The 40,882-nt window shown below is 59.1% G+C and carries 36 protein-coding genes, 1 rRNA gene and 6 pseudogenes; 17 read left to right on the forward strand and 26 right to left on the reverse strand.

Translation table 11 applies throughout. The annotated features are described in order from the left end of the window. Positions 1-969, forward strand: a 969-nt coding sequence (locus QU481_RS17060; protein ID WP_289831234.1) for a hypothetical protein, incomplete at its 5' end; no start/stop codon positions are given. A 9-nt stretch (positions 970-978) separates the two neighbouring features. After that, positions 979-1,383 (forward strand): Hsp20/alpha crystallin family protein, encoded by a 405-nt coding sequence (locus QU481_RS17065; protein ID WP_289831235.1) that lies wholly within the window; start codon positions 979-981, stop codon positions 1,381-1,383. Positions 1,384-1,672: 289 nt separating this feature from the next. Here QU481_RS17065 and QU481_RS17070 read toward each other — a convergent pair whose 3' ends face one another. Beyond that, complete coding sequence (locus QU481_RS17070; RefSeq protein ID WP_289831236.1) at positions 1,673-2,284, reverse strand: TetR/AcrR family transcriptional regulator; 612 nt, start codon at positions 2,282-2,284, stop codon at positions 1,673-1,675. Positions 2,285-2,993: 709 nt separating this feature from the next. Here QU481_RS17070 and QU481_RS17075 point away from each other — a divergent pair. Together QU481_RS17075 and infA are read left to right on the forward strand one after the other, a co-directional pair. Next, positions 2,994-3,416, forward strand: a complete 423-nt coding sequence (locus QU481_RS17075; protein ID WP_289831237.1) for a hypothetical protein — start codon at positions 2,994-2,996, stop codon at positions 3,414-3,416. A 386-nt stretch (positions 3,417-3,802) separates the two neighbouring features. Continuing rightward, on the forward strand, positions 3,803-4,063 hold the full coding sequence (infA, locus tag QU481_RS17080; protein WP_289831238.1) for a translation initiation factor IF-1: 261 nt from the start codon (positions 3,803-3,805) through the stop codon (positions 4,061-4,063). 35 nt (positions 4,064-4,098) lie between these two features. Here the strand turns inward: infA and QU481_RS17085 are convergent, their stop codons facing one another. Further along, the gene (locus QU481_RS17085) at positions 4,099-4,371 is read right to left on the reverse strand and encodes a hypothetical protein (RefSeq protein ID WP_289831239.1); all 273 of its coding nucleotides are present in this window, start codon (positions 4,369-4,371) and stop codon (positions 4,099-4,101) included. A gap of 536 nt (positions 4,372-4,907) precedes the next feature. Here QU481_RS17085 and QU481_RS17090 point away from each other — a divergent pair. Beyond that, the gene (locus tag QU481_RS17090) at positions 4,908-5,111 is read left to right on the forward strand and encodes a cold-shock protein (RefSeq protein ID WP_289831240.1); all 204 of its coding nucleotides are present in this window, start codon (positions 4,908-4,910) and stop codon (positions 5,109-5,111) included. Between the two features lie 1,341 nt (positions 5,112-6,452). Next, complete coding sequence (locus QU481_RS17095; RefSeq protein WP_289831241.1) at positions 6,453-6,812, forward strand: ankyrin repeat domain-containing protein; 360 nt, start codon at positions 6,453-6,455, stop codon at positions 6,810-6,812. A 372-nt stretch (positions 6,813-7,184) separates the two neighbouring features. On the opposite strand, the gene QU481_RS17100 is transcribed toward QU481_RS17095, so the two are convergent. From QU481_RS17100 to QU481_RS17120, 5 genes are read right to left on the reverse strand one after another with little or no spacing between them, the layout of a single operon-like run. Next, positions 7,185-9,053: an acyl-CoA synthetase gene (locus QU481_RS17100; RefSeq protein ID WP_289831242.1), complete on the reverse strand. Its 1,869-nt coding sequence runs from the start codon at positions 9,051-9,053 to the stop codon at positions 7,185-7,187. Continuing rightward, positions 9,046-9,945, reverse strand: coding sequence for a 4Fe-4S dicluster domain-containing protein (locus QU481_RS17105; protein WP_289831243.1), 900 nt, complete (start codon positions 9,943-9,945; stop codon positions 9,046-9,048). The genes QU481_RS17100 and QU481_RS17105 overlap by 8 nt, the downstream gene beginning before the upstream one ends. Positions 9,946-9,956: 11 nt before the next feature. Further along, on the reverse strand, positions 9,957-10,916 hold the full coding sequence (locus QU481_RS17110; protein WP_289831244.1) for a fumarylacetoacetate hydrolase family protein: 960 nt from the start codon (positions 10,914-10,916) through the stop codon (positions 9,957-9,959). Between the two features lie 10 nt (positions 10,917-10,926). After that, positions 10,927-12,108, reverse strand: coding sequence for a VOC family protein (locus tag QU481_RS17115; protein WP_289831245.1), 1,182 nt, complete (start codon positions 12,106-12,108; stop codon positions 10,927-10,929). Then, the gene (locus QU481_RS17120; protein WP_289831246.1) at positions 12,096-15,068 is read right to left on the reverse strand and encodes a molybdopterin-dependent oxidoreductase; all 2,973 of its coding nucleotides are present in this window, start codon (positions 15,066-15,068) and stop codon (positions 12,096-12,098) included. Before QU481_RS17120 ends, QU481_RS17115 begins: the two co-directional genes overlap by 13 nt. 696 nt (positions 15,069-15,764) lie before the next feature. Here QU481_RS17120 and QU481_RS17125 point away from each other — a divergent pair. Beyond that, positions 15,765-16,439 carry a TetR/AcrR family transcriptional regulator gene (locus QU481_RS17125; RefSeq protein ID WP_289831247.1) on the forward strand — a complete coding sequence of 225 codons (675 nt, stop codon included), beginning with the start codon at positions 15,765-15,767 and terminating at the stop codon, positions 16,437-16,439. A gap of 101 nt (positions 16,440-16,540) precedes the next feature. Here QU481_RS17125 and dmpG read toward each other — a convergent pair whose 3' ends face one another. The 8 genes from dmpG to QU481_RS23790 all read right to left on the reverse strand — a co-directional run bounded on the left by dmpG (position 16,541) and on the right by QU481_RS23790 (position 23,557). Beyond that, positions 16,541-17,575 carry a 4-hydroxy-2-oxovalerate aldolase gene (gene dmpG / locus QU481_RS17130; RefSeq protein WP_289831248.1) on the reverse strand — a complete coding sequence of 345 codons (1,035 nt, stop codon included), beginning with the start codon at positions 17,573-17,575 and terminating at the stop codon, positions 16,541-16,543. A gap of 9 nt (positions 17,576-17,584) precedes the next feature. Continuing rightward, positions 17,585-18,529 carry an acetaldehyde dehydrogenase (acetylating) gene (locus QU481_RS17135; protein ID WP_289831249.1) on the reverse strand — a complete coding sequence of 315 codons (945 nt, stop codon included), beginning with the start codon at positions 18,527-18,529 and terminating at the stop codon, positions 17,585-17,587. Positions 18,530-18,541: 12 nt separating this feature from the next. Then, positions 18,542-19,330 (reverse strand): 2-keto-4-pentenoate hydratase, encoded by a 789-nt coding sequence (locus QU481_RS17140; RefSeq protein WP_289831250.1) that lies wholly within the window; start codon positions 19,328-19,330, stop codon positions 18,542-18,544. 10 nt (positions 19,331-19,340) lie between these two features. Next, entirely contained in the window at positions 19,341-20,204 is an 864-nt protein-coding gene (locus QU481_RS17145; protein WP_289831251.1) for an alpha/beta fold hydrolase, read from the reverse strand. Positions 20,205-20,269: 65 nt separating this feature from the next. Beyond that, entirely contained in the window at positions 20,270-20,587 is a 318-nt protein-coding gene (locus tag QU481_RS17150) for an SCP2 sterol-binding domain-containing protein (protein ID WP_289831252.1), read from the reverse strand. 22 nt (positions 20,588-20,609) lie between these two features. Next, positions 20,610-21,479, reverse strand: coding sequence for a VOC family protein (locus QU481_RS17155; RefSeq protein WP_289831253.1), 870 nt, complete (start codon positions 21,477-21,479; stop codon positions 20,610-20,612). Positions 21,480-21,491: 12 nt separating this feature from the next. Beyond that, the gene (locus tag QU481_RS17160; protein ID WP_289831254.1) at positions 21,492-22,706 is read right to left on the reverse strand and encodes an acyl-CoA dehydrogenase family protein; all 1,215 of its coding nucleotides are present in this window, start codon (positions 22,704-22,706) and stop codon (positions 21,492-21,494) included. Between the two features lie 20 nt (positions 22,707-22,726). Next, complete coding sequence (locus tag QU481_RS23790) at positions 22,727-23,557, reverse strand: flavin reductase family protein (RefSeq protein WP_346432452.1); 831 nt, start codon at positions 23,555-23,557, stop codon at positions 22,727-22,729. On the opposite strand from QU481_RS23790, the pseudogene QU481_RS17170 reads away from it, so the two are divergent. Next, positions 23,556-25,159, forward strand: a pseudogene (locus tag QU481_RS17170) (fatty acid--CoA ligase). The gene QU481_RS23790 and the pseudogene QU481_RS17170 overlap by 2 nt on opposite strands. 233 nt (positions 25,160-25,392) lie before the next feature. On the opposite strand, the pseudogene QU481_RS17175 reads toward QU481_RS17170, so the two are convergent. Together QU481_RS17175 and QU481_RS17180 are read right to left on the reverse strand one after the other, a co-directional pair. Next, positions 25,393-25,959, reverse strand: a pseudogene (locus QU481_RS17175) (methyl-accepting chemotaxis protein); the annotation flags it as partial. Further along, on the reverse strand, positions 25,952-26,923 hold the full coding sequence (locus QU481_RS17180) for a methyl-accepting chemotaxis protein (RefSeq protein WP_289831256.1): 972 nt from the start codon (positions 26,921-26,923) through the stop codon (positions 25,952-25,954). The pseudogene QU481_RS17175 and the gene QU481_RS17180, both read right to left, overlap by 8 nt. Positions 26,924-27,144: 221 nt before the next feature. Here QU481_RS17180 and QU481_RS17185 point away from each other — a divergent pair, with 221 nt between their 5' ends. Further along, positions 27,145-27,747: a TetR family transcriptional regulator gene (locus QU481_RS17185; RefSeq protein ID WP_289831257.1), complete on the forward strand. Its 603-nt coding sequence runs from the start codon at positions 27,145-27,147 to the stop codon at positions 27,745-27,747. Positions 27,748-28,132: 385 nt separating this feature from the next. On the opposite strand, the pseudogene QU481_RS23915 reads toward QU481_RS17185, so the two are convergent. Continuing rightward, a pseudogene (locus QU481_RS23915) lies at positions 28,133-28,552 on the reverse strand (transposase); the annotation flags it as partial. Here QU481_RS23915 and QU481_RS17195 point away from each other — a divergent pair. Then, positions 28,446-28,919, forward strand: a complete 474-nt coding sequence (locus QU481_RS17195) for an IS630 family transposase (protein WP_289831259.1) — start codon at positions 28,446-28,448, stop codon at positions 28,917-28,919. The pseudogene QU481_RS23915 and the gene QU481_RS17195 overlap by 107 nt on opposite strands. A gap of 111 nt (positions 28,920-29,030) precedes the next feature. Here the strand turns inward: QU481_RS17195 and QU481_RS17200 are convergent, their stop codons facing one another. Beyond that, positions 29,031-30,665 (reverse strand): methyl-accepting chemotaxis protein, encoded by a 1,635-nt coding sequence (locus QU481_RS17200; protein ID WP_289831260.1) that lies wholly within the window; start codon positions 30,663-30,665, stop codon positions 29,031-29,033. A 358-nt stretch (positions 30,666-31,023) separates the two neighbouring features. Between QU481_RS17200 and QU481_RS17205 the strand changes: the two are divergent. Continuing rightward, a pseudogene (locus QU481_RS17205) lies at positions 31,024-31,113 on the forward strand (IS5/IS1182 family transposase); the annotation flags it as partial. Positions 31,114-31,231: 118 nt separating this feature from the next. Here QU481_RS17205 and QU481_RS17210 read toward each other — a convergent pair. From QU481_RS17210 to QU481_RS17225, 4 genes are all read right to left on the reverse strand, one after another. Beyond that, complete coding sequence (locus QU481_RS17210; RefSeq protein WP_289831261.1) at positions 31,232-32,635, reverse strand: OmpP1/FadL family transporter; 1,404 nt, start codon at positions 32,633-32,635, stop codon at positions 31,232-31,234. An 884-nt stretch (positions 32,636-33,519) separates the two neighbouring features. Beyond that, positions 33,520-34,209, reverse strand: a complete 690-nt coding sequence (locus QU481_RS17215; RefSeq protein ID WP_289831262.1) for a type 1 glutamine amidotransferase domain-containing protein — start codon at positions 34,207-34,209, stop codon at positions 33,520-33,522. Between the two features lie 199 nt (positions 34,210-34,408). After that, on the reverse strand, positions 34,409-34,939 hold the full coding sequence (locus tag QU481_RS17220; protein WP_289831263.1) for an NAD(P)H-dependent oxidoreductase: 531 nt from the start codon (positions 34,937-34,939) through the stop codon (positions 34,409-34,411). A gap of 107 nt (positions 34,940-35,046) precedes the next feature. Further along, positions 35,047-35,697, reverse strand: a complete 651-nt coding sequence (locus QU481_RS17225; RefSeq protein ID WP_289831264.1) for an SDR family oxidoreductase — start codon at positions 35,695-35,697, stop codon at positions 35,047-35,049. 105 nt (positions 35,698-35,802) lie between these two features. Here QU481_RS17225 and QU481_RS17230 point away from each other — a divergent pair, with 105 nt between their 5' ends. From QU481_RS17230 to QU481_RS17245, 4 genes and pseudogenes are all read left to right on the forward strand, one after another. After that, complete coding sequence (locus QU481_RS17230) at positions 35,803-36,723, forward strand: LysR family transcriptional regulator (RefSeq protein WP_289831265.1); 921 nt, start codon at positions 35,803-35,805, stop codon at positions 36,721-36,723. A gap of 138 nt (positions 36,724-36,861) precedes the next feature. Next, positions 36,862-37,153 (forward strand): annotated as a pseudogene (locus QU481_RS17235) (transposase); the annotation flags it as partial. 584 nt (positions 37,154-37,737) lie between these two features. Beyond that, complete coding sequence (locus QU481_RS17240; protein ID WP_289831267.1) at positions 37,738-38,025, forward strand: type II toxin-antitoxin system TacA family antitoxin; 288 nt, start codon at positions 37,738-37,740, stop codon at positions 38,023-38,025. After that, on the forward strand, positions 38,022-38,519 hold the full coding sequence (locus QU481_RS17245; RefSeq protein WP_289831268.1) for a GNAT family N-acetyltransferase: 498 nt from the start codon (positions 38,022-38,024) through the stop codon (positions 38,517-38,519). The genes QU481_RS17240 and QU481_RS17245 overlap by 4 nt, the downstream gene beginning before the upstream one ends. 696 nt (positions 38,520-39,215) lie before the next feature. Here QU481_RS17245 and QU481_RS17250 read toward each other — a convergent pair. Beyond that, the gene (locus QU481_RS17250; protein WP_289831269.1) at positions 39,216-39,524 is read right to left on the reverse strand and encodes a hypothetical protein; all 309 of its coding nucleotides are present in this window, start codon (positions 39,522-39,524) and stop codon (positions 39,216-39,218) included. Continuing rightward, a pseudogene (locus QU481_RS17255) lies at positions 39,517-39,702 on the reverse strand (hypothetical protein); the annotation flags it as partial. The gene QU481_RS17250 and the pseudogene QU481_RS17255, both read right to left, overlap by 8 nt. Before the next feature lie 101 nt (positions 39,703-39,803). On the opposite strand from QU481_RS17255, the gene QU481_RS17260 reads away from it, so the two are divergent. Both QU481_RS17260 and QU481_RS17265 read left to right on the forward strand, forming a co-directional pair. After that, positions 39,804-40,250, forward strand: a complete 447-nt coding sequence (locus tag QU481_RS17260) for a CBS domain-containing protein (RefSeq protein ID WP_289831270.1) — start codon at positions 39,804-39,806, stop codon at positions 40,248-40,250. 149 nt (positions 40,251-40,399) lie between these two features. Then, positions 40,400-40,564 carry a hypothetical protein gene (locus tag QU481_RS17265; protein WP_289831272.1) on the forward strand — a complete coding sequence of 55 codons (165 nt, stop codon included), beginning with the start codon at positions 40,400-40,402 and terminating at the stop codon, positions 40,562-40,564. A 122-nt stretch (positions 40,565-40,686) separates the two neighbouring features. Here the strand turns inward: QU481_RS17265 and rrf are convergent. Next, positions 40,687-40,801: ribosomal RNA gene (gene rrf, locus QU481_RS17270) — 5S ribosomal RNA — on the reverse strand. Positions 40,802-40,882 lie beyond the last annotated feature (81 nt).

The following is a 40,882-nucleotide window of genomic DNA, read 5'->3' on the forward strand; positions in this document are numbered from 1 at the left end:
TTTGTGGTCAGGTCGGACAAGCATAGCGAGCAGATTGTCGATGGCCGATTGGTGGTGACGATCAGGATTGCAAGGCAGTACGGCGCAGCAATCCGACTGACGACGAACAGCAACGGCAAGGGCGTTGATCTGCGCGGCGGCAATCTGCGGATCCTCGTCAAGGACGATCAGCTCGACATCCATTACGCCACAGCAAAGGCGGCAGGCCGCCCGTGCGGCACGCAGGAAGTCGGCGTCGATAAAGGCTACAGCGAGGCGCTGACCGATTCGGACGGGGTGCGCCACGGTGAACGCTTTGGTGGGGTGCTGACGCGCTACAGCGATCAGCAAGCCGCCACCGGCAAAGCAAGAAACAAGCTACATGCGCTGGAAAAGCAGCATCGGGAAGCGGGGCGCACTGCCAAGGCTGACCGAATCCGACAAAACAACCTTGGCCGGAAAAAACTGAACGCCCGCCGCGACCGCACCCAGCAACACTTGAGAACGATTGCCTATCAGGCCGCGCATCAGGTGGTGGATAAAGCGGCGGTGGTGGCGTCAGAGGATTTGACCGCGCCGATCAAGGTGAAAGTACAGTGGCGGAACTACAACCGCCGCATGAGTGGTTGGGCCAAAAGTGTACTGGCCCAAGCCATCGATGAAGTGTGTTCGCAGCGTGGCGCGGTGCATGTCACCGTGAATGCCGCTTATACGTCGCAAATGGACTCGTTCACCGGCTTGCTGGAAGGCAGGCGGGTGGGCGACAAATTTCACCGTGCCAACGGGGACGTGATCCAAGCGGATTTCAACGCTGCCCGGAACGTGAAACACCGGCTCCATGACCCGGCTATTGCCCGGTTCATGCCGCACCGCGAGGTGCTGCGGATTCTGCAATCACGTTCCTCCGGCGCAACTGAGCGTCAAGAGGCTTCAGTTGGTCGGCGCAAGCCGCGTCAACGAAGTGCGGATAAATCCATTGCTCTACTTTGAGCAAGTTTTTTGGAACAGTTCTTTCATGACCCGTTTGCAGGTCGTGGCGCGCTCGAACGATGGTTTGGCGACTTCAGTTCATCGCGCTTCCAGCCGCGCATCGACGTCGTCGATGAAGGGAAGGTGCTGCGTGTGACCGCCGAACTGCCCGGATTGGAACGCGAAGATCTGAAGGTGAGCGTCGAGGATGGGGCAATCGTGCTGCGCGGAGAGAAAAAGCAGGATGTGCGCAGAGAGGAAAACGGCTGCTACTGGCTGGAGCGCGCCCATGGAAGCTTCATGCGCACGATCCCGATGCCGGAAAACGCAGACCCCGACCACACCTTGGCAAAGTTTGACAACGGTGTACTCACGTTAACCGTGCCGAAATCGGAGCCGGTGCAGACCGTGAGTCGCACGATCGATATCGGCTAGGGCAAGCACGCAAAGTGCCATGGTGTCGGGCGGATATCAGACGAACCGGGCCGTTAGGGTGTGTTCACAGTAGCTGATTTGTGCTGATATCGGCTTTGTTAATGAAATGGACGCCCCCTTCCTAGGCCGGCATCGCGGTGCCACAGTGAGATTGCTACCACCTCACTGAATGAAGGGAGCGTCCATTTCATTAACAAAGCCTCCTCAACCCTATTGTCATGCATCGCTCGGGGTCAGATTGATAGACACTCGAAAACGGTCAGTTCTTCGTTACCCGCAAAAAAGTGGCTCACGGAGAAGCCGCTGCACTGTAGCCATTCATGAACACCCGTACAGATTCCTCCACCGACTCGACTATCTGCTCGTCGCTAGGCGGTTCGGTGGCGCCGGTGATGAACGACTCCAAAAAATCCGCCTCCAGCAGATTTATCAAGTGGCGCGCAGCCCGCCACGGTTTGCCTTGCCTCAGCCGCCCAGCCTCCATCACCCCCGCGAGAAAGTGGGCCAGCCGTCCCCATCCTTCGGCGGGTCCGCTTTCGAAAAACAGTTTGCCGATACCAGAGCGTGCCCCCTCTCCCATCACGATGCTGCGCACGATGATCAGATCCGGGCTCAATACGTTTCTCAGAAAGCGTTCTCCGAAGGATTGCAGCGTCGCGGTGAGATCATCGCTAGGCTGCAGACTACCGAAAGCCTGCATCATGCGCTCTTCAGCCCACCCCTTGACTACCGCGAGAAACAGCTCTTCCTTGGAGGCAAAGTAGCTGTAGATCGTGGCCTTGGAACCGCCAACACGAGTAGTGATTTCTGACATCGACGTGGCCTCGTAGCCACGTTCCTGGAACACCTCAGCTGCCACTGCCACGATTTTCAGGCGCCTGTTTTCACTTTTCATCCTCATGACCCACTCCTAATGAACTGTTCAGCTCCGTTGACCTCCGACATACTTGAATTTTTATTATAACCGTACAGTACGGTATTGCTATGCAAATATTAACACACGAGACCAGAGGACACACTTTGTTGCTGCCACGCACGGGCGGAATGCTGCCTTCGCCCCAAGGGGTTGGCCACCGCCGCCGCCACTGCTTTGAACCATGCCGTCCTGCTCAACATCGAGCTGCTGGCCCTGTCGGCGTAGCCTGGATCATTGCCGTGTCCACCTTCAATGTGCCCTTCCAGGCCACGCTGAGGTGCACGGCCTCACCATGTACACCAAGTCTTCGGTAGCACCATGACCGTGAGCAGCGGCCTGTGAGGCGGCATCGCCACCTCGCGGCTCATCTCGGTATTGGTCCTGCCCATCGCCGCCGTGTTGCTGCGGCATCAGCCCTTGCCCGACCAGGATGATATGAACCTGAGTCCCTGGGCGCACTGGCCCGCCCCAATCCTTGCTCCCCGATGCGCGGATCAAGCATGGCTCGGTGATGGCCATCGTCGAATACGCCATCTTATGCTCAAACCATAAGCTGGGAGTGCGTACTGTTGTCGGGGCAGTCCACGCGGTCGAGTTCAGTTATCGCTTGACAAGGTTCTGATGTCTCGCGAATATAACCGTACTGTACAGTTTATTTAACTAAGAGGACAGGCCAAAAGCTTGACTAATCGCAATGATCTACACGAAATTCGCAGCATTGCTCGGCACAGCTGAACAGGATACGAAGGCTACCTCGGTGATGGCCCTACCGCGGGAAGATGCGCTCGCAGCCCTGACCAAACTGATGGAACCACAGAACATCGCGGCCATCCTCATTGACTATCCATCGTTTGAAGGCCACAGCTACAACCAGATCGATCTGCTGGTTTCGGCCCTTGTCGGCCATGGGATGAAGGAAAGCGCCGACCTGGTACAACAGCACACCCCCCTTCTGGTCACCGACAAACCGGAGAAGGCCCTCAAAATCTATCAGGAAATCCAGCGCGATTCCTTGGCGGTAACCGCCTCGCTCTACTTTGCCGGTCAGAGGGATCATGATGCCGAACAGGCCATTCACCGATACATGCAGCGCAACCTCCGACAATCGGAGGGTTAGTGCTGATTTCGGTAAATCTGGCCAGCTGTTCCGGCAACATCTGGCCAATTCTAGGCCCTTGTGCTGATGCTGGCCATACAAACTAAATCCGTGAAGGGCGTTAGGAGATTGGCCTTACGCAGCGCTTTCCATTACAGCAGGGATGGTCCCTGCTGGCTTGCCCCGATGGCATAGTGTGACGCATGCTGTCGATAAAATTTGACAAATCAAGAACTTATCGTCATCATGGTTAACTCTCTTCTCTAGGCGACCCATGCGGCCGTCTGCCTCGCATTAACTGCTGTCACATCGCACGGCAATTTCCGCTCAAGGTTTACGAAGCCATCAGTCACGGCCCTGCATTTGTGCACGTCGTGGCAATCTGTCATTTCAGGATTGGAGTTACTGTGCCCAAGGAAGACATGATCGAACTGCAAGGCGTTGTCATCGAGATGTTGCCGGAGTCGCGTTTTCGCGTCCGGCTCGATAACAATGTGGTGATACTCGCTTATGGCTCGGGAAAGATGAAACTGCACCGCATACGCGTGCTGCTTGGCGACCGCGTCACGGTGGAAATGTCGCCCTATGATCTCACCAAAGGGCGTATCAATTTCCGCCATCCTACTGCAAGATTAGAACAGGCCTCGCCAATGCGACGTCGTCATTGAGGACTATTCATAAATGGGTAGTTATAAAGAAAATACTAATGAAAATCAAAGAACTGAAACAGGGTGACCACATCACCCAGCAAATCGACAATTCGACCATCGCGTTTGAAGTAATGTCCATTCAGCAAATCGGCCGTCATTTCTTGGTAACCTTTAGCTCTGCATTCGGCATCGAAAGCGCCCGATATCAGGGTGAGGCTTGCGTTACCATGGTGTAGGTACGTAAATAAAATAAAAGCAATAAACTGCTCCTGGATTTCTAGGAAACTGAATACTTGCCCGCTGATATAGAAGCGGTCATTTTTCATCCCCGTATCGAACGAGCATTTGGGCCGAGCAGCAGTATGCAAGCCCCTACCAGAAGAATTCTGCTCTTCGGCCGAAGCTGCATCTCAATGTTTTGGTCCATTGTGGTTGCTAGCTGGCGATGAGTGGACATTAAGCGGCCATCTTCCTGAAATGACCGGTTTCTATTCCCTCGATCGGCTCAAACCAACCTAATTCGTTCATTCGTTATGTTTAAATATGCCCTGAAGGCATTGAAAATGCTGAGCGACTGAAGAGCCGCCTCACTTCTGCCAGCTTATTTTGACATAGGCCTCATAATCCAAATTCAATAAATTATCGCAGCATCTCTGGTAAGGCACTGATAAAGTTTAACAATTTTATTGACTTATCGGCTTTGAGTGCGTATAAGTATAAATAGCACAGCAGGATCTTCAAGAGTCATACCTATCGATACCTCGTCGCCCATAAAACGTGGACTTCATCGTTTCCTTATTTATTCCTTGAGTATCGTGCATTTCGAGCATTTGCTCACTATCACCCACCAAAGGAATACATAATGGAAACCGGCACAGTAAAATTCTTCAATGAAGCAAAAGGTTTTGGCTTTATCACCCCAGATAATGGTGGCGAAGATCTTTTTGCTCACTTCTCGGAAATCAGAGCCGAAGGCTTCAAGACGCTTCATGACGGCCAAAAAGTAAGCTTTACTAGGGGCATGGGTAAAAAAGGCCCTGCAGCCACAAACATTCAGCCAACGTGACCCTTGTCTGACTTTACATTATAAAAGCCCCGCATAGCGGGGCTTTTATAATCCAAATACACCACGCATCCACGACCGAAGAGATACATGCCAACGAAAAAAGGTTTAGACTACTTAAGAGAAGGTTCTCATGTGATATTGCCCTCCGGCAGAACTGCCATAGTAATAGGACTTAGACGATCAGGATATGAATTTTGTTACCTAGACGGTGACTTTGAAAAGCTTCTATTGAGCAGAGGGGCATCTATACGCCTCACCGTTTTAAAACCCACCATGTCAGTGCTGGCTTTCTGAAGGTTAATATCGGCTTGCCGCCTCAGCATTGTTGCTGGCTCTGGCTGTCAATGCATAATCGACTCTAATAACATTGGTCTTCTATAGAAGCATTACCATAGGCAAAAGAGCATTAAGCCTATCACGTTCATTAACATAGAGACTATTAGCAGTTTGGTCACTACGATAGGCCACACTTCCCGATATTTACGGAATCGCCCTGTTCATTCCTGTCACCTATCAGAGCTCCTGCAGCGGCCAATGAAATTTCAGAGCTACTAGCAAAGCCCCACAAGCGTAGTTGCGCTATCTTGCCGTACTCCCAGTACTGTCTGTGGCAGTGCGATGAGCAGGACCATTGTGCTGGGTTTTAGTAGCAACGCTTAGTCAGTCGACGCAAAATTAAAGCAGCCCCTTCTCCGAATAGAGCAGCCAATTGACTAACATCATTGATGGCTATCAGTTTAGAAATTTAAAATAACCGTATTGGAAGAATTTCTCCAGACGTCTAATTCTAATAGCTATTACATTGAAAACAAGCTAAGCTTACGATGTGCCTCGGCACAAGCTGCGATGACTACTTTCCCCTCTCAAGAAAATCAGATCGATCAAAAATAAGAAAATATTAGCTAACACCAATAAAAACCGCCATGGCGCATGTTTATTGCATAACAATCTGCGTATTGTACCATCCTCCCCTGAAGCATAGCATTGCATGACCTATACTGTATTTCTTGCAGTGGTTTTCACTTGCATCTCGGTCTTGAAATCACCATGCATTGAGTCAATCACTACTTATTAGGATCATCCCCTCATAGTGGTGCCTGCCTCAGGCAAGGAGTTATCAAGTGAGCATGATTAAATATTCAATGATATACCGAGTAAAGTATGGGACATCAGGAAGGTGGGAGATATTTCTTACCGGATCGGTAATCCCTATTGTTGACTTTAGTGCTAAAAGTGATGCATTGAGCTACGCCCACTATTTATCTGACAGCCACCCTGGTTCGATTGTCAAATCACTCGATGGGCATGGCATTATGGCCATAGTCAAATGTGAGGTATTAAATGAAAGCGAAGGTTAGCGTCACACGCAACTCGCAGGGAATGACTGGTCACAACAAAAGGCAGGCATCAGTGGCATACCAAAAGAAAAGTACTCATGGTCAACTGCATAAAGCAGCAGCGTCAGGGAAAGTTGATCTCGTAAGGCTTTATGTAAAGTATGGAGATGACATTAACGAAATAGATCAAAATGGCATGACCCCTTTACACTTAGCCTATCAGAATGGACAGACACAAGTTGTAGAGGCACTATTAGAGTTGAATGCAGATCAAACCATCAAAGACAGCAATCTTCATGTTGCTTATGACTTGATACAAGAACACTCTTTCTTCTGCAAACTGCGCTCACAAGATCACTATTGAAAAATTGGCATTAATGTCATTAGAAATACTCACGTATCCTTAGTATGGCTCATTGAGCGTGAGCTGAACTTTCTGCATAAGGGTAGTGAAAGGGCTAGAGGATCAACAACGTCGCGGAGGAAGGAGCGAGGCTGATTACAGCCTATCGGAACAACATTGTTGACGAAGTCCTCCGACAAGGCGGCAAGATGAGCTGATCAAGGCTCTCAAGGCCAATTGAGCCCCCTTGTCAGATCACAACCCTCTGGAATTCGAGATGGAGGGCCACCCACGGGTGGCCGTTTTGCATGCTCAGAGACTAGCCCGGAAGCGGCCGACCGCACTAGCCAGTTGATCGACCACGGCGGATGAGGACGGCCTAATCATTGCCCCTCAGTCAATCCAGATCAGCTCGTAGCTCAGACTGAAGCCTGCCATCACCTCGTGCACCGCCTGGGTAATCTGCGCGCGAGCTGCCATCGGCGCGGCCGGCATGATCTGCATACGCACGCCATAAACCGGATCCGGGCCAACTTTGATCCGCCACAAAGTTTGATTCATCGATGGCTCCAGCAAGGCACGGAATACTCGCTCGGTGGCGTCGTAGCGCAGCTGCGGCTTGAACACCTTACCGACCGCCGTCAGAGGTAAGCTGTCGACCAAGTAGATTTCCCCCGGCACCGCCGCGCGTTCCGGAACCACGCTGCGAGCATAGTCAACCAGTTCTTCCGGACTGACGCTCTGCCCCTCGCGCAGCACCACATAGGCCACCGGCAGTTCCCCCGCGTAGCGGTCCGGCTTGCCGACCGCCGCCGCCAGTTGCACCGCCGGGTGGCGCATCAGCGCCTCCTCAATCAGCGCCGGATCGATATTGTGGCCGCCGCGGATGATCAGCTCCTTTTGGCGGCCGGTCAGCCACAGGTAGCCGTCGGCGTCGCGCCGGGCCAGGTCGCCGGTATTGAGCCATTTGCCGTCTATCCACAGATTGCGGTTGGCTTCTTCCTGCGTATAGCCCGCAAACACATTGGGGCCGCGGATCGCCAGCACGCCGATCTCATCCACCGCGCAATCGCGCACATACCTGCCCTGCTCGTCCAACAGCACCGGTTTCATCTGTTGGTATGGGATACGCAGACCGATTGAACCGGGGCGCCGCTCACCGTCACGCGGGTTGATCGCGCTGATGCAGGTGCCCTCAGTCAGCCCATAACCTTCCAGGATGCGGATGCCAGTTGCCTGCTCAAACTGACGGATCAAGGCCGCCGGCATCGGCGCCGCGCCGCAAATGCCGAAGCGCAGCGATGACAGCTCGGCCTCGCCGCGCGGCACCGCCATCAATGCCGCGTATACGGTCGGCACGGCCGAGAATGCGGTGACCTGGAAACGCTCCACCAATTGCCAGAACTGCTCCAGCATGGCACGGTTGCGGTACCCCATTGGCCCGGCCAGCAGCACGTGTGAGCCGGCCATGAAGGCGGCAAGCCCGGTGACAATCACTCCGTTGACGTGAAACAGCGGCAGCCCGCACAACAAGGTATCTTGTGGGCCAAGGTCGACCGCGACGGTGCCGCACCAGGCATTGGCCAATTGGTTCCAGTGGCTGTGCTGGGCGATCTTGGGCGTGCCGGTGGTACCGCCAGTATGGAAGTAGGCAGCGATGTCGTCCCGCCCGATGCGGCGGCCGCTCAGCAGGTAGTCATGTGCTTGTTTGGCCAGTTCCACATCGAAAGACAGAGTCTCTTCTGGCGGTTCCGGCTCCTGCACTAACAGCACGGATTGCAGCGACGGCACCTTGTCGCGCAACGCCACGACCTTGCTCCACAATTCCGGCCCCGCACTGGGGCCGAGCGTGACCAGCACCTTGCAGGAAACTTCGTTCAGCAAAGCCGCAATCTGCTCGGCGTCCAACAACGGGTTGATCGCGTTGACGATGCCGGCCGCCTGGCCGCCCCACAGGGCGTAGTGGGTCTGCGGCAAGTTGGGTAACAGGTAGGACACCACATCGGATGGCCCGACACCCAGCGAATAGAACAAGTTGGCGGCCCGCGTGACATTGGCGAACAATTCGCCATAGCTGATGCGCAGTGCTTCTTCGTCGACAATGCCCTGCGGCAGGAAGCTGATTGCAGTAGCATTCGGCCACAGCTCGGCGGACCGTCTGAACACATCGTAACTGGAAGCAAAGCCAGCCAAGCGCTGTTCGAGTGGAATGGCCTCCAGATGCTCAATGTCAGCGAGGGAGCGTATCGCTCGGTCATTCATATTGCGGCTCCAGCTTGGATGAGTGGAAAAGATTGCGTGGATCGCCCGACGGGGCTTGCAGCCTGATCGCGCCCAGATAAAGGCTATCGGAAAGATCCGCTTCCAGCGCAGCCTGGCCGAAGCGTGGATGGCGGATTTCGATCCGGTATCGTCCGCTGTTGCCAGGCAAGCGGTCGAACTTGAAATCGCCGAATCCGTCCGTACCCGTCTGCTGCACGATCTTTCCGTTACGACTCAGCGTGACCTCGGCGTCCGGTACACAGTCACGACCCGCCCCCTCGCCATAGACCGCACTGCCGCCGATGAAGCACTGGCGATAACGATAAAGGTTACGGTAGTAGACGCGCGGTCGCGTGTTCAGCTCTTCCTGCAACACATCCAATCCCTCGCACTTGAACCGCTCCTGCATCACTTCGTCGCTCACTTTGACCGCCTGCAGCGCGCCGGTCGGACACACCTGGCTGCAGCGTGGCTCATGCCAGCCATGGTCGAGCAAGTGGGCGTCGAAGATCCAGATTTGCGGCAGCCCGAGCTCCTCATTCCAGTGCATGGCTCCGTATGGACAGACTGCGAGCAGGTCCTTGCGGCCCTTGGCCAGCACAGGATCGACGATGACGATGCCGTCGGGGCGTTTCTTCACCGCGCCGCGCCCGGCGGCGATGCAGGGCGCGTTATCGCAATGGTTGCACATGGTAGGCAGATGGGCGGCGTCCACCATGGGCGGGGTGCCGCGCGCCACGCTCTCGATGCGGATCCAGGCGCCACCTTGTTTCGGCTGCGGCGCCGCATAGCCGGGAAAGTCGTTGTCGACATGCTCGTCCTGGTTGGCCAGTACGCAGTTGCCGCAGTTGTGGCAACGCTCTACGTCGACAATCAGATTCCATTTCTTCATCGCGGCACTCCCTAGGCCTGCACGATCCGGTGGCGCTGCTCGCCCAGATCAATGCGGCCGTCGTCGGTGCGGATCGATGCCACCATCTGATCGCCTGGCTTCAGATAGCGCGGATTGCTCTGCTGCTTGCTGAGGAACAACGCCCATTTGCGCTGCTCCGGCAGCACGCGGAAGATCCAGCGCACCAGCTTGCTCTTCGGTGCCACCGCGGCGCAGCCGGCCGGGGTGCCGGTGGCGAGCAGATCGCCGGGCGCCAGGTCGTGCAGGCCGGACAGCTCGGTCAGGGTCTGCGCCGGCTTGAAAATCATCTCGCGGCAATAGCCGTCCTGACGCACCTCACCATTCACCGCCAGACGCAGGCGCAGCTCGCCGAGCTTGCGCCACTCCTCCGCCGTCGGAAACACCAGGTAGGGACCGACCGGACCGAAGCTACGATAGCTCTTGCCCTTGTAGAACTGGGCCTGCGGCAGCTGGATATCGCGCGCGCTGATGTCGTTCACCACGGTGAGCGCGACGGCGTATTGGTGCAGATTGTTTTCGTCGACCCGCACCGGGCCGTTGATGTGGCGGCCGAGCACAACGCCCAGTTCGACTTCGTAATCGAGCAGGCTCACGTGCTCCGGCCGCACGATGTCGCCGCGAGCCGCGGTCAGCGATGACGGCGCCTTGGTGAACAGCGTATTGAACGGGATCTTGGCCGGGTCCATCCCCGACTCGCGCACATGGCAGCGGTAGTTGAGGCCCTGGCAGAGAAACTGCTGATTAGCGGTGACCGGCGGCAGCAACGCCAACTCGTCGAGCTTGAGCACGGCGTCGGCCGGGCGCAGCGCGCGCGCCTCTTCCAGTCCCTGCTCGATCAAGTCTCCGGTGGTCGCATAGCGGCCGCTCAGGGGAGCCACCTTGTCGCCAAACAGAACACCCCAGCCCGGCTCGGCGCCGGCGCGGTTGAATCGCAATACAGTCAAAGCCATTGTTGTCTCCTCATTTCATCCATGGCCGGGCTGGTTCGGACAAGGCGGCGCCCATTTGCTTGAGCCGGGCCAGGCTCAGTTTGCGGCGCCACAGCAGGCGGGCGGCGTGCCACAAGGTGGTCAGATTGGGTTTGGGCAGCATGTGCGGCGGCACATCATCGCCCCACATCCACACACCGCCCTGATTCATCGGGCTGTAGCGCGGTGCGTAGTCGGCGGTGAACACGTCGCCGTCGGCGTAATGCTCATGCTCGGCCCCATACGGGTCGAACCAGTAGTCGAACAACTGGCTGCCGAGCGAATGTCGGCCAATGCCCCAGGCATGCTTCCAGCCCTTGGAGCGCAGATACTGGCTGCTCTGCCCCAGCGCATCGAGGTCCTGCACCTCGTAGGCGCTGTGCTCGTAGCGGTCTGCCAGCCCGCCGGCGATCACCACGCTGTGGTGGTCGGCCGGCTCGTCGCCGCGGTCGAAGCGGAAGAAGATCAGGTTCGGACTGCCGTCGGGCAGATACAACACATCAGTCGGCAGCAGGCCGAAATGGCGCATATACCAGTTGGTCAGGCCGGTGAAATCAGTGGTCTGAAACACCACGTGGCCAAGCTTGGCCACCTTGGACGGCCCGAACGGCGGACGCACGGTGGCATTGACACGCGGCGTGGCGGTCGGGGTATTGGCCGGCAGCCGCGCTTCCAGTTCGACCTGGGGCTTGCCGTGCTCGCGGCCGGCCAGCGCCCATACCTCATGGCCGAGTGGATCGATCAGCCGCACGGCCTGGCCGCCCCCTGGAATCTCCAGCTTGCTCTCGCGGCTCGCCCCGGCATGCATAGTCAGCACATCCAAATCGGCGCTCTCGCGCAGCTCGAAGCCTAGGCCGGCAAAGCGCGCCTGGCTGCCACGCCGCACCACATAGCAGCAGGCCGGACTTGCACTGGCGCGGAAATACAGCACATCGGCTTCGCGCCGGATCAGTTGCAGGCCGAAGTCGAGCAGGAAGCGTTCACTGCGATCGAGGTCGGGCCGTTCGAAGATCAGAAAGGCCAGCGCATCGGCTTTCACCAGCGCCGCTGGGCGCCATACCTGCTGCACGAAAGCCGGACGCTGGTTCTCCGGCCATTCCGGCAGGATGGCCGGGAAGGCCTCCTGGCCGGGATTCACGCGGACAGGCACGCTGGCCGTTTTCAAACTGGACATGCTGCGGTCTCCCTCCATTTTTCTATCTCCACCAGACAATTGCTGGACGCCATGCCGGAGCTGCCCTTGACAATGGGGCGCGGGGACGTCAGCAGGTTGACACAGCCGCCACGGTCGATCATGCCGCCGTGGCGGTCAGGAATCGGGTCGTACACGGCGCTGGACTCGAACGCCTTCAATACCCCGGGGGCGATCAGCGGCGTGATCTCGGCGGCGCACAGCACCGCGCCGCGTTCGTTGAACACGCGCACCAGATCATGCTGGGCGATGCCGCGCACGGCGGCATCCTGCGGGCTGATGCGCAGCGGCCAGTAGTAATAGCCGTCCTTTAGGATTCGGTGCGCGCTGAGGTCGTTGATGAAGCTACCCTTGCCGTCGCTATAGGTGTGGAAGCTGTAGCGCGGATGGCTGGACAGCAATTGCAGCGGATAGCGCGCAAAGCGCTCGCCATCGGCCGGGCCCTCCGGCGACGGGATGTAGCGGTTGAGCGCCGGCCGCTCCGGGTTGTCCGCGCAGGCGCGCTGCAAGGTTTGCGAGACGAATTCGATCTTGCCGGACGGCGTCTGCAGCCCCTTGCCGAAGGTGTCGGCGTACTGAGAAGGCAGCGGCAGTGGCTCCGGCGCATCCTTGTGGCGGTCCTCGGCGAACCAGCGGAAATAGGCCGGCTCGCGCTGCGCCTCCGACGGTGCTGGCACCACGAAATAGCCCTTACGGAGGAACGCCTGCCAACTGACGTACCTGGGCAGATCGGACGAATCGAATACACGCTTGCACCAATCGAGCTCGCTGCAGCCTTCCGAGAACACTGCGCCGAGGCCGAGCCGCTCAAGGATGTCCAGGAAGATCTGGTAATCCGACTTGGACTCGCCCAGCGGCTCGATGCATTTGTGCTGCATCACAATCATGCGGTGGTTGAGCTGCTGCTGGATGTGGTGACCGTAGGCGCCCGCGCCGGACCATTCGCCGATGTCGTAGCGTTCCAGCATGGTGCAGGCCGGCAGGATCACATCGGCGAACTGGGTCTCGCCTTCGTGCCAGATCGACTGATTGACCACGAACTCGAGCGAGGGATGGCGGTAGGCCTCCACCATGCGCTGCGAGTTGGCCATGGTGCCGAACGACGAGGCGCCGTAGCGGTACAGCATGTGCACGCGCGAATGGCCCGGCAACGGGTACTCGAACGGCACGAATTGTGCTTCCAGCGACACCCCGTCCCAGTAGTAGCCGGTGCTGCGCCCCTCGATGATGGCGTCCGCCAGCTTCTGGCGCGGGATCATCTGCTTGACCGGGTTCATGCTCAGCACGTGCGGCATGCGGTTGTAATTACTGATCGCCGAAGCGGTCCAGTACAGATCGCCGGAGATGCCGCCCTCGGCGTAGCCGGGGAAGTAGAAGGTCATGTCGAGCGGGGTGGACAATTGCAGGTTGCCGAAGTTGACCCCCGGCTTACCCCAGCCCTGCATCGCCATCAGCAGGATCATCGAGCGCGCCCACTGGGTGCCGGTCGGGTTGCGTCCGGCACCGCCCAGGCCCTGCCCGGCGCCGCCGGCGGCCAGATAGGTCTTGCGCGATGCCCACAGGCGCGCCAGCGCACGCACGTCCTTGGCCGGCACGCCGGTTTCCGCCTCCTGCCACTCCGGCGTCTTGGCCACGCCGTCGCTCTCGCCCAGCAGGTAGGCGCGCCATTCCTCGAAGCCGGTGGTCTTGGTCGCCACGTAATCGCGGTCGTACAGCCCCTCGGTCACCCACACGTACATGATGGCCTGCGCCAGCGCCGAATCGCTGCCCGGGCGCAGCGGAATCCAGCGCCCACCGAGCAGTTGCGCGGTGGGGTTGTAGTGCGGGTCAATATGAATGAATTCGATGCCGAGTTCCTTGGCCCACAGCCGGCGCTCGGTGCCTTCGGAACCGGCGTAGCAGCCGCTGGTGGTTTCCGGGTCGCTCGACCAGAACACGATCTGTTCGCATTCCTTCAGGCAGTCCTCCACCAAACCGTAGCCGCCCGGGGTGCCCAGCCGCATGCTGTTGCCGTAGTGATGCTGCGCTCCCCAGTACCAGCCTTCCCAGCTGTCCGGGTTCAAGTGCACGCGGGTGTAGCCGATCAGATTGCCGAAGCGCTGCAGCGCGGAGAGGTAGTAGCCGACATTGCCCCATTGATGGTGCGAGCTATGGTAGATCGCTACCGCGCCGGGACCGTGCTCGCGCTTCATGCGCTTGATCTCGGATGACACGATGTCGAGTGCCTCGTCCCAACTGATGCGCACGTAGCCGGACTTGCCGCGGTTCTGGGGATTGCGTTCGCCGTTCGGATCGAAGTCGACCCGCTTCATCGGATACAGCAGCCGATTCTCGGAATACACCATGGAGCGCAGCGCCAGCGCATGCGGACTGATCGTGGCGGCCCGCCGCGGGGTGAAGCTGCGGCCGCGTGCGTGGATGGTCCAGCTGGCGGCGTCGTCCCGGTCGAGGTCGATCGGCGTGGTGCGCACGATGCGGCCGTCCTTCACGTAGACGAACAACGGACCGCCGTTGGTATTGGTGGTGTAGCGCACCGTACCGTCACGCTGCGGCGTGCCCATCTGCAGCGTGGCTGTCTGCAGCCGGTTGAGCAGTTGCATGAACCACACCACCAGCTTGTCGGGCCCCTGCACTGTCACTTTGAAGTGCTTGGCCGCATGCACGATCTTGGCCTGGTCGACCGGCGGCTTCATGAAATCCAAAGCGGTAGCCACGTCGTGAAATGCGATGGTCACATCCGGTGCCGGATGCAAACCAGCCGCCGAACTCACCTTACCGCCGCGCAAGCAGTAATGGCGCCCGATGCTGCCATCCTTGAGACGGATCTGCGCAACCAGGTTGCGTTCACGTAATTGTTTTCGGAACGCAGGGCTGCGCGCGGTAGTCACACGGATGGCCGCAGACAGCCCGAACAGGATGCCCTTCAAAAGCGCACGCTTCATGCTTCTCCTCTCTTGGTGTTGCTCTGTGCTCTTGTAATTTCTTGTTTTTGTAATTTACAGTCTTCAATAATTGAACTGTTATGTCAGGTTGACAATATAGTCCAACATTAGAAATTTAGCCACTTGCGCTGTCGCGACACAAGCAAGGCACATCAAGGGCACAGGACTGTGATGCGAAAAGGGGAATTCTGCCGAGGGGATGGAATGGTCGGCGGCTTAGCGGCATCCAGCCGGGACAGCCCTCATTCCGGTGAGCATTAGAGATCCAGCCTGTACCGCAGAGAGGGCCACGCATTGACAGGCTCAGCCGCATCAGCAGCAGACGAGAGAACATGGGGCGACTGCCCCACCATTCAGAACTAGACTAGCAAGGCGCCCACGGGCGCCTCTATATTCACGGGTCGTGAAGATACCTCTTATCACCTCTGTTGCCGGTACAGCCGCCAGTATGGCGCGAGTCTGGTCGATCAACGCTTGATACGTCGCGCTTGCCATATCCGGAAAATTCTCGGCCTCGGCAACCAGTAGTTTGAGCAGGGCGGAGACCCTGTTCACCCAGATCTGAGTTCGGTAGGCGACGCAACGCCCGCACCGGATCCTCCGGCTGTCCATATCACAATGACAGAACTGTCATTTTCATGAGGGATTTGCTAGCATTCCAAGCAATGACCATCAAAGCCCAACCTTGCCCGCATCATGTCCCAAGCTCAGCAAACCGACCCGATCAATCACCGCACCCTAGTAGGCCGGCAACGGCGCGAACGCACCCGCCAGAAAATCCTCAATGCCGCCCTAAAGGTGTTTGCGCTCAAGGGGCCGGAGGCGCCGGTGATCGAAGACTTCATCGCCGAAGCAGGCATCGCGCGCGGCACCTTCTACAACTATTTCCGCACTACGCAGGATCTGCTGCAGGCCACGCTGGAATGGCTAAGCGCCGACCTTATCGCATTGATCGAAACCGAGATCGGCGAGTTGAGCGACCCGGTGTTACGGCTGACCACCGGGATACGCTTATGGCTAGGCAATGCTGAAGTCGACCCAACTTGGGCAGCCTTCTTCGCCCGTCCGGAATGCCTGGACCAGCTTCCTTTCGGCCCGGTTTTCGAACCGGTGCTTCAAGACTTGCGCAATGGACGCGCAGCGGGCCTGTTTCATTTTCCGAATGAACGCGTCGCTTTCGACCTGATCGGCGGCACCCTGATCATCGCCATGCGCAGGCACATGGGCGCCAGGGACTACCCCGGCTACGCCAACGACGTCATACGCATTTCCCTGCAGGGGCTGGGGGTCGCACCTTCCCGCATCGAAGCTGCGCTGGTACACCCGCAACCCACGCTGCGGCGAAAGCCGAAGTCACTGGCTGCAGAGTGACCCCAGCGGCCAGCCCATAAATCAATACAATTTTGTCAAAATGACAAAATTTGCCAACAAAAAGCAAATCCACGCCCGAGGCAGGTAAGCGGAACGCTGGCTCATAGGGCCTGCACCGGGTTGTCGAGTAGATCCAACGCCACGTCGACGATCATGTCCTCCTGTCCGCCGACCATCTTCCTCTTGCCCAGTTCCAGCAGGATCTCCACCGTGCTCAACCCGTACTTGCGCGCCGCCGCCTCGGCATGGCGCAGAAAGCTGGAATACACCCCGGCATAGCCGAGCGCGAGGGTTTCCCGGTCTACCCTCACCGGCCTGTCCTGCAAGGGTCGCACGATATCGTCCGCAGCATCCATCAAGGCATAGAGATCCGTCCCGTGCTCCCAACCCAGACGCTCGGCGGCGGCAATGAACACCTCAAGGGGGGCATTGCCGGCGCCGGCACCCATGCCGGCCAGGCTGGCATCGATACGGTCGCAGCCCTCTTCCACGGCGACGATGGAGTTGGCCACCCCCAGGCTGAGATTGTGGTGGGCATGGATACCGGTTTCCGTGGCCGGGTCCAGCACATACCTGATCGCCCGGAAGCGCTCGCGGATATCCTGCATGGTCATCGCGCCGCCGGAATCGACCACGTAGATGCAGGTGGCGCCATAGCTCTCCATCAGCTTGGCCTGCTGTGCCAGGTGTTCCGGGGTTGTCATGTGGCTCATCATCAGGAAGCCGACCGTGTCCATGCCCAGTTCGCGTGCGTACTCGATGTGCTGCCTGGAGATGTCCGCCTCGGTGCAATGGGTGGCCACGCGTACCACGCGGGCACCGGCGCCGTAGGCTGCCTTGAGATCGTGGATGGTGCCGATGCCGGGCAGCAGCAGGGTGGCGATTTTTGTGTGGCTGACTACATCGGCCACCGCTTCGATCCATTCCAGATCGGTGTGGGCGCCAAAACCATAGGTGAAGCTGGAACCGCGCAGGCCGTCGCCATGCGCCACCTCGATGCTGTCCACCTTGGCGCGGTCCAGCGCACGGGCGATCTGCTGTACCTGGGCAATCGAATACTGATGGCGGACGGCATGGCTGCCGTCACGCAGGGTGACGTCTGAGATATAGAGTTTCTTGCTGGATTGGAACGCCATGGTGCCTCCTCAAAGACCGATGATGGACTGTGCCATGCGCTCGGCGGTGGCCAGCGCGGCGGAAGTCATGATGTCGAGATTGCCCGCGTAGGCCGGCAGATAATGCGCGGCGCCTTCCACCTCGAGGTAGATCGAGGTCTTGAGGCCCACAAAGCGGCCCAGGCCCGGGATGTTGAGCGGCGCATCGTCCAAAATCACGTCGAACTGCACCTTCTGCTTGAGACGGTAGCCCGGCACGTAGGCGCGCACTGCCTTCTCCATGCGCATGATCGAAGCCTCCACTTCGGCCGGATCGCGGTATTCGGACAGCACGTACACGGTGTCGCGCATGATCAGCGGCGGTTCGGCCGGATTGAGCACGATGATGGCCTTGCCCCTGGCCGCGCCGCCGACCGCTTCGATCGCCTTGGAGGTGGTCTCGGTGAATTCGTCGATATTGGCGCGCGTGCCCGGCCCGGCCGACTTGCTGCTGATCGAGGCGACGATCTCGGCGTAGTGCACCTTGGCCACGCGCGACACCGCCGCCACCATCGGGATGGTGGCCTGGCCGCCGCAGGTGACCATGTTCACGTTGCCCTGGTCGAGGTGCTGCTCCAGGTTGACCACCGGCACGCAATAGGGGCCAATCGCGGCCGGCGTCAGGTCGATCAGGCGGATACCGGGCTTGAGCCCGCGCAGAAAGGCATCGTTCTTGACGTGGGCAGTGGCCGAGGTGGCATCGAACACGAAATCGATGTCGTCGAACACCGGCATGGCGGCCAAGCCCTCGATCCCTTCATGGGTAGTGGCCACGCCAAGGCGCGCAGCGCGGGCCAGGCCTTCCGACTCCGGATCGATGCCGACCATCGCGGCGATTTCCAGATGGCGGCCGTGGCGCAGCATCTTGATCATCAGATCGGTGCCGATATTGCCGGAACCGACGATAGCGGCCTTCAGTTTCTTGTCGTCACGCATGGAAGCGTCTCCTCAGATGAAACGGCAGCTGACTTCGCCGAGGCGGGTCAGGCGCAAATGCAGGCGATCTCCGGCTACTACCGGGGTCATCGGCCCCAGCGCACCGGACAGCAGCACATCGCCGGCCTGTAGCGGGCGGCCATACGCTGCCATGGCGCGCGCCAGCCACAGGCAGGCGTCAAGCGGGTTGCCAAGACAGGCGGCGCCGACGCCGATGGCGGCTTGCGCGCTGTTCTTCTGCAGCAGCATGCCTTCCAGGCTCAGATCGAGCCCGGACAGGCGGGTTGGCTGCTTGCCTAGCACGTACAGCGCGGACGAGGCGTTGTCGGCCACGGTATCGACCAGCGTGATGTTCCAGTCGGCGATGGCGGAATCGACGATCTCTAGCGCCGGCAGCAGGTATTCAACCGCCAGCAGCAGTTCGTTCAGGCTGGTATCCGGATTGGGCAGATCGCGCCCCAGCACAAAGGCGATCTCGCCTTCGGCCTTGGGCTGAATCAGCCGCACGCAGTCGATCTCACCGCCGTCCAGCACCTCCATGTCGGCGAACAGCATGCCGAAATCGGGCTGATCGACACCCAACTGCTGCTGCACCGCTTTCGAGGTCAGGCCGATTTTTCTGCCGGTCAGGCGCCGGCCGGCCACCAGCGCGTCGCGGGTGTTGATTTCCTGCACCGCATAGGCATCCTGCAGGCTGGAAATGTTGAAGGTCTCGGAGATGCGCGCGCAGGGCTGGCGGTTGCGGCGCGCCTCGGCCAAGCTGGCGGCTGCACATTCCAAGCGAGCAAGGGAATTGGACAAGGTCATCTCCTCAGCTCACCAGTTCGGTGGCCGCAGGCAAAGCCTGAACTTCGTCGGCGAGAAAGCGCAGGCTTTCGCCGTTGAAGAGCTCCGGATGCTCCATCTGCACCCAGTGGCCGCAGCGCCCAACTAGCATGACCTTGCAGTCGCGGATGCCATCGGCCAGCAAAGCGGCCGTTTCAACCGGGCAGAATTGGTCATCGGTGCCCCAGAAGCACAGGGTCGGGCAGGCAATTTCGCCCAGGCGCGGCAGCAGATTGTCGACCTTCAACGTCGAGTAGACTTGCCGCGGCTGCGTCTTGGCCACTGCCAGCCGCTCGGAAATCAGGGCATCCGGAATCTTGCTCGGGTCATATACCTGGCGGTCGAACACCTTCTTGAGCTTGGTCCAGCTCGGCCCGCCCGGCCCCAGCATGGTCCACATCATGGCGCGGATGCCCGGCATGCGCAGATAGCGCAGCTTCTTGCCCAGACCACCCGGCGCCAGCAGGATCAGCTTGTTCATGCGCTCGGCGTTTTCCATGGCGAAGCGCAAGGCCACCGCGCCGCCCATGGAATTGCCCACCAGATTGACCTTGCGCAAGCCGAGCTGGGTCACCAACGACTTCAGAGCCACCACCTGAAACGCCAGCTCGTAACGGCGATCGGCCGGCTTGCTCGACTGGCCGTAGCCGAACAGATCGAGCGCAATGGCGCGGAAGCCCGCGCGCGCGAATTCCAGCATATTGCTTTCGAAATTGCTTTGCCCGCTGGCACCGGGACCGCTGCCGTGTAGAAAAATCACCGCCGGCCCGCTACCGCACTCCTGAAAATGCAGGCGCAGTCCATCGCCCGCATCCAGATAACGGCCTTCGCTCAAAGCGAGTCTTGCCATCTTCTTATCCTTCCCATCGGCGCCGGATGCCCACAACGTGCGGCCATCGCGGCGGCACGCTTGCGTTAGAGCACGGCCATGATGCGCGGGGCCAGTTTCATCAACCCCAGGTTGCCGCTGATCTTGATCTTGCGCGTCAACGCGGCCACGTGCGGGGCCAGTTTCTTGGCACGCAGGTCGACCCACACCTTGAGCGGCGCAGTGATGGTGATGTCGGCTTCCAGACTGCCATCGCGGCAGACCACGGCGGGATCGATCGAGGCATCGATATGCACCGCCCCTTCGCCTTCGAACACAAACTTGAGACGGGCGCCGAGATTGCCTAGCTTGGTGGCTTTTTGTTCCAGCTCCGCGGCCAGAAAATCGAAATTCAGTTCACTCATTGCAGGTTTCTCCTCCGGTGGGTTAAAGCTTGTGGCCCCATTCGCTGATGGCGTCGTAGGTTTTCACTTCCCAGTGGCTTTCATCGTTGATTTCCAGCCCGCCGGTGCCGAATTCGACGTTGGAATCGCTTGGGGTCTTGGCGTAAAAGGACAGCATGCGGTCGTTCGGATGGCGGCCCATTTCCATATGGATCGGGATGTCCATGTTCTTGGCGCGTTCCAGCGCCCGGCCGACAACGTCGACATCCTTCACCTCCACCATCAGGTGGTGCATGCGGTACAGCGCAGGCACCCCGGCCAGCGCCAGCGTGTGATGGCGCGGATTGATGTGGAAAAAGGTGAACCGGATCGGAAAGCCCTGGATGTCCTGGCGGATGTAGTCGCTAACCTTGAAGTCCAGCACGTCCTTGTAGAAGGCCTCGCAGGCATCGAGGTCTTCCGCCGTGATGGCGATATGCCCAAAGCCTTGGCTACCGGTCAGGAAACCACCCGGGATATGCGGCAGAGCGGGCGGCTCGGACAGCCGCAGCGGATTGCAGACGGCTTCCAGACGCAGGCCTTCCGGATCCTGGAACCAGAACATGTCTTCCACTTGACGTTCGGCCACCTCATCCGCCGTGCCGTGCACGCACTCGATGCCGCGGCTGCGCAGGTGCTGCTCGAACGCCCGCAGTTCGGCCCGGTTGGCCACCTGGAAACCGGCGGCCCAGATGTCTTCCGTTTCACTCGGCTTGACGATGAAGCGGTAGGCCTGCTCGTCCATCCGCACCTTGAGCGAGCCGTCGGCCTGCTCATGCACCTCCATGCTCAGAAAGTCGGTGAAATAGCTGTGCCATTCATCGATCCTGCTGCTGCCGAGGATCAGGTAATTGAGATTCTTCAAATAGCTCATGGTGTTCCCCGATCAGATGAACAGCGACAGGATGTCGTCGGGGTAGTGATCCATGGCCATCTGACCCAGGGTGCTGCCCCATTTGACGCGGTTGTTGATGGCATGCACGCGGGCAGCCTGGATGTCGCAATACAGGCGCTGCATCGGCTGCGTGCTCACCAGCGAGCGGGCGCCGCTGGCGACGAAGATGCGGTCGGCGGCACGGTAGGCCAGATCGACCAGATTGCAGTGGTCGAAGCGGTAGCGGCCGCGGTCGAGCAGGCCAATATCGCCGTCGCGCTCGGCCGCCTCCATCACCTCGTTGAAGTTGGCGCGCAGTTGCAAGCGCGCGGCGCGCAGTTCGGCATCGGATTCGGCGATACGCAGCTGGGTCATCTGCTCGGCCGACCACTTCGCGCCGGTGTAGGCACTGGTGGCGTGCATGGCGGACTCGACGAACAGATCGAGCATGCGCTGCGCCGCACCGAGTGCCGGCGTGGTGATGCAGGCACCGAAAATGGTGGGAAACGGTACGCGGAACAGTGGCGCATCGGCGGTGCCGTCGGCCATGCCCGGGGTGCTGAGCATCTGGCTGGCGGCGATCGGCAGCTGGCGATGGTCCGGCACGAAAGCCTCATTCAGTTCGACGCTCTTGCTGCCGGTGCCCTTGAGCCCCATCACGTGCCAGTCGTCGATGATCTTGAAGTCTTGCTTGGGCACCAGATACGTGCGGTAGTCCGGGAACGGCACCCCTTCACGCAGGATGTTGGCGCCGAGCAGCACCCAATCGACGTGGTCGACGCCGCTGGAAAAGAACCAGCGACCGCGCAGGATGCAGCCGCCCTCGACTTCTTCCACCGTACCGGTCGGCGCATAAGAGGAAGACAGCAGCACATTGGGATTGTCGCCCCACACATCCACCTGCGCCTGCAGGGGAAAGTGCGCCAGCTGCCAGTTGTGCACGCCGACTACACCCATGATCCAGGCGCTGGATGGGCAAGCCTGGGCCAGCAGTTCCTGCACCTGGAAAATATCGGCCGGATGGCACTCGTAGCCGCCCCAGTACGATGACTGGAACATCTTGAAGAAGCCGGCCTGCTTGAAATCCGCCACCGTGCGCGGGTCCACCATGCGCAGGGATTCGGTGGTGGCCGCGCGCTCGCGCAGTACCGGCTGCATCTCGATGGCCCGGGCGATCAGCGCCTGGGCCGTAACCGTGCCCGCTTCGGGCTTCGTCATGGTGTTCATAAGGTCTCCGTCTCGTAGTTTCAGCTTGTGTGCAGCAGGTTGAAAGAACGCTCCCAGGCGCCGAGGTGGTCGGCCGGAAGTTGAAAAATGGGAGAGGACTTGCTGAGCCGGCCCTGGACGAAGGCCATCGGCAAAGCCTCGGACCCTTTCCTCATCGTTTCGACGCGGCACAGCACGATCCAGTGATCGCCGGCTTCGATTTCCTGCTCGATCTCGACTTCGATCCAAGCCACGCAGCCATCCAGAAGCGGCACGCCGGATTCGCCTGTGCGGCTGTCGAGCCCTTCGAAGCGGCCGTGCACGTTGCCGGAAGCGAAGCGCCAGCACAGATCGGATTGGAATTCAGACAGGAAATTGATGCAGCAGCGCTTGGTCTCGCGCATTTCGCGCCAGCTTGCCGAGCTCTTCTGCGGGCAGAACGCCACCAGGGCAGGATCGAGGCTGACCGAGGTGAAGGAGCCGATCACCATGCCGAGCGGCTGGTTTTCCGCATTGAGGGCGGTGACCACCGACACCCCGGTCGGCCAGAGTCCCATGACGGAACGATAGGTGTGCGCGTCGATGGGCGACGGCTGTGATGAGTGACTCATCATTGTTCTCCTCATGTCCTTTGTTCCCCTTCGGCACCAGGGGAATTCGTGTCTTCTATTGAACACAAATGTACAAACCAAACAAATCGAAGTCAAACACATAGTTTCAATTTTATTTGTTCGGTTGTATTTTGAACATATATGTTCAATTATTTTGAAGACAAGCCGGCCATGCCATGCCAGTTGTGTTCTGCATGCTGTGCAGGTCGGCTTCCACCACTGGCGGCCCTGCTGCCCGACACTACAAGGAGCCCTACTCATGACTACCGCTGCCTACGCCTATCCGCTGCTGATCAAGCAGCTACTACACACCCCGCTGTCCTGCGCGCCTCAGCAAGAAATCGTCTATGGCGACAAGGTTCGGCTGAGCTATACGCAATGGCGCGAGCGCCTCTGCCGGCTGGCGTCCAGCCTGGCCACGCTGGGCATAGGGCACGGCGATACCGTGGCGGTGATGGATTGGGATAGCCACCGTTACCTCGAGTGCTATTTCGCGGTACCGATGATGGGAGCCACGCTGATGAACGTGAACGTGCGCCGTCGCCCGAGCAGATCGTCTACACGATCAATCACGCTGGTGCCAAAGTACTGCTGGTCAACCGCGAATTCCTGCCACTGCTGGAATCGATTCGGCTGCGCCTCGAGACGGTCGATCGCTTCGTCCTGCTAAGCGATGAAACACAGTCCGACGTTCCGTCGTTCTCAGGCGAGTACGAAGCCTTGCTGGAATCCGCCAGCCCGGACTATGACTTTCCCGACTTCGACGAGCACACGCGCGCGACGACCTTCTACACCACCGGCACCACCGGACTACCCAAGTGGGTGTATTTCAGTCACCGGCAACTGGTGCTGCATACGCTGGCCGCTGCCGCGGCGCTGGGCGGCTCGGCGCAACACGGGCGCTTCCACCGCGAAGACGTGTACATGCCGATTACCCCGATGCTCCACGTACACGCCTGGGGCCTGCCGTATGTCGCCACCATGCTTGGCGTCAAACAGGTCTATCCTGGGCGCTACCAGCCGGAGCGGCTGCTCGAGCTGATCCGGCGCGAGGGCGTGACATTTTCCCAGTGCGTGCCGACCATTCTGCATATGCTGCTGACCCACCCGAGCGCCCAGGACATCGACCTGTCCAGGCTGAAGGTGGTGATCGGCGGTTCATCATTGCCGGAAGGGTTGGCCACACGGGCCCTGGAGATGGGAATAGACGTGTTTACCGGCTACGGCATGTCGGAAACCTGCCCGATCCTGACGTTGGCCCAGCCATCCTCCTCCCAATTACCGGAAGACGCACAGTGGCGCTGCCGCGCCGGGCTGCCGATCCCGCTGGTTGACCTGCGCTTGGTCGACGAAGCGATGACGTCCCTTCCCCGTGACGGCCAGCAGATCGGCGAGGTGGTTGTGCGCGCACCGTGGCTGACGCAAGGCTATCACCAGAATACCGAGGCTTCGGAAGCGCTCTGGCACGGCGGCTACCTGCATACCGGCGATCTTGGCGTGATCGGCCCGGACGGAGTCGTAACCCTGGCCGACCGGCTCAAGGACGTCATCAAGACCAGCGGCGAGTGGGTCTCGTCGTTACAGATCGAGTCGTTGATCTCACAGCACCCGGCGGTGAGCGAGGTCGCGGTGATCGGGGGGCCGCACGAAAAATGGGGCGCACGCCCGCTCGCCTTGGTTGTGCTGAAACCCGGAGAGCAGGCTACTCCAGAGAGCTTGATCGAGCTGGTAGCCAAGCAGGCCGCCCAAGGACAGATCTCGAAATGGGCGGTGCCCGAGCAACTGCGCATCGTAGCGGACCTTGCGCGGACCAGCGTCGGCAAGCTCGACAAGAGCCGTCTGCGCACGCAGTTCTCCGACTGACGGCGGGTGTATGAGTTGACGCCTAGCCCCCGGCGGTTTCAAGGCCCCCATGGGTGGCAAGGTGCGGGCGGCAAGCGGCAGGGTGGGCTTGCCGCCCTTTCAAGTTCACCTCGTCGACGCCACGATACCAAGCGCCCTGCCACTTCCCACTCAGTAGCGAAGCGGAAAGCGATTCGGCCATGACCGGCTACTTTACCAGCCAGATTCTTGCCACTTTCGGCTATAGGAAACGACTAGGCTGCCACGGTAAGGTCAAAACTGCCGCGGCTCTCTTTCCGGGCAGGCTCCTGCCCACCTTCGTGAATAGCGCGGTCGAAATGATTGACTGACTCGCTTAGCCTGGCCAGCAAGCTGTCGAGGCTATCGGTTGCAACAGCAATATTATGAGTCTGCTCGCTTTGTGCATGCGCTGCAGCTCCCACCGCCATCATGTCGCGGGAGAATTCGGCAAAGCCCTGGTGCTGGCGCTCGGCGCTGTGCGATACGCCAGCCAATACGGCGCCAAGCTTGCCCATGTACTCGATGATGTCGTTCAGTTTGACTTGCGCAGCCTGGGTATTGCCAAGGCCGGCCCCCATCTGCGTGTTGCTGAGACACATCGCATCGATGGCTTGATTGGTATCCCGCACCATCAGGTCGATTTTTCCCGTGATATCGACCGTGGCGCCCTGGGTCCGCTCGGCAAGCTTGCGCACCTCATCCGCCACCACCGCGAAGCCGCGCCCCATTTCGCCGGCGCGAGCGGCTTCGATGGCCGCATTGAGCGCGAGCAGATTGGTCTGCGCAGCGATTTCACTGATCAGCTGCACAATACCGCTCGCGCGTTCCCAGCATTTCGAGCTGGCTGGCGGCGTTGGCGACTACGCTACCGGCCATATTCAGTTCATGCATCGCTCTTGCCATCGCGTCACCACCCTGCCCCGCTACCTGGCAGGCAGCCTTGGCGACCTCGTTGGCCTCGCTCGACTGCTGAACATTCTGCTCGGTCAGCAGCGCCATTTCTTGCACGGCACGACACATTGCCTCAGCTCGGTCACTTTGCGCGGTCATGCCCCGTGTCAACACGGCGCTGCCCTGCGCGATGCTTCTGCTTTCTTGGGAAGCCAAGCGGATAGCGTGCGATGCCTGCACCATCATGTGTTCGATTGCCTTGCTGGCTCTTTCACTGGCCTGTTGCGCGCTTTCCAGTTGCTGAAAGCCACGGGCATTGGCCCGCGCGAAGGATAGTGCCAGCGCCAACACCACCACCATCACCTGCAACAAGGTCTTGCCTTGCAGCAAGGCATTCTTATCCGCCGCAACCGGCACTGCGGGCAATGCGCCAGGTATGTCGGAAAGCAGGTAGAAGGCAAGCAAGGCAGTTAGACTGATTGCCGACCAGACGAGCCCGGAGCGTCGCCCTGCAATGAAGACGGAAGCCAACGGCACGATGGCGAACCACAGACTGTTGCAGGAAAGAATCCCTCCGTTCACATACACGCCCCAGCAGATCATGCCAGCCAAGCAGATCAAAACGTACTGAGCTATGACCCCGACCGACCCGTGCACTCGCATCAGCAAAGGGGCCAGCAACAAGGCAAGGCCACCGCTTGCCGCCCCCGCAGCCAGACTGAGATGGTGCAACTGCAGATCGGTCACCGCTTCGATCGGCATGAGTAAGCCTGCGAGGACCGCCACACTCAAAACAGTACGGGCCCGGACCTGTCCATCCTTGGATTGCCGGATGCGTACTGGAATAAACCACTCGGTAAATGCAGCAACCATGAATTTGTCCCCATTATGTCAGCCAGGTTGAAGCGACGGTTCGTTGCCATACTACAATTGAGCAATGAACACAAAAACACGATACAGAACACATATGTTCAATGTAATTAAAATTTAGGCCAGGGGGGCTAGACGGCCTCACAAGTTGCAAATTGAACACAGATGACTAATAATTAACTTTTAATTAACTTTCCGATACTTGGAGACGAGCCGTGGAGCCCATGACCCCTGCCTTGAGGCGCATACACCAGGCAGCATTGCGTCTTTTTGCAGAACGTGGAGACAGCCAGATCACCATCCGCGACCTGGCAGAAGCCGCCGGCATCGCCCGTGGCACCGTTTATAACAACCTTGCCCACCCCGAAACCCTGCTGGAAGACGTCGCGGCCCAATTGGTGGATGAGATGCAACGGCGCGTGGTGAACAGCATGGAAATGGTCGAGGACCCGGTACAGCGCCTGGCGTTTGGGATGCGCTTCTTTATCCGTCGCGCGCACGAAGAACCGGAGTGGGGCCGCTTTTTCATGCGATTTGCCTTCAGCAATGCCACTCTGCGCGAGGTCTGGACCGGGGCTCCGACGAAGGACCTCGAAATGGGGCTGGAACAGGGTCGTTACAAGATCAGCACCGATCAGCTTCTTTCCGTGGTCGCGATGGTTGCCGGCAGTGTACTCGGTGCCATGCTGCTGGTTCAGGAAGGCTATAAAACCTGGCGCGAAGCCGGAAGCGACACCACGCAACTGTTACTGATGGGATTGGGGGTTGATTTAGAAAATGCCCTGTCCTACGCAGGGGCCGAGTTGCCCCCGCTGTTGCCTCTCTAATGGGCACCTCGAATAACCCGCCTTTCGGCGGAGTGTGACGTACAAACTCAGCTCTTGAGGCAAGGTCAAGGCGCTTCAGCGTAAGTTTTTCATGCTTCTTGGTCCACTTGGCGTTGGTATCTTTCTGCCGTCGCTTGGCTGGCGACCACTCGGCCGGAGTGGCCTGCTGCTGAACTAGCGCTTTCTCCTCGGCAGTCATGCCCTGACGCGGCACGGGGACGATGCTGGCATCGATCATCTGGCCACCACGGGCGATATAGCCGTGCTGGTTGAGCTGCCGATTGACCGCAGCAAAGAGGGTTTCGCTGGCATTGGCGGCGATCAGGCGCTCCTTGAAGAGCCCGATCGTGGTGCGGTCCGGAATCTGGCTGCTGTCACGCAAGCCGACGAAACGCTGAAAGCTCAGGCGGTCGAGCAGGTGGAACTCCATCTGTTCATCGCTGAGGTTGAACAGTTGCTGAATCAGCAGGACCCTTACCATCAGTTCGGTAGGGAACGGCGGGCGCCCGCCACGCTCGCGGCTAGGGCGAGGGGCGGCACGGTCGATCTCGGCGGCCAGGACGGCAAAGTCGACATGCTCCTGCAGGGTATGCAGCACATCCCCGAGCTTGTCGAGTTTGGCTTCTCGCTCTTGTCCGGCAAACAGGCTGTTCTTGATGATGCTCGAACGCTCCGATGAGTCATGTTTCCATCGTGCCATGAACTGGGGTTTTTCGAGGTGCCCACCCGTAGTGAATGTGACCGGCCGCCGTTTCTCGCTGAACATGATCTCGGCAGTCAACCCGCGCGGCGACTTCCGGTTCATGGTGCATGAGGGGTCAGTGACGGCGATGGTGTTTCGCGAGTTTCTGAAGCGGCTGATGATTGGAGCGGAAAAGCCGGTGTTTGTGATCGTCGACGGCCACCCGATCCACAAGGCGAAGCTGGTTAGGGACTATGTGGAAAGCTTGGAAGGCAAGCTCAAACTGTTCTACTTGCCGCCTTACTCGCCGCAACTGAATCCGGATGAACAGGTCTGGGCGCACGTGAAACGCCAGGTGTCAAAGCGTCTGGTGCAAAACCATGAGGAAATGAAGCGACTAGCGATCGGCGCCTTACGCCGAATCCAAAAGCTGCCTCGGCTGGTGAAATCGCTCTTCCACCAGCCTGAGTGCCAATATGCCTGCCAGTGACAATACTTTTGCAAAGCTTAGTAAATAGTGAGGATATTGGCTCAGGATCGCCCTGAGGGGAAATTCTCACCAGCAGAATGTCCAATCTTAAGGAGGGCAGGTTTGGAATGGTCAAGCCGAGAACTGCGCCACACACTTCTGCATGCGAACCACCATGTCATTCAGGCTATTTACCGTGGCATTGGTTTGGTTCACAACAGTCAAGTTTTGCTCGGTCATCGAAGCAATCCGTTCCATATTCGGTGCCATCTGGGACAGGGCCTGCTGCTGCTCCTGGGAGGAGTGGAAGATGTCGCTCACCATAGCCATGGTGTTCGCCATTTGGGTATTGATCTCCCGTAGGGAGTTCTGGGAATCCTGAACCAGCAAGACCCCACTCTCAACCTGAACGGCCCCTGAGCTCATCCCTGACACCGCCTTACTGGTTTCTTCCTGGACCGATTGAATCATGACGCTTATTTCCTGAGTGGCCTTGCCCGTGCGTTCCGCTAGCTTGCGCACTTCGTCGGCTACGACGGCAAAGCCACGACCCGCTTCGCCGGCTCGAGCTGCCTCGATGGCTGCATTCAGGGCCAGTAGGTTGGTTTGGTCGGCAATTTCCTTGATAACCCCCGTAATCCGGGAAATTTCCTTGGATTTTTCTCCTAGCTGCCCCACCTGAACGGCAGAAGTCTTCACCGCATTGGCCAAGGAAAGAATGGAGGAGCAAGCCTGTTCTGACAACTCGGCACCTTGGGCGGAGAGTTCTGCCGCTAAGCCCGCAGAATCACGGGTCGACGCGGCGTATGTAGCCACTTCACCATTGGCAACCGTGATTTGCTCGATGCCAGCAGCGGCGGACGATGTGGCTTCGCTCTGAACGCGCGCTGCTTCATTTACTTTGAGGACCCCTCGGTGGACCTCATGGGCTACCTGTTGGACCTGACAAACCGTATCGCCGATCCCCTGAACGGTGGCTTGAATCGAAGAAACAAAGCGGTCTATCTTGTGGACAATTTCGCCCAATTGATCCTGGCGACCAAGGCCGAAGCGCTTCTTTAGATCCCCGCTGATCAGCAGGTGCTCTAGATAATCTGAGGTAGCAGACAGATCGCTCCGAAGGCGGGGCAGAGAGTAAAGGAGAAAAAAAAGGGCCAGCACGGTGCTAAGCGCGGCCAGGACTTGCAAGACCGGAAGCACCTGGGCCATAGGTAGAACGCTACCAGCTAGGACACCGCCACTGAGCAGTAATACCATCAGGCCTATGAGCAAGGACTGGGGCCCCAATCCGGAAAAGACAGTGAACAGCGGTCTTCGGGCAGGAACAACCCGGCCATGTTCGATACGGACGGAGGTGTCGCCATTCTTGATCCGCTGATAAACAGCTGCAACGGCCTCCACCTCGTCCCGACTGGGGCGGGAGCGCACCGATTGGTAGCCCACGACCTGCCCATGCTCCCGCACAGGAGAGGCATTGGCCACCACCCAGTAGTAGCCACCATCCCGACGTCGGTTCTTGACCAGGCCTCGCCAAGGACGGCCTACCTTGAGGTTCTGCCACATATCCTGGAAGGCTTGGGGTGGCATGTCCGGGTGACGCACAATACTGTGCGGTTTCCCCAGCATTTCTTCCCGCCGGTAATCACTGATATTGGCAAAGGCTTCATTGGCCTCGATGATGATGCCATGCAGGTCCGTACGAGAATAGATAAACTGTCCTTCTGGAAGTAACGTCTCTACGCCAGTTACGGGTTGGTTATTACGCATTAAGGCTACCCTTGTTTTTCTACAGTGCTGGTTTCACATTAATTTGTAAACAAGAAAAAAGCATCGCCGTGGCTTGAGGAAGCACCGTCCCAATCTGAAATACGCTCAGATTCCGTAACCCAATAAAGAGAAGAATCATAATAATGATTCCCATGATGTGTTGCGGCCTATTTTTTTTTGGTTGACGCCAATTTTCTCTTCACTTGCCACTATGTTCATATTTCATACCACACCTGCAGAATTGGTAGCTTCTGCAGGTGCGGTCAGCCTGATTTGTTTTGCAAGCGCGGGTTCAAAAAGTAAGTGCAACAGTCAATAGGTAAATCAATTCAGTAATTTGGCGCCGTCGAACAGCAACCCGGGCTTCGAATGGCTGATGATCGACGCCACACACGCCAAGGTCCACCCGCACGCCGCTGGCTCGCCTGGCGGCAACCAAGCGATGAACTAGAACCAGCATTACGCATTTTCATCAAGATAAGCCTCCCCCACGCACCACGAGCGCCGGGGAGGCGAAGAATCAAGCCGTATGGCTCGAGGGAAGAGGGACAGTAAACCTGCCGGTCTCAGAATCTGTGCGTATAGCCGAGACCGATCAAGTTGACATGGGTGCGGTAGCTGCCGGTCAGCGTACCCGGGCTGCCGTTGACGCTGTTGTAGTCGTCATCGGTGCGATTGACTACCGCCTCCTTGAGCTTCAGATAGCTATAGGCCAAATCGAAGGTATTGCGCGCATCGATCCGATAGCTTGCACCCAGCGAATACATCTGACGGCTGGCATCCGGCAGTACGGTCAGAGCATAGCTCGAATTGGACACTGGCGTCTGGTCGTACATATAGCCGCCGCGCAGGGTCCATTGTTCGTCGAGCTTGAAGCTGGCGCCGACCGATGCGCGCCAGCTGTTTTGCCACGCAGTCTTTTGAACGACCTTGCGGTCCGGTATTTGCGCGGTGGGCATATCGATCTCGATCTCTTGCAAGCGGTCATGCCGATTCCAGGTGAGATCGCCCATGATCGCCCAACGTGTGTTCAACTGATGGTAGGCATTGAGCGAGACAGTCTCCGGCGTAGTGACATCGATCGTGGCGTTGCTGTTGGTCAGCACGGAATGGATGCCGGTATTGACCGGCGATGCAGAACCGCCCGGCAGGTTATTGGGCACAGTGAACGTGGCCGTCCCGTGCAGCTTCTGCGTGATGAAGGAGCGGTAGGCCAGGCCGATACGAGTGTCATCGCTCGGGGTGAACAGATAGCCAAGATTGAAGCCGTAGCCCCAGTCGGTTCCGCTGATGTGGACCTTGGCGTCCGGCTGATTGGCATAACTTGCGGCGGCGCCTTGGCAGGTGATGGGATCGCCCCCACCAGCCAGGCAGACTCCATACGCGACCGGCGTGAGGTCCTGGCTCTTGTCGAGCTTGACGTCCAGATATTGAGCGCTGATGCCTAAGCCGATGCTGTGGTGTTCGTTCAACTTGAAGCCGAGCGAAGGATTGATGTTTAGCGACTTGAAGTCGACGCCAGTCCCATAATAGCGGCCAGCAAAGTTGTCGTCATAGCCGATTTTGGAGCCGTAAGGGACGAATAAGCCGACACCTACCGTCAGTTGGTCGTTGACCCTGTGCGACAGATAGCCGTGCGGGATGGCCGCCTGCTTGGCATAGCTTCCTCCGGTATCGGCTGGTGAAACGGGTTGGCCGCTGCCGTTGGTGGCACCGCTGTAGCTGAAGTGCGAATGCGGATCCACCGCCGTTGCTCCGAGCGTCATCTGAGTACCGTCCAGCCGCGTCAACCCGGCCGGGTTGTAGAAAATCGTGGACGGGTCGGCTGCCTCGGCCGTACCGGCATTCGAACTACCCTGTTCCCTTACGCTCAGTACATCGAGCTGGTAACCGGATGCCCAAGCTACCTGTGCCATCCCACATGCTGCCACGGTCAAAGCCGTGTTCAGCACGATTGTGCCCTTCCTCATGACTGTCTCTCCTTTGTGGCTTGTGTGCAGCCGTCTTTGCGGCGTGCAATTACTTTCATTCATTTTGCCGATTAATGTCAAGATGACATATTTGTTTATTTGTGTTGTCTTGCGAACCGCAAACCAAGAGAAGCAGGAAGGGGCTAAAGGCTGGATAGATGGAGGCATGACGAGCGCTGCCTTTGAGGCTTTGCTTGGTCGGGGTATGGCTTACTGCTGCTGGTGACGATGCAGACGGCGTGCAGGTCAGGCTTGAGGATTATGCTTTTATCTTGTATTGCCGGAGCTGTTGCACAGTGGGACAGGAGGGGACGCATGTCATGCGCTGGGCATGCATCACTGGGATGTCTCGCGTATGCGCTGTTGTAGCAGAAGCAAGCGATGACGCTTGCTCGAGTCGGTTCACCTGATACCAGAGAGGGGGCTTGATCGGTACTGACGCGCGAAAGCGTGATCTTGCGAGCGATTGGGCGCGGTTATCGCGCGCGTGTAAATTTGCGCCGACCGCACAGGGGGGCGCCGTACGGTATTGACTGCATCGACTGAGGAAAGTGATGTCTTGTGCTGATGATAGTGATTTCTTGTTCTGATGCTTATGCCACCAAGAACCAGACTTGATGTACACGAACTGCAGACGCCGTTTCTAACTGGCCACGATGACAGTGATAACTGGCTAGTTTCGTCCTCTAATGCTGGTCCTAGCCAAATAAGTGAAGCCCAGAGGCTAGCTCGAAAGCAACGGGACAGACACCGCCTAGGTGGCAGTGGGGGGCGGCAGAAATCTTGGACTGATTTATGCCGCCCCCCCCTGCGGGTCAAAATTCGGCGCTGATTGACAACGCGTAAAGCATCGTCAGCCGGTTAACTTGTCAATACCCGCCCAACTATGCTCCGCTGTGCTTCAGTTTTTGCAACAGTGCATGCGCGACAGGCTCCGAAGAGGCCGGGTTCTGCCCCGTGATGAGCAGGCCGTCTGTTACCACATGTGCCAGCCAGTTATCCGCTTTCGAGTAATGTCCGCCATTCGCCTTCAGCATATCCTCGACGAGAAACGGCACCACCTCGGTCAGACCGACCGCCTGTTCTTCGCTGTTCGCAAATCCCGTCACCGCCTTGCCAGCGACAAGCGGCTGGCCGTCCGGCGCTTTCACATGACGCAGTACGCCCGGCGCGTGGCACACGGCCGCAACCGGCTTGCCAGCCGCGATGGCGCACTCGATCAATGCAATCGAACTTGCGTCTTCCGGCAGGTCCCACATCACGCCATGACCACCGGGGTAAAAGATCGCATCGAAGCCGTCGACCGACATGTCGGATAGCTTGTGCGTCGTGGCCAACGCCGCGCGTGCTTCGGCGTCGGCTTCGAAGCGACGCGTCGCATCGGTCTGGGACGCAGGGTCGCTGCTTTTCGGATCGAGCGGCGGCTGGCCTCCCTTGACCGAAGCAAGGGTCAGTTGCGCGCCCGCATCCTTCAATGCGTAGTAAGGCGCTGCCAGTTCCTCGAGCCAGAAGCCGGTTTTGGCTTCAGTGCTGCCGAGTTGATCGTGCGAAGTGAGAACAATCAGGACTTTCATGAGAATTCCTCTAATGGTATGGGACGAATTGGCTTAGGCGTCGATGCGCGCGAAGACCTCGACTTTGAGCAGCTCTGCGAGGAGCGAACCGAACTCGGCGAGGTCGCCGATGGATTCGCGCCATGCGATATCGACCCGCGTTCGGACCTTCGTGGACTTCTTCGTCGCGACGCTGTCTGGGCAACTTCTCCTCACAGATTCAGAACGCCACCAAACGGGCGCGGTAAGCAGTGGCGGCACGGTCCAGGGCCGCTTCATCGAGCATGCGCACACCTGAGACTGCGAAGATCGGTTCATAGCTCATCCCCGCGAGGTTCGCTGTAGCCTGCAATGGCCGCAGCAACTCGCTCAGCGTGAACTGATTGTAGCCACCGGCCTCGTAGGCTTCAGCCGGCCCGCCCGTGGTGGTCGCGATCATCAGCTTCTTGCCGTGCAACTTGTCACCGTTCTCGCCGTAGGCGAAGCCGTACGCCAGCACCGCGTCCTGCCACTCCTTCAAGATGGCCGGCGTGCTGTACCAATAGAAAGGGAACTGGAGCACGATGGTGTCGTGTTCCAACAGAAGACGCTGCTCGTGTTCGGTATCGATGCGCAGGTCGGGATAACGTGCGGTCAGGTTGTGCACGGTCACGTTGGACAACGAGGCGGCAGCGTCGAGCAGTGCGCGGTTCACGCGCGACGCGCCAGGGTCGCGATGGGCGTAGACAAGCAGGATCCGGTTTGTGGACATGGTTGAGTCTCCAGGTTAAATAATGACATGCGCCGTTACAGGCTCATGCGGGCGCCGCCATCCACATCCAGCAACGCGCCAGTCGTGAAAGTGTTGGCCAGCAGGAATTAGACTGCTGCCGCGACGTCTTCAGACGTGCCGGTGCACCCGACCGGCAGATTTCTGGCCGCCGACTCGAACATTCCCCGTTTGGCTTCCTCCGGCATTCCGTCGTAGGCCGGCGTATCGACCAGCCCCGGAGAAACGACATTCACTCGCAGCGGCGCCAGTTCCTTCGCTAGGGTCATCGCCATCTGCGTGATTGCACCGTTGACCGCGGCGAGTCCAGAGGTGCCCGGCATGGCCGTACGCGAGGCTGCGCCAGTCAGCATCGCCACCGAACCATCGCGACGCAGGATCGGCAGCATTGCCTGAAGCGTCTGCCAGTAGCCGAGCAGCTTGCCTTCAAGGGCACGGCGCAGTGTATCAGCCGAAATCTCCCCGAACGGCCCCCAGGCCGCATTGCTCGAAGCCGCCAGCACCAGGTGATCGATGCGGCCAAGACGCTCGGCTGCGCTGGCAAGCGATGCCGGGTCCGTAAAATCGACAATGAGTCCCTCCGCGCGACCGGCGATTGCATCAAGCGCTACGTCGAGCCTTGCCTGCGTACGGCCCGCGATGAATACCTCGGCACTCGCGCGGGCGACGCGTTGAGCGGTTGCGAGGCCCATTCCGTTGCTGCCGCCGAGGATCAGGATGCGTTGCTGAGAGAGTGACATAGCGATATTCCCGCGAATTGAAGTTTTGACGGGTCGATTGTAAGAAGCGGCAATCCATCCGTACAATGGATTGTATTTATACAAGCAATCCATTTTACGGATAGCATGAATAATTCCAGACTCGACCTGAACCTCCTTGTCTCGCTCGATGTGCTGCTTGCCGAAGGCAACGTCACCCGCGCGGCAAAGCGCTTGGGGCTCTCGCAGCCGGCGCTGTCCGCGCAGTTGAAACAGTTGCGGAATTCGTTCGACGATCCGCTGTTGATTCCCTCCTCACGCGGCATGACACTGACCAGCCGCGCCGAAGCCCTGCGCGAACCGTTGCGCGAAGCGCTGGCCCAGATCCAGGCGTTGACGGCTGGCGCGCGTACTTTCGATCCGGCCAGCACCGGGCAGACTTTCAGGATCGTTGCCAGTGACGCAATTCATCACGCAGCCAGCGCCTTGCTTGCAGCCCGGCTCGGCAACCGTGCACCTGGATGTCGGATCGCACTGCTACCCTATGATGGCGCGCGAACGCAGGAGCAGATGGCCACAGGCGAGATCGACCTGTGGCTTGGTGCCCAGTCGTCCATGCCTCCCAATCTGCGGGCGAGGACGCTCTACGAGGAGCATTTCCTGTGTGTCATGCGGCGCGATCATCCGCTTGCAGCCCGGCCTCTCGATCTCGACCGCTTCTGTGCGCTTGAGCATGTGCTCGTTTCGCCAACCGGGGGCGGCTTCCACGGAATTGTCGACGAAAGTCTGGCCGCCATGGGGCGCAGCCGGCGCGTGACGGTTTCCCTTAATAGCTTCCTGCTTGTACCAGCCGTCATTGCCGAAAGCGAACTCGTCGCCACCGTGCCCTCCCGTCTTGCGCGCGCCTGGGCACAGCAGCTCGATGTGCTCGCTCCGCCGTGCGAAATCGCCGATTTTACCATCATGATGGGCTGGCACTCCCGCGCACATGCGGATCCGGCTCAGGTATGGTTACGACAACAATTGATGGATTTGCTGATTGGAGAGGTACAGACTGATTCAGTCTGACTAACTCTGGATGTCCGTACGGTCTCCGGGCCGTGCCCCAAATTATTGGTACAGCAATTCGTGTTGTTGGGCGATTGAGCTTGGGTGTGGATTTCGGATACCGAGCGTAGTCAGATAAACTGACATGCAGAGGTTCCGATGTACAAGATTCCACGACAAAGCTACACCCCAGAATTCAAGCAAGAAGCCATCCGGCAGATCGAGGCCGAGGGCAAGTCTCCAGCCCAGGTCGCTCGTGACCTGGGCATCTCCGAACAAACGCTCAGCAACTGGCGCAAAGCACACAAGGCCGGCAAGCTGGCCTCCGGTTCTGGTAAACCGGTCACGCCAGAGCAGATGGAACTCTCCCGCCTGCGGGCCGAGAATGCCCGCCATCAAGATGGAGCTCGAGATCCTGGAAAAAGCCACGGCGTACTTCGCCAAGAAGTCGCAGTGAAGTACGCCTGGCTCGATGGAATGCGCGCTCACTATCCCCTGCAATCCTTGTGCCGTGTGCTGTCAGTCAGCACCAGTGGTTTTGCCGACTGGAAGGCCGGCGACGGCCCGGCCTGCCCAGTTACTCACCGGAACTGAATCCGGATGAATACTTGAACGGTGACCTGAAGGCCAGAATGAGCGCAGGCGAGCCAGTTCGATCGGATGGGCAACTCCAAGGGAAAGTGCTATCTCATTTACGCTCGCTGCAGAAGCAGCCGGCCAGAATCCGGTCGCACTTCAGGCATGAGAAGATCCGCTACGCAGCGTAAGCCGCTTGTACGGTATTTGGCTGCCGGATTAATAATCTCGACTGGTTTTCCCCGATTTCAGCACGCTCTCTTAGAGGGCTGAGGACGGGTAACCGTCCTCGGCTACTCGACTTTGGGGCCATATGACGTAGTCAATTTTCAGTGAGCGCCAACAATACCATTCCGCGTCTTGAGTGCCATCAATGCGATCGGTCGTCTCTCACAACTAGACAATGTACGTCGCTTGTACTAACATTACGCCAGTTGATCTAACAAATGAGGTGCCATCATGGCTGCCACTTCACCTGTCGCCCGGTCCGCCCGCTTGGGACTGCGCGCCACACCCGAACAGGAAGTCGTGTTGCGCCGTGCTGCCGAAGTGGCACACAAATCCCTGACCGATTTCATTCTCGACAGCGCCTGCCTGGCCGCCGAGCAGACCTTGCTCGACCAGCGTCTGTTCATGGTTTCCGGTAGCCAGTACCAAGCCCTGATGGATTTGCTGGAGCAGCCAGAACAGCCCAACGAGGGGCTGCGCGATCTGTTCTCGCGTAAAGCTCCTTGGGACAAGGCATGAGCTTACGTGGCCCAGAACCTCTGGGTGCGCAGCATCGGCTGGAAGGCTTCGATTGCGGCAAGCCAGCGTTGAACGACTGGCTGCTGCGCCATACCCGGCAGGCACAAGGCAGCGGATCGGCCAAGACCTTCGTCGTGGCCGATGATGACCATGTGGCTGGCTACTTCAGTCTGACCGTCGGCCAAATCGATACCATGGATGCCCCTGAGCGTATCCGCAAAGGGATGGGGCAGTACCCGGTGCCGGTGGTGATCCTGGCGCGACTGGCCGTGTCGCAGCAGGATCAGGGGCAAGGCATCGGATTTGGTCTGCTGCAAGATGCCATACATCGCACGATGCTGATTGCCGAGCAGGCGGGCATCCGGGCGATGCTGACCCACCCTATCGACGAAGCAGCAGCAAGGTTCTACACCCGCTTCGGCTTTATCGCCTCGCCGCTGCGAGAGCAGCAATTGCTGCTGCTCCTCAAGGATGCCCGCCGCTGGGTACGCTGAACCATGAGCATTGAATCACTCCCCGACTTCTCCCCACCGGCTCGCAGCGCACTGTGTCAGGCGTCGGTTGCAGGTGCGTTGTGAGGCCGGGCGGCTCGTTTCATGCTTGAGATGGCCCCCGTGTTTCCGACAGCCGGCCAACAACATGACAGTATCCCTCAGCCCCCCGGGTCCGCCATCGTTCTCGCCAGCCCCTATTGACATGCCATAAGCATGGCATTAGCATGCCTGCCATCCTTCGGGATGACTTCCGCGGGCTGAGTCTGACAGGCCTGCACCAGCTTTCCCGCCTGAGCGATGGCTCGGGGATGTTAAGGTGGCGCGCTGACCGATCCCGTCGGCGTCGCCGCAGCGCCGGCGCGAGCGGGCCTGCATCGTGATGCCTGCACAGCACGGCCTCCGTCCGATGCAGACCCGCTCCGCTACTGTGGTGTTCCCGTGCGCGTGACCGTCACCGGCCGGCCCGGCCGCTTGCACGGAGACCGCAGCGCGCAACGCCCGCCCCTTGGCCGTCTGCCGTCCCGGCTGGCGTGCCATCCCTACCCCTTGAAGTCCCCCAGGCCGTCCCAACCGGCCGGCTAGCAAGGTTCGCCAGTCCCGTTATCCCCCGCCGCGGTGGATAAGCCGGGGGATAACCCCTTTCCCATACGCCCCACACCCCGCCGTGACGCGCCTTGCCTTGGACCTGCCTGAACATTAATCGGTCACGGTGTAGCGGCGCTGGCCGGCGGCCGCCGCGCCCTGCTGCTGCACTTCGGCCTGCTGCCGCTTGGCCACCCGCTGCTGCTGTAGCGCCTCCAGCTGTTCCTGCAGGCCGAGGCCGCGCTGCTCGGCCTGGTGCTGATCGCGCCCGCGCGCCAGTTCCTGCTGCAGCAGCGCGAGGGTGCGGCCCTGCTCGGCGATCACCTGTTCCGCCCACTGCAGCTCGGCGCGGACCTGCTGTTCGGCCTGCTGGGCCGCCACCAGGGGTAGTAAGCCCAAACCCCAGATTTTTTTGTCAGCCAAGATCCAGCTCTGCAATGAGCTCATCCAGGTTGATGAGTTTCCCTTCGCTGTGGAAAGTGTAATGCCCATTGAGCAGGATGTGCCGCCACCCCGCAGGCGACATCTGCGTGATCAAAGCCAAGGCCTTCTCGTTGCCGGTTCCCTCGTGCTTGGTCAGCAACCAGGACAGGATGGCTGAGCGACCTTGGTGATCAGTAGCGTGTCGGCAATCTGGGCCAGAATCTTGTGACGACACCATCTAAAATTAGACAGCCAGCGAAAGCACGAAAGGAGGATACGATGAGAGTTTCAGATGCAATGACGCGCGATGTGCGCCTGATCGATCCGGACAACAGCTTGCTGGATGCTGCCCGTATTATGGCCGAGGCCGAGATCGGCGCGCTGCCGGTTCGGGATAACGACCGTTTGATTGGCGTCGTGACCGACCGTGACATCGTGGTACGCGCGCTGGCGCAGGGCAAAACCGCCGACACCAAGGTGCGCGATGTAATGAGCCAGGATGTGAAATACTGTTACGAGGATGAAGATCTGGACGAGGTCGCAATCAACATGGCCGATATCCAGGTGCGTCGTCTGCCGGTGCTCAGCCGCGATAAACGGCTAGTCGGCATTCTGTCGCTATGCGACGTGGCGACACACGAAAGCCGTTCGATGGCGGGCAAGGCGATTTATGGGATTTCGGAGCGCGAGTCAACGCATACCTACCGCGGCAGCAAGCCACATTGAGTATAGAAATGCCCGCCCCGGCTAATGCCAGTCAGTTCACGCTGACTGGCATTTTTACGTGGATACTTTGCTGACCGGGCCTTACCCTGGAGGAAATCGGCAGCTCGGTACTGTCACGTTGGCAGCAGGATTGCGGGGTAAGATGAGGGATGAAGAAGAAAACCTCACGTTGCTGCTGGCCTGAAACCGCCAACCCGATCTCATACAAGGGCTACCGTTTTCTAGCGGAGGTGATCAGCTACGCGGTGTGGCGGTATTACCGCTTTCCGCTGAGCCTGCGCATGGTCGAGGAGGGGCTGGCCGTCCGGCGCTGATCGAATTGAAGGTGAACCCGCTCCAGCTCACCCCCGCAGATGCGGCTGAGCTAGCCACCTACCTGACGGAAGGCCGCAAAGCACAAAGCCCAGCTCTGAGAGCTGGGCTTGTGGTGTGGGGAGTCTGGCGGTGACCTACTTTCACATGGCGAATGCCACACTATCATCGGCGCAGAGGCGTTTCACGGTCCTGTTCGGGATGGGAAGGCGTGGGACCACCTCGCTATGGCCGCCAGACATTAACTTGTACAAACTGTCGAAGCCGAGCATCGTCACTGTTACTGACGCTGCCGTATTGAATTCAAGCGTTACTTGGTA

Origin of the sequence: Crenobacter oryzisoli (genome assembly GCF_030385785.1) — a bacterium.
Lineage (GTDB): Bacteria > Pseudomonadota > Gammaproteobacteria > Burkholderiales > Chromobacteriaceae > Crenobacter_A > Crenobacter_A oryzisoli.

Bases quoted from the DNA above. Each gene is read 5' to 3' on its own strand.
- QU481_RS17070 (WP_289831236.1), bottom strand. From the start codon at position 2,284: ATGAGGATGAAAAGTGAAAACAGGCGCCTGAAAATCGTGGCAGTGGCA.
- QU481_RS17075 (WP_289831237.1), top strand. From the start codon at position 2,994: ATGATCTACACGAAATTCGCAGCATTGCTCGGCACAGCTGAACAGGAT.
- QU481_RS17085 (WP_289831239.1), bottom strand. From the start codon at position 4,371: ATGAAAAATGACCGCTTCTATATCAGCGGGCAAGTATTCAGTTTCCTA.
- QU481_RS17090 (WP_289831240.1), top strand. From the start codon at position 4,908: ATGGAAACCGGCACAGTAAAATTCTTCAATGAAGCAAAAGGTTTTGGC.
- QU481_RS17095 (WP_289831241.1), top strand. From the start codon at position 6,453: ATGAAAGCGAAGGTTAGCGTCACACGCAACTCGCAGGGAATGACTGGT.
- QU481_RS17100 (WP_289831242.1), bottom strand. From the start codon at position 9,053: ATGAATGACCGAGCGATACGCTCCCTCGCTGACATTGAGCATCTGGAG.
- QU481_RS17105 (WP_289831243.1), bottom strand. From the start codon at position 9,945: ATGAAGAAATGGAATCTGATTGTCGACGTAGAGCGTTGCCACAACTGC.
- QU481_RS17110 (WP_289831244.1), bottom strand. From the start codon at position 10,916: ATGGCTTTGACTGTATTGCGATTCAACCGCGCCGGCGCCGAGCCGGGC.
- QU481_RS17115 (WP_289831245.1), bottom strand. From the start codon at position 12,108: ATGTCCAGTTTGAAAACGGCCAGCGTGCCTGTCCGCGTGAATCCCGGC.
- QU481_RS17120 (WP_289831246.1), bottom strand. From the start codon at position 15,068: ATGAAGCGTGCGCTTTTGAAGGGCATCCTGTTCGGGCTGTCTGCGGCC.
- QU481_RS17125 (WP_289831247.1), top strand. From the start codon at position 15,765: ATGTCCCAAGCTCAGCAAACCGACCCGATCAATCACCGCACCCTAGTA.
- dmpG (WP_289831248.1), bottom strand. From the start codon at position 17,575: ATGGCGTTCCAATCCAGCAAGAAACTCTATATCTCAGACGTCACCCTG.
- QU481_RS17135 (WP_289831249.1), bottom strand. From the start codon at position 18,529: ATGCGTGACGACAAGAAACTGAAGGCCGCTATCGTCGGTTCCGGCAAT.
- QU481_RS17145 (WP_289831251.1), bottom strand. From the start codon at position 20,204: ATGGCAAGACTCGCTTTGAGCGAAGGCCGTTATCTGGATGCGGGCGAT.
- QU481_RS17150 (WP_289831252.1), bottom strand. From the start codon at position 20,587: ATGAGTGAACTGAATTTCGATTTTCTGGCCGCGGAGCTGGAACAAAAA.
- QU481_RS17155 (WP_289831253.1), bottom strand. From the start codon at position 21,479: ATGAGCTATTTGAAGAATCTCAATTACCTGATCCTCGGCAGCAGCAGG.
- QU481_RS17160 (WP_289831254.1), bottom strand. From the start codon at position 22,706: ATGAACACCATGACGAAGCCCGAAGCGGGCACGGTTACGGCCCAGGCG.
- QU481_RS23790 (WP_346432452.1), bottom strand. From the start codon at position 23,557: ATGAGTAGGGCTCCTTGTAGTGTCGGGCAGCAGGGCCGCCAGTGGTGG.
- QU481_RS17180 (WP_289831256.1), bottom strand. From the start codon at position 26,923: ATGGTTGCTGCATTTACCGAGTGGTTTATTCCAGTACGCATCCGGCAA.
- QU481_RS17185 (WP_289831257.1), top strand. From the start codon at position 27,145: ATGACCCCTGCCTTGAGGCGCATACACCAGGCAGCATTGCGTCTTTTT.
- QU481_RS17195 (WP_289831259.1), top strand. From the start codon at position 28,446: ATGAACTGGGGTTTTTCGAGGTGCCCACCCGTAGTGAATGTGACCGGC.
- QU481_RS17200 (WP_289831260.1), bottom strand. From the start codon at position 30,665: ATGCGTAATAACCAACCCGTAACTGGCGTAGAGACGTTACTTCCAGAA.
- QU481_RS17210 (WP_289831261.1), bottom strand. From the start codon at position 32,635: ATGAGGAAGGGCACAATCGTGCTGAACACGGCTTTGACCGTGGCAGCA.
- QU481_RS17215 (WP_289831262.1), bottom strand. From the start codon at position 34,209: ATGAAAGTCCTGATTGTTCTCACTTCGCACGATCAACTCGGCAGCACT.
- QU481_RS17220 (WP_289831263.1), bottom strand. From the start codon at position 34,939: ATGTCCACAAACCGGATCCTGCTTGTCTACGCCCATCGCGACCCTGGC.
- QU481_RS17225 (WP_289831264.1), bottom strand. From the start codon at position 35,697: ATGTCACTCTCTCAGCAACGCATCCTGATCCTCGGCGGCAGCAACGGA.
- QU481_RS17230 (WP_289831265.1), top strand. From the start codon at position 35,803: ATGAATAATTCCAGACTCGACCTGAACCTCCTTGTCTCGCTCGATGTG.
- QU481_RS17240 (WP_289831267.1), top strand. From the start codon at position 37,738: ATGGCTGCCACTTCACCTGTCGCCCGGTCCGCCCGCTTGGGACTGCGC.
- QU481_RS17245 (WP_289831268.1), top strand. From the start codon at position 38,022: ATGAGCTTACGTGGCCCAGAACCTCTGGGTGCGCAGCATCGGCTGGAA.
- QU481_RS17260 (WP_289831270.1), top strand. From the start codon at position 39,804: ATGAGAGTTTCAGATGCAATGACGCGCGATGTGCGCCTGATCGATCCG.
- QU481_RS17265 (WP_289831272.1), top strand. From the start codon at position 40,400: ATGAAGAAGAAAACCTCACGTTGCTGCTGGCCTGAAACCGCCAACCCG.